Annotated in this window: 40 protein-coding genes and 7 pseudogenes (1 of these 47 running past the window's edge); 23 read left to right on the top strand and 24 right to left on the bottom strand. The window is 59.8% G+C overall.

The genetic code is table 11. The features are described from left to right. Nucleotides 1-1,434 carry the 5' portion of an McrB family protein gene (locus J2Z31_RS29465; RefSeq protein ID WP_328243644.1) on the bottom strand. The gene continues 1,323 nt to the left of window position 1, outside the view, so only the first 1,434 of its 2,757 coding nucleotides appear in the window; the start codon lies at nucleotides 1,432-1,434; its stop codon lies beyond the left edge, outside the window. Between the two features lie 971 nt (nucleotides 1,435-2,405). Between J2Z31_RS29465 and J2Z31_RS30035 the strand changes: the two are divergent. The 9 genes and pseudogenes from J2Z31_RS30035 to J2Z31_RS25385 all read left to right on the top strand — a co-directional run. After that, nucleotides 2,406-3,221 (top strand): annotated as a pseudogene (locus J2Z31_RS30035) (hypothetical protein); the annotation flags it as partial. Nucleotides 3,222-3,396: 175 nt separating this feature from the next. Further along, a complete protein-coding gene (locus tag J2Z31_RS25420) occupies nucleotides 3,397-4,158 on the top strand; it encodes a DUF2726 domain-containing protein (RefSeq protein WP_209605938.1) in 762 nt (253 codons plus the stop codon). A 123-nt stretch (nucleotides 4,159-4,281) separates the two neighbouring features. Then, on the top strand, nucleotides 4,282-5,169 hold the full coding sequence (locus J2Z31_RS25415; RefSeq protein WP_209605936.1) for a PGN_0703 family putative restriction endonuclease: 888 nt from the start codon (nucleotides 4,282-4,284) through the stop codon (nucleotides 5,167-5,169). Nucleotides 5,170-5,184: 15 nt separating this feature from the next. Then, a complete protein-coding gene (locus tag J2Z31_RS25410; protein WP_209605934.1) occupies nucleotides 5,185-6,315 on the top strand; it encodes a hypothetical protein in 1,131 nt (376 codons plus the stop codon). A gap of 432 nt (nucleotides 6,316-6,747) precedes the next feature. Next, a complete protein-coding gene (locus J2Z31_RS25405) occupies nucleotides 6,748-9,966 on the top strand; it encodes an STY4851/ECs_5259 family protein (RefSeq protein WP_209605932.1) in 3,219 nt (1,072 codons plus the stop codon). Then, nucleotides 9,963-15,998: a DEAD/DEAH box helicase gene (locus J2Z31_RS25400; protein WP_328243643.1), complete on the top strand. Its 6,036-nt coding sequence runs from the start codon at nucleotides 9,963-9,965 to the stop codon at nucleotides 15,996-15,998. Before J2Z31_RS25405 ends, J2Z31_RS25400 begins: the two co-directional genes overlap by 4 nt. A 1,033-nt stretch (nucleotides 15,999-17,031) precedes the next feature. Next, nucleotides 17,032-20,538: a helicase-related protein gene (locus tag J2Z31_RS25395; protein WP_209605928.1), complete on the top strand. Its 3,507-nt coding sequence runs from the start codon at nucleotides 17,032-17,034 to the stop codon at nucleotides 20,536-20,538. Nucleotides 20,539-20,619: 81 nt separating this feature from the next. Beyond that, entirely contained in the window at nucleotides 20,620-23,502 is a 2,883-nt protein-coding gene (locus tag J2Z31_RS25390; RefSeq protein WP_209605926.1) for a DUF1156 domain-containing protein, read from the top strand. A 10-nt stretch (nucleotides 23,503-23,512) separates the two neighbouring features. After that, nucleotides 23,513-26,842: a DUF499 domain-containing protein gene (locus J2Z31_RS25385; protein WP_209605924.1), complete on the top strand. Its 3,330-nt coding sequence runs from the start codon at nucleotides 23,513-23,515 to the stop codon at nucleotides 26,840-26,842. A gap of 46 nt (nucleotides 26,843-26,888) precedes the next feature. On the opposite strand, the gene J2Z31_RS25380 is transcribed toward J2Z31_RS25385, so the two are convergent. Further along, on the bottom strand, nucleotides 26,889-27,788 hold the full coding sequence (locus tag J2Z31_RS25380) for a WYL domain-containing protein (protein ID WP_209605921.1): 900 nt from the start codon (nucleotides 27,786-27,788) through the stop codon (nucleotides 26,889-26,891). 161 nt (nucleotides 27,789-27,949) lie between these two features. Here J2Z31_RS25380 and J2Z31_RS25375 point away from each other — a divergent pair, with 161 nt between their 5' ends. From J2Z31_RS25375 to J2Z31_RS25350, 6 genes are all read left to right on the top strand, one after another. After that, the gene (locus J2Z31_RS25375) at nucleotides 27,950-29,083 is read left to right on the top strand and encodes a ComEC/Rec2 family competence protein (protein ID WP_209605919.1); all 1,134 of its coding nucleotides are present in this window, start codon (nucleotides 27,950-27,952) and stop codon (nucleotides 29,081-29,083) included. A 2-nt stretch (nucleotides 29,084-29,085) separates the two neighbouring features. Then, entirely contained in the window at nucleotides 29,086-31,356 is a 2,271-nt protein-coding gene (locus tag J2Z31_RS25370; protein ID WP_209605917.1) for a Mov34/MPN/PAD-1 family protein, read from the top strand. Next, a complete protein-coding gene (locus J2Z31_RS25365; protein ID WP_209605914.1) occupies nucleotides 31,353-32,510 on the top strand; it encodes a patatin-like phospholipase family protein in 1,158 nt (385 codons plus the stop codon). Before J2Z31_RS25370 ends, J2Z31_RS25365 begins: the two co-directional genes overlap by 4 nt. 319 nt (nucleotides 32,511-32,829) lie before the next feature. After that, on the top strand, nucleotides 32,830-34,107 hold the full coding sequence (locus J2Z31_RS25360; protein WP_209605912.1) for a ComEC/Rec2 family competence protein: 1,278 nt from the start codon (nucleotides 32,830-32,832) through the stop codon (nucleotides 34,105-34,107). A gap of 441 nt (nucleotides 34,108-34,548) precedes the next feature. Continuing rightward, on the top strand, nucleotides 34,549-34,803 hold the full coding sequence (locus J2Z31_RS25355; RefSeq protein WP_209605911.1) for a type II toxin-antitoxin system VapB family antitoxin: 255 nt from the start codon (nucleotides 34,549-34,551) through the stop codon (nucleotides 34,801-34,803). Beyond that, entirely contained in the window at nucleotides 34,803-35,189 is a 387-nt protein-coding gene (locus tag J2Z31_RS25350; protein WP_209605909.1) for a type II toxin-antitoxin system VapC family toxin, read from the top strand. Before J2Z31_RS25355 ends, J2Z31_RS25350 begins: the two co-directional genes overlap by 1 nt. 49 nt (nucleotides 35,190-35,238) lie before the next feature. On the opposite strand, the gene J2Z31_RS25345 is transcribed toward J2Z31_RS25350, so the two are convergent. After that, nucleotides 35,239-35,517, bottom strand: coding sequence for a type II toxin-antitoxin system prevent-host-death family antitoxin (locus tag J2Z31_RS25345; RefSeq protein ID WP_209605907.1), 279 nt, complete (start codon nucleotides 35,515-35,517; stop codon nucleotides 35,239-35,241). A gap of 71 nt (nucleotides 35,518-35,588) precedes the next feature. Here J2Z31_RS25345 and J2Z31_RS25340 point away from each other — a divergent pair, with 71 nt between their 5' ends. Beyond that, nucleotides 35,589-36,764, top strand: coding sequence for a site-specific integrase (locus tag J2Z31_RS25340; protein WP_209605905.1), 1,176 nt, complete (start codon nucleotides 35,589-35,591; stop codon nucleotides 36,762-36,764). Nucleotides 36,765-36,770: 6 nt separating this feature from the next. On the opposite strand, the gene J2Z31_RS25335 is transcribed toward J2Z31_RS25340, so the two are convergent. From J2Z31_RS25335 to J2Z31_RS25275, 13 genes are all read right to left on the bottom strand, one after another. Further along, complete coding sequence (locus J2Z31_RS25335) at nucleotides 36,771-37,112, bottom strand: hypothetical protein (RefSeq protein ID WP_209605903.1); 342 nt, start codon at nucleotides 37,110-37,112, stop codon at nucleotides 36,771-36,773. Between the two features lie 194 nt (nucleotides 37,113-37,306). Continuing rightward, on the bottom strand, nucleotides 37,307-37,789 hold the full coding sequence (locus J2Z31_RS25330; protein ID WP_209605900.1) for an RES family NAD+ phosphorylase: 483 nt from the start codon (nucleotides 37,787-37,789) through the stop codon (nucleotides 37,307-37,309). Continuing rightward, nucleotides 37,786-38,217 (bottom strand): antitoxin Xre-like helix-turn-helix domain-containing protein, encoded by a 432-nt coding sequence (locus J2Z31_RS25325; protein ID WP_209605898.1) that lies wholly within the window; start codon nucleotides 38,215-38,217, stop codon nucleotides 37,786-37,788. The genes J2Z31_RS25330 and J2Z31_RS25325 overlap by 4 nt, the downstream gene beginning before the upstream one ends. Nucleotides 38,218-38,457: 240 nt before the next feature. Then, nucleotides 38,458-39,672: a plasmid replication protein RepC gene (gene repC, locus J2Z31_RS25320; RefSeq protein ID WP_209605887.1), complete on the bottom strand. Its 1,215-nt coding sequence runs from the start codon at nucleotides 39,670-39,672 to the stop codon at nucleotides 38,458-38,460. A gap of 184 nt (nucleotides 39,673-39,856) precedes the next feature. After that, complete coding sequence (gene repB, locus J2Z31_RS25315; protein WP_209605885.1) at nucleotides 39,857-40,849, bottom strand: plasmid partitioning protein RepB; 993 nt, start codon at nucleotides 40,847-40,849, stop codon at nucleotides 39,857-39,859. Continuing rightward, complete coding sequence (gene repA, locus J2Z31_RS25310; protein WP_209605883.1) at nucleotides 40,846-42,021, bottom strand: plasmid partitioning protein RepA; 1,176 nt, start codon at nucleotides 42,019-42,021, stop codon at nucleotides 40,846-40,848. The genes repB and repA overlap by 4 nt, the downstream gene beginning before the upstream one ends. A 563-nt stretch (nucleotides 42,022-42,584) precedes the next feature. Further along, nucleotides 42,585-43,466, bottom strand: coding sequence for an ArdC family protein (locus tag J2Z31_RS25305; protein WP_209605881.1), 882 nt, complete (start codon nucleotides 43,464-43,466; stop codon nucleotides 42,585-42,587). A gap of 219 nt (nucleotides 43,467-43,685) precedes the next feature. After that, a complete protein-coding gene (locus tag J2Z31_RS25300; protein WP_408022060.1) occupies nucleotides 43,686-44,747 on the bottom strand; it encodes a Fic/DOC family protein in 1,062 nt (353 codons plus the stop codon). Nucleotides 44,748-44,799: 52 nt separating this feature from the next. Beyond that, nucleotides 44,800-45,006 carry an antitoxin VbhA family protein gene (locus J2Z31_RS25295; RefSeq protein WP_014330986.1) on the bottom strand — a complete coding sequence of 69 codons (207 nt, stop codon included), beginning with the start codon at nucleotides 45,004-45,006 and terminating at the stop codon, nucleotides 44,800-44,802. Between the two features lie 119 nt (nucleotides 45,007-45,125). Then, complete coding sequence (locus J2Z31_RS25290) at nucleotides 45,126-45,458, bottom strand: DUF736 family protein (RefSeq protein WP_209605879.1); 333 nt, start codon at nucleotides 45,456-45,458, stop codon at nucleotides 45,126-45,128. A gap of 400 nt (nucleotides 45,459-45,858) precedes the next feature. Further along, nucleotides 45,859-46,356, bottom strand: coding sequence for a thermonuclease family protein (locus J2Z31_RS25285; RefSeq protein ID WP_209606246.1), 498 nt, complete (start codon nucleotides 46,354-46,356; stop codon nucleotides 45,859-45,861). An 11-nt stretch (nucleotides 46,357-46,367) separates the two neighbouring features. After that, on the bottom strand, nucleotides 46,368-47,645 hold the full coding sequence (gene repC / locus J2Z31_RS25280) for a plasmid replication protein RepC (RefSeq protein ID WP_209605877.1): 1,278 nt from the start codon (nucleotides 47,643-47,645) through the stop codon (nucleotides 46,368-46,370). Nucleotides 47,646-48,221: 576 nt separating this feature from the next. Further along, complete coding sequence (locus J2Z31_RS25275; RefSeq protein WP_209605875.1) at nucleotides 48,222-48,434, bottom strand: hypothetical protein; 213 nt, start codon at nucleotides 48,432-48,434, stop codon at nucleotides 48,222-48,224. Nucleotides 48,435-48,511: 77 nt separating this feature from the next. On the opposite strand from J2Z31_RS25275, the gene J2Z31_RS29660 reads away from it, so the two are divergent. Then, complete coding sequence (locus tag J2Z31_RS29660) at nucleotides 48,512-48,640, top strand: hypothetical protein (protein WP_268828534.1); 129 nt, start codon at nucleotides 48,512-48,514, stop codon at nucleotides 48,638-48,640. Between the two features lie 197 nt (nucleotides 48,641-48,837). Here the strand turns inward: J2Z31_RS29660 and J2Z31_RS25270 are convergent, their stop codons facing one another. Together J2Z31_RS25270 and J2Z31_RS25265 are read right to left on the bottom strand one after the other, a co-directional pair. Continuing rightward, a complete protein-coding gene (locus J2Z31_RS25270; protein WP_209605873.1) occupies nucleotides 48,838-48,993 on the bottom strand; it encodes a hypothetical protein in 156 nt (51 codons plus the stop codon). Continuing rightward, nucleotides 48,990-49,718, bottom strand: a complete 729-nt coding sequence (locus J2Z31_RS25265; RefSeq protein WP_209605871.1) for a ParB/RepB/Spo0J family partition protein — start codon at nucleotides 49,716-49,718, stop codon at nucleotides 48,990-48,992. Before J2Z31_RS25265 ends, J2Z31_RS25270 begins: the two co-directional genes overlap by 4 nt. 962 nt (nucleotides 49,719-50,680) lie before the next feature. On the opposite strand from J2Z31_RS25265, the pseudogene petA reads away from it, so the two are divergent. Continuing rightward, nucleotides 50,681-51,237 (top strand): annotated as a pseudogene (gene petA, locus J2Z31_RS25260) (ubiquinol-cytochrome c reductase iron-sulfur subunit). Nucleotides 51,238-51,264: 27 nt separating this feature from the next. Here the strand turns inward: petA and J2Z31_RS25255 are convergent. After that, nucleotides 51,265-51,510: pseudogene (locus tag J2Z31_RS25255) on the bottom strand (L,D-transpeptidase); the annotation flags it as partial. Nucleotides 51,511-51,715: 205 nt separating this feature from the next. On the opposite strand from J2Z31_RS25255, the pseudogene J2Z31_RS25250 reads away from it, so the two are divergent. Beyond that, nucleotides 51,716-52,270, top strand: a pseudogene (locus J2Z31_RS25250) (cytochrome c); the annotation flags it as partial. A 20-nt stretch (nucleotides 52,271-52,290) separates the two neighbouring features. Here the strand turns inward: J2Z31_RS25250 and J2Z31_RS25245 are convergent. After that, the gene (locus J2Z31_RS25245) at nucleotides 52,291-52,812 is read right to left on the bottom strand and encodes a hypothetical protein (RefSeq protein WP_209605869.1); all 522 of its coding nucleotides are present in this window, start codon (nucleotides 52,810-52,812) and stop codon (nucleotides 52,291-52,293) included. Continuing rightward, a complete protein-coding gene (locus J2Z31_RS25240; protein WP_209605867.1) occupies nucleotides 52,809-52,988 on the bottom strand; it encodes a hypothetical protein in 180 nt (59 codons plus the stop codon). The genes J2Z31_RS25245 and J2Z31_RS25240 overlap by 4 nt, the downstream gene beginning before the upstream one ends. A 176-nt stretch (nucleotides 52,989-53,164) precedes the next feature. On the opposite strand from J2Z31_RS25240, the pseudogene J2Z31_RS25235 reads away from it, so the two are divergent. Further along, nucleotides 53,165-53,475: pseudogene (locus tag J2Z31_RS25235) on the top strand (hypothetical protein). A 25-nt stretch (nucleotides 53,476-53,500) separates the two neighbouring features. Here J2Z31_RS25235 and J2Z31_RS25230 read toward each other — a convergent pair. Beyond that, nucleotides 53,501-53,755, bottom strand: a complete 255-nt coding sequence (locus J2Z31_RS25230; RefSeq protein WP_408022059.1) for a MerR family transcriptional regulator — start codon at nucleotides 53,753-53,755, stop codon at nucleotides 53,501-53,503. 55 nt (nucleotides 53,756-53,810) lie between these two features. On the opposite strand from J2Z31_RS25230, the gene J2Z31_RS25225 reads away from it, so the two are divergent. Beyond that, entirely contained in the window at nucleotides 53,811-54,026 is a 216-nt protein-coding gene (locus tag J2Z31_RS25225; RefSeq protein ID WP_209606268.1) for a hypothetical protein, read from the top strand. A 352-nt stretch (nucleotides 54,027-54,378) separates the two neighbouring features. Here J2Z31_RS25225 and kdpA read toward each other — a convergent pair. Continuing rightward, nucleotides 54,379-56,037 (bottom strand): annotated as a pseudogene (kdpA, locus tag J2Z31_RS25215) (potassium-transporting ATPase subunit KdpA); the annotation flags it as partial. Here kdpA and J2Z31_RS30130 point away from each other — a divergent pair. Both J2Z31_RS30130 and J2Z31_RS25205 read left to right on the top strand, forming a co-directional pair. Beyond that, a complete protein-coding gene (locus J2Z31_RS30130) occupies nucleotides 56,036-56,323 on the top strand; it encodes a hypothetical protein (RefSeq protein WP_234939654.1) in 288 nt (95 codons plus the stop codon). The pseudogene kdpA and the gene J2Z31_RS30130 overlap by 2 nt on opposite strands. 329 nt (nucleotides 56,324-56,652) lie before the next feature. Then, nucleotides 56,653-57,249: pseudogene (locus J2Z31_RS25205) on the top strand (tyrosine-type recombinase/integrase). A gap of 149 nt (nucleotides 57,250-57,398) precedes the next feature. On the opposite strand, the gene J2Z31_RS25200 reads toward J2Z31_RS25205, so the two are convergent. Then, a partial coding sequence (locus tag J2Z31_RS25200) for a winged helix-turn-helix transcriptional regulator (RefSeq protein ID WP_209605866.1) occupies nucleotides 57,399-57,671 on the bottom strand: 273 nt, incomplete at its 5' end.

Below are 57,671 nucleotides of genomic sequence, written 5' to 3'. Positions count from 1 at the left end.
GGGCTGCATCCGTAATATCTGCTCACGCTGGCGATCACTGGGACTGCCGATGTCCCAGATACCTTCGGCCAGAAAACGCTCAGCCTGGTCATCACGGCCGCCATAGGAGGCGCCCACGAACCAATACGGACTACGCTGCAGAGCTTCCCGCTCCTCATGCGTGGAGGGAAGGGTGGCGGACTCTTGCGCAGGAGCGTCGTCCCCGTCAGTCCATTTGTCGTCAAGGGCGACCCAAACGAAACCCTGCACATCAAACAGATCGACGGGGTTCCAGTCGAACTCTGTGGCGAACAGCCCGAACAGCGCCCGCGTCAGCTGCAAATATTCGTCGAGATCAGTCGGCTGGAACTGGGGATGCGCGAAAAGCTTGCGACCGAACAATCGTTGGCCCATCGCTTCGATGCGACTGATCTTGAACCAAGTCGCTGTCTCCGGGTGGACGGTGCCCACGACGCTGACAGCAATTGCAAGAACTTCGCCGCGACGGAGGCCGTCGATACCGTCGATCTTCAACTGCTCCAGCGCCTTGGCACAGGTTGCGATGGTGGCGAGCGGATCGTCGTCGCTGCGCGCGAGTGTGGCGACCACCGTGTAGAAACGATCGCGCAGGTCCGTGTCTGCCTTCTGCACCTCATCGAGCGTGCGCCAGCTGAGCGGCAGACCTTGGCCTCCGACGCTGAGCAGCCTATAGATCTGCTCGCCGGCGCTGCGATCGTCGGCTGAGGATTCCGCAATGGTCCGAACCTTCTCGATCAGCTGATTTTTGTCACGGCGCTCTATCGTCCAATACTTGCCGTCCTGCCGATGGAAATCCTCGAAGTCGGCCATCCGGGTCAGGAAGGTTTTTCGCAGGGACTCAAACGCCGGCCAGTCGATGACGACAAACCCGAGCGCATCCAGCGTCGCCTTGCACTGGGCCTCATCAGGCAGCGCACTAGCCCCGTTTCGGCTCAGCGCGTCGCGGACGATCGCATTGCTGGGATAGCGCCTCCCGCGGTGCAGAAGCCAGAACTTGGCAGGGTCCCCCAACCCCTCGCGGCTGGCGACGAATGCCTCCATCGAACCTGCAGAATTGCAGCGATCGATGGCATCAAGAACGTCCTGCGGGGTGAGGTCATATGTCGATGCGGCCCGCGGTGCCGATCGGGCATCGAGGAAACGCTGATAGAAATTGAGCGCGGCGCGGTAGTGCGCGAGGTTGTCGTAAAGATCACCGTCTATCGCAAATTTGCAGGGACTCGGCCGTCCAGCGCGCTGATCGGCCTTAGAATATGCGAGGGATGCGCGGATGCTGGCGAGCGTTTGACCATCAGGAAGGTCATTGAGATTGCCGTAAGCCCTATCCAGGCGCCGCACGTCAGCCATTTGGGTATTGATGGTAGCCGTCGAATAGCCTTCGGCTTCCAACCAAGCCTTAAATTCAGCTTCCCTCACGTAAAACCCCCGCATATTGGACTATACATCACGCTGATGCTTGGAGGCTACCGCAAGTTGATTAAATCTTCGTAGGTTGATCCCCGAGCGCACAGGCATGGCAAAGCCCTCTGGCGTCTCGAGGAGTCGCTCAGGCGAGAGCGCATCTTCCTCCCGGCGGCCACGGGAGGAGGGCACCACACGACCACAGAGTCACCGCACATGCGTGCGGATTCAGCTTTCATTAATCACATCGGCTTAGCAGGCCACGCCCGGCACCAAACCGCCAAGGATCGCGTGAACTGCATATCGCCATGAGAAATCAGTCTACTTCGTCCCTTCATTTCCAGCGCAAGATCTCCGAATTCTGCAACGTCCGCATTGCTCCGGTCGCCTCGAAGCGGGCTCTCGAGAACATCCGGCCTTATCTCATCAGCCTGATCATCCACCGAAAAATGCCGCCCATGCGGAACGGGCGCATCGATTGGCAGGCGGTCGCCGACGCCTGCGGCATCGAAGACGAGATGACGGCGGAGTTAAAAAAGAACCTACGTTCTGGCCTTGAAGCCATCGTCCGGTGGCTGGGTAAGGAGCGACCGGCGGAGGATGACCGCCCCGCAGTTGAGCGGCCCACGACAAAGACGAAGACTGCGGCCGGTTCGGCCAAAACAATGGCGGCTCGGCCGACTTCCTCGGCAGCCACGGCCGCCATCGAACGAGAGCAGACACGAGCGAAACCGGGCGCTCAACCAAGGCCGATCGAGGAATTCCCGAAGCCGCTGTTCGATTGGACCGAGGAGCCTGAAGGATTTCAGCAGGCGCTCATCTATCACATGCGCCGGCACGGCGACACCTATTGGCATCTGCATCGCGCCATTGTCCGCGAAGAAGATGCGTTCGATCACAAGACGCTGCTGAGTTGGACGAAAGGCACCAAGGTGCCGCGGTCGATCGAAAGCCTCGACGTCCTCTCTCGCATCGAGCGACGGTACCGGCTGATGCGCGTTCACCGGGATCCGTTCGAGCCGATCATGTGCGTGCTCGAGGCGGACAGCCCGCTCGCCGAATATCGCAAGATCACCGACGAGATCCTAAAGCGCATGCCGGATGAGGATCGCTATCCGCGTGCCGCCGCCGAGTCAGTCCGGTCGTTCCTGATGTTGCGCCTGGGCCTGCATCTTGGACTTCGCCAGAAGAACCTGCGGCAAATGCTTGTCTGCCCGCGTGGGCATTTCCCGACTTCGGAGCGCCGGCTCGAGGACATGAAGCGGGGCGAGATCCGCTGGAGCGATCGCGACCGCGGCTGGGAGGTGCTGGTCCCGGCGAACGCCTTCAAGAACGCCAATTCATCCTTCTTCGGCTCAAAACCCTTCCGCCTAGTCCTGCCGGACCTCTTGGACCTTTACAAATACCTCAACGCCTACATCGAGCGGCATCGCGGTGTCCTGCTGGCCGGCGCCGACGATCCCGGCACTCTTTTCGTCAAGACGGTGAAGGCCAACAGCAGGGATGCGGCCTATAACCAGACGACCTTCTATGAAGCCTGGCGCCTGACGATCCAACGCTATGGCATCTACAACCCGTATACCGGCCGCGGCGCGATCAAGGGGTTGCTGCCGCATGGGCCACATAATGTCCGTGATGTGCTCGCCACCCATATCCTTAAGCAGACGGGCTCCTACGAGCAGGCGAGCTATGCCATCCAGGACACCGCCGAAATGGTCGCCAGTCACTATGGCCGCTTCTTGCCGCAGGACAAGGCCGCGCTTGCCGCCAAGATCCTGAATCAGGTGTGGGAGGCGGCATAGTCCCGGCGAATGTCCGAATGGGCGAGAGGAGCCGTGCCTCGGTGTGTCGTCCATTCTCTGCCCGGTTGGCCGAGGTTGTGCGGCGCGCTGGAGCCGCGGCACTAACTCTTTTGTGTAGCTTTTCCTCGCCGGGCTCGCGCGGTTACCATCTACGCGCGAAATGGCGGAGAGGGGCATGTACTATCGCCCGCAAAGGAGGTCGGTGCTGTTCACGGCACCTGGACTTGTTGTCGGTGCGCTCGCGGTCGGTGCTGCGGGCGGCATCAGCGTAAGCCCGGCTGAGATCCTGGCGCTCATCGAAAAGCCTCACCTGCTCGTCACCGTTCTGTTCGTCGGCGCCTTCGCCGGCATCATGGTTGAGCAGGCATTGAGCCGGATACGAAGGCAGGCATGGCGGGCAAGAAACCGCTCACGCTGGCAGGGAGGTCCTGGGACGAACATCGCTTCAGGGCCATGGGTTCCCACGAGTATTCCGGACTCGCCGAAACGGCCCGACGCCGCCGAACAGCTGCGGATTGTCATGGGCTCGAGCTTCACGATTCAGCCGCTGCTCAACAAGAGCGAGGCGCGCGTCTTCAAGGAGCTCGATCGCCTGGTGATCGGCTGCAACCCGACTTGGCAGGTGATGGCACAAGTCTCGTTGGGCGAAATCCTCCGCAGCAAAGATGCGAACGCGTTCAGTTGCATCAACGCCAAGCGAGTCGACCTCCTGCTGGTTGACGGTAACTGCCAGCCTCGGCACGCCATCGAGTATCAGGGCGGAGCGCATCATCAGGGCGCCGCGGCCGCGCGCGATGCCGTCAAGAAAGAGGCGCTCCGGCGGGCCGGAATCGGCTATTACGAGGTCGTAGCCGGGCAGACCACTCCCTCGGACCTAAAGCGATTGGTGGAAAAGTTGGTGGACAAGCCGGAACTCCCGAAATGCGGTTCGCGCTGACGATCTGGTTCCACTCCCCCTGGCTCTCCGTTGACGTGCTCCCAAGCGCCACCAACCGTCGGCTCGCCTCCATGGGGCTGACGTCCACGGATAGCCTGACCGCATCTGAATGGCTGGTTGTCGATGACAGATGATTTGACGGCAGTTCGGGAGAACCTGTTTCCAGCCAGTCACGGCGCCATCGGCGATTGGCTCACATTTCCCTGGCATCGTGACCGCGCCAACAGAATTCAGGCGCACAAGCCTCATTCATCGCAAGCCATCGCCATCGATGTATTCGGCACCATCAAGATGAGCATTGATCGCGATCGCGTCCTCAATGCTATTGCTCAGCATGTGGGCGTGGCACCCGGCGGTCCCTGGTCGATAACGCTCGAGTGGACCGATAAGGATCGGCTCTTGCGCGAACGCCGGCCGACGCAGGTCGATGCCCTTGCAGTCGGCTCGAACGCTGCGCTGGTGATCGAATGCAAGTTTACCGAGCCGGGTGGGAAATGCAGCCAAACCACCGGGTCACGCACCAGAAAACCCCAGTGCAATGGGAGCTATGTCGAGCAGGCAAATCCGTTTAGCGGTGTGCGTTCCCGGTGCACCCTTGCAGGCAAAGGGATTCGCTATTGGGATTACATTCCCAAGGTCCTTGCGATCGATCCGTCGGCAGATCATGCGCCCTGCCCTTTCGCCGGCGACGGTTATCAATGGGTGCGGAATGCTGTGCTGGCCGCTGCGCTAGGTGAGCATCGAAAGCTTCAAGCCGCCGCTATTGCTGCCTTTGCCGACCATCCGAGTTTCTCAACCGCACGCAAGGCAAAGCTCGGTCTGATCGATCCAAGGTATTGCAGTGGCAAAGCCGCTGTCAGGCCAGTTTCCTATCAGGAGATCATCGACATAGCGCGCCAAGCGGGCCTGGATCCAGAGCTTTGGAACGACCTTTCTGCTTGGATCGCCCTAAAAATCGCGAGGGCCTCATCATGCTCGTCTCACACCGTCATCACCCCTGGATCCTCTTAAATGGGTAATTGCTAAATGAGTCACAGTTGGTTTGACCATATTGCGAGCTCTGTCACCGTGCGCGATGTGATGCAGAAACCGCTCCTCTTCACAGTTGGCTCAGAGGTTGATCGTATCGCGCACACTGAGGCTCGGGAAATAATACAAGACCCCTTCCTTCGAGAAGTCGATGCGGCGCTTGTGCTGTACAATGATCAACTAACTAGGTGGCTGCTGAAAAAAGATTTCGGGCGCATCAAGTTGGAGCGCCAAGAAGGTCAGCTAATCTGCACGACATCCTTCGGTCGTCCGATCAGCGAAATAGCCCAACCGTTCGGAGCCGACCGCTTTATTGCTGCGAACACAACTGTGTTGAATGCCCTCTACGCATTCTCTGAAAGTGATGGACTAAACCCTCTCTTCGTGCTCGATGATGCCAAGGTCGCCGGCTCTCTCACCTATGAGCGACTAAAACAAAGTTTTCCATTTCGGACATGTTTGTTGGCCCTTGTTCTAGGACTGGAAGAACAAGCATTGAGAATGATGATGCTGGACCCAGTAGAGTCGATGGAACTTCTGCCCGAGCGGCGGAAGGAGAAACTATTGTCCATCGTGGAGGGGGATCATGAGTGCGCCATATACCTTGCGGAGATCAGGCCTGATACGGATGTCGAAGAATTGGAGCGTTTGCATTTCTCGAGCCGAGAAGTTGGTTGGTATTATTGTCTGAGTCCTGCGACGATCGAAGTATTTGATGGACCCTATGGCTCCGAGGAGGAAGCGCGCGTTCAGGCCCAGATTGCTAGCAACGACGTAGGCTATATGAGCTGGGTGGAGAGATTGAAGAGCGCACGGGCTCTGACATGGAGCCAATTCGCCGATAAGAAAGAATATATTGTGAGGAGAGCGAAGCAGGGCGACCTGGGATCACGGTGGGGCTCGAAGCGTTCCATAAAGATGATGAAATCTGCACAGAGTCTCCGGAACTATTGTGCGCACCCAGGCAGCGAAAGGGAGCCAGAGGTGCTGCACGCTCCTGGAAGGCTAACAGATTTCGTACGAGACGCTACAGAGCTGACACGGTGCATTTCAAGCCTTATTGATGAGCTTGAAGGCGTGGTCCGCAAACCTGAACTGTCTGTCGTCGCTCCGCGCCCCCTCTCCTGAACGCTCATCACATCGCTTGTGCCCTCGGATTAGGTAAGCCAATTTTTGAAGTTCAGCTATAGAACGACCGGCGCGGATGGCTCGACTTGCACGATACGAGCGCGTTCCAGCCAACGATCGTGTTCGCGCCTCCGCACCAACGTTCACTCGCTGGAAATCCACTACCCTGTATGGGCGAGTTGAAAGGGGCGTCGTCTATTAGGAACGAAACCGAGTTCCACTTGCGCTTAACAGCGGCTATCTTGCGTTGAATGGTTCGACCGGATCCCCAAGACCGCATGATATGCCGTACCGAAGTGCCTTCCCGCCACAAAACCGCTCGTCAAAATAGATCAATGCTGAAGATTCGATCTGGAGGAGCATGGCAACTTAAAATAAGCTGCAACCCTGCAACTCGTATGAGAGTTCTTACGTCGGCAGGCGGGAGGGGGCATGCCTGTTATAAAGCGCATTCTTGCCGAAATTGGCCGTGACACGGCCGATGGCCGTCCGCTTTATGCGGTGCCGCTAACAGAGGAAAGGCATGCCGAGCTCGGGCAAATGCTGCATGTTCGGCTGGCGACGGGCGAGATTCTCGACAGCACAGCTGCACGTTTTGTCCTTTGGGCTGCGGAGCATATTCGAGCTCGCTTTAAAGGCGGACCACTGACTTGGGAGTTTGTCTTCCGTGGCCTGGGTCGGCCCGGAGACCATAGCCTCGGAAAGGAACTTGTTGAGCGGGGTTTACGATGGTGGAAACGTCCGGTTCGCATCTCCGAGGCGGGCATCCACCTTTACCTTCACACGCTGATGGCCGAAGGCGGACTGCCGCAGGCCTTGCTGGTGCAACAGGGCCTGTATGGCCGGCTGATTAAAGGTCTGCTCGCAGATTTCGAGGCAGAGGGAGCGGATATTCCCGATGATCTTGCCTGTCGCATCGCGGCGCAGCGGGTCGCGGGCATGCCGCAAACTTTCCAGTCACAGGATATCGTTCGCTTGCTGGCGGACCTAGGTCTTGCGCTAGTCCGGCTGCGGGCGGAGCCACCCAAGGACATCCCAACGGAGATCATTGACCGCTGGTTGGACCGAAATCGACCGGATTGGGTGCGATCGTTGCCGCTAAGGCTTTCAAAAGAGGTTGCCGAAAACCTGATACGCCCAGCGCTTCGCGCTGAACGCCGGGCGGTTTCCTTGTCTGGTCCACCCGCCTGGCGTGCTTTGGTTCGGAACGAAGGCTCGGGAGAATGGCAGTCCGTAGTACGGTTGGGCGCCGATGGCGTGCTTTCAGCGCATTTGTTGCCGTCGACTGCTCATGGTCTATGGTTGCGCTTTCTGGCGACTGGTGATGTTGCCAACAGGACGAGCGCGATTGTGTATAGCGCTTCGCCAATCGAACGCGGCTGGGAACTACGACGTCTTGGTGGGGGGGCCACAGCTCTCACACTCGATTTGGAAAAGCCGCTTGTGCTCGCGGGATACGCGGATGGCCGCTTGATCGACGAGGTGGAGGTGGTTCCCGCCTTTCCATTGCCCGATGAAACGCCCAGTTTTTGGAAGGAAGAAGGAGAAACGGACCAAGATGGTCCGCCGTCCGTCTTACTGCCGGTCGCCGAGGGCGCAAAAACCCGGTCCCCGCGAATTTGGCTTCTGACCAATGCTGAAACAAGGCCCATCGTCGGCGATGGTGTTACCGCTGGGGAGCCCCAGGTCGGGCCTCACGGTCTGCTTTGGCCGTTGCAAGGGAGTGGAAATGTCTTCATCGGCGAGCAATGCTGGAGCATAGCAACGGGCTCGGATGTGGAATGCGCTGAAGCGCGCATGATGGCACATGGAAATGTGCTTGCCTCATGGCGTCTTGCCAGCGCTGGTGGACATGTGTTCCTGGGACAGCCGGCGCTGTTTGGACAGCGCGACAGCAGCTCTTTTCGGCAACTATCGGAAAAGGAAATTCGAAGACGTCCAGCGCGCACTCTTATGGCCGAAATCGCCGAGTGGGTAGAGCAGGGCATGGCGAGCGCGCGATTGCGCTATGTCGCGCTGCCGGCAAGAGCTCGCATAGCTCTCCGCGAAATCGGTGCGGGCGCTCTGGAATTGCTGGCGGACGGTCTCCCCGAAGGATTGGTGCTTACGCTTGAAGCGGGAGAGGAATCGCAGCGAATACGGCTGAGCGGCGGTCAAGCCCGCTTGGCTGTTTCCGTCGCGGGCGCACCGCCGGGTGTCGTGAGATTGCGGCTCAAGTCCCTGGTGGATCGGCGAGAAGTTGAACTCATTGCACCTTGGCCCGCGCGCGACGGAATGCTTCTGGGCCCCGACAACAGGCGCCTTGAACAGGACACGCCTCTCTCTGTAGAGGCGCTACGCGGATGGCGCGCCGTCATGCCGAAAGACCTCCGCGGTGAACTACAATTGCGGATGAAAGACCAGTGTGTCGCTATACGAATTGAGGGGGAAACCCCGCTTGCTGCGTATACGCCCCTTATCCGTTCCATGCTCGCGCATGCGGGTCCGGACTCGGAGGTCAGGCTCAATCTAGTTACTGGTGGGAAGGAAAGCCGTCGCCTCGACATCCGACGTTATCACCATCAATCGGAGATCACGTCTGAGGGAAAACTCCGACTTGGATTGAAACGTGATGGTGTGGCCGGAGAGGGCGTGTTTCGGCAGATTTCGACCCAAGCCATCGCCGCGCTTCACGCAATCGACCTCAACAATCCCGAAAGAGTTCTGCAGCAAGCTATTGAGGCCCAAGGAGAGATCGATCTTCGAGCACTGCTACCGGATGGCGAGACTCTGTGGCTTATCCAGCCTTCTCTGAATGGGCAGATTCAGCGAGCGGCGGTATGGTCGCCGACTCCAATACCATTTTCGACACGCGAACAGCGCATCGAAAAATATGCTGACACCTGGCGGATTCTTGCGGCAAGCAGAGATCGTGCGGAATGGAGGCGGCAATGGAAGCTAATCCATGCCGCAATCGGAGGCGGCGACGCGGGCATTCTGGATCAGGTACAAGCATTGGCGCGTGTGCCGCAAGCTGCCGTCCGGCTCATCTTGCGTGTTTCAAAGGCGGATCTCGCCCAAGCGCTCGCGCTCGATTTGGCAACACCAATATTCTGGCCAGTCTTCCCGATCTCGGCCTTTGCCGAGGCCTTGTCAGTCGAGCATTCCTGTCTTGTCGAGCAATATGTTGATGTGCTGGAAGACGAAAGTGAGGCCAAACAGGAAGCCGTCGTCGCCTTAGCGCGGAGAGTGGAAGACATACTTTCGTTGCACGCGGAGCTTGCCGGCCATCTCGGTGCGGCGCTCTCTCAAGCGGAATTGTTCCCCCAAATGCCCGTCGGGCTTTTGCAGAAGGTCGCGGTTCCTCCCTCCAAAGATAGGCTCGTTGCACTCACTCACGAGGCAGCGCGGAGACACGATTGGCTGCCGAGCGGCATAAAGGGGCTGACGCCAATATCTCGTCCAAGCGGCATGCCCTCCTTCAATGCGCATGTTCAGAAACTCGTCGAGGCACCGCTTGTTGCGGCCGAGATGGCGGCGGGCCTGCGAGGGGTTTCGAACGATCCAAGGACGATGCTAACGCTTATCAACCTGCGCCTTGTTGATCCGCACTATTTTGATGCTGCGCTTCCCGTCGCGCTAGCGCTTCTTCTCCAGAAAGTCGTTCCATGAATCGTTCTACACTTTCCGAAACCCTGGAGCATATGTGCGATCGATCGGCCGCGGCCGTCGTGGCACGGGGTCGCATAGCAAATCCAGCCTTGAACGCGACTCTGATGCGCCGCCTTGCCGCTCGGCCGGGCACGGAGGGATCGCTCATCAGTGCCCCGGTGTTCGAAGCGGCGCTTGTGTGGGAGCAAACGCCAGAGACATTGGGCGAGCTCTCGGGGAGACTTCTCCATCCACGCCTTGTCGATGCGCTGGACGGCGCGACGGCCGAACGCATGCCGCGCGACAGACGTCCTTATCGACATCAGCTTGAAGCTTGGCAGGCTGCGGGGCAAGGGCATTCGTGCCTTGTGACCTCCGGTACGGGCTCAGGCAAGACTGAATGTTTCATGATCCCGATGCTCGACAGCCTTCTGCGAGATCCGGCCAAGGGCCGCCTCTCAGGCGTCCGCGCCATAGTGATCTATCCGCTGAACGCCCTGATCGAATCTCAACGGGATCGGCTCAACGCCTGGACGGAAGGGCTGAAGGACCGCATCAGCTATGCTCTATACAACGGTCTGACACCGGAAAAGCCAAGGGATGTGAAGCAAGTCTTGGGCGGGGCCGAGCTGGGAGACCGGAGGAGCATCCGGGAGAATCCGCCATCGATCCTCATCACCAATGTGACCATGCTGGAATATCTGCTGCTCCGGGCCAAGGACCAGTCGATCCTAGATCGATCGCAACGCCTGTTGCGCTGGATCGTGCTCGATGAAGCCCATGGCTATATTGGCGCCCAGGCCGCAGAAATGGCGCTGCTATTGCGCCGCGTCCGGACGGCATTTGGCGTGGGGCCGGAGCAGGTTCAGATCATCGCAACCTCCGCGACTATTAGCGAGGGGGCCAAGGAGGAGACAGAGGCCAAATTGAAACGGTTCGTCGCCGACCTCGCGGGTACAGGCGACGAAAAGGTCCGTGTTATCGAAGGGAGTGAAGCAGACCCAGCCCTGCCCCCGACCACCGCCGATCTACCCCTTTATCCTGCGGAACTGGAGACTGTCTCCCCGCTAGAACTCTGGGATCGTCTGGCATCTCATCCCCGCATCCGCCGCCTTCGGCACAAGATGGAGTCGCAGGGGCTACGCCTTCCCGAGATCAGCACGATCCTGTTCGGCACACCGAACAATGCTCACGACGCGCAAGCTGTTCTCGATGCCGCAGCACGGGCAAGAGACCCGAAAACGAGTAGGTTGCTGCTTCCCTGGCGCGCGCATCTATTCCACCGTGCGCAGGGCGGCCTCTGGGCTTGCGTTGATCCATCCTGTCCATGTCGCGATCCGGAACTCGCCGCACCAGAAGCCGGCTGGGGGTTCGGCGCCGTGTGGCTAGCGCAACGCGATCATTGCCACTGTGGCGCACCCGTTTTTGAACTCCTTGCATGTGCAGAATGCGGCACGCCCCACCTCGTTGCCGGACGAGAATCGGGGGTAAAAGCCCGCCTCGTTCCGCTGCGCGGGGCTCAAGGCGATGAGTATGCCATCGACGAAGAACCTGATCCGGACGTGGAAGCAACAGCATCAGTCAGTGACACGGTTTGGCTGCGCCCTGCTCGCAAAACTACCTCCGACCGCCATTTGTGTGTCGAATCCGGCGCGCTCTACGACAACGGGGCGCCAGCCGACGTTCGCTGCATCGCGCTCGATGTTATTGAGTTTGAGAAATCCCGCAACTGCTGCTCAGGCGCTGATCGGACAGCGCTCCGGCCTCAACGCTACGGCGCGCCATTTTTCATGGGCAACGCCCTCCCCGACGTTTTGGAACGGCTTTCGCAGCCCCTCGGCAAGCCGGGCGTTCCTATGGGCGGACGGCGAGCGATCACTTTCTCTGACAGCCGTCAGGGCGTGGCTCGTTTGGCGGCGAAACTCCAGCAGGATGCGGAGCGCACCCTGACGCGCTCCTTCCTGTATCACATTGTGCAGGAAGGACAGGGATTATCGGGCGAGGAACGAGCTAAACTCGAGAAACGACTCCGACTGTACCAATCTGAGCCAGAAGATTTTGCCGACGACATCGCCGCGATTGAAAGGCAACTTGCCGGTACCGCAAATCCGGTCAGCTGGAATATTCTCGTCAGCCGCTTTGCAGATCAATCCGAACTCCGGGAATTCTGCACTAAGGTTTGGGAGGAGCGCGCCTGGGGCGGTAACGATATGGCCAAGCACCCGGAAAAACTGGCGGAAATGCTTTTATATCGTGAGCTTTTCCGTCGGCCGCGCGTGCAAAACAATGCCGAGACGATGGGGTTGGTCCGCTTTATGTTTCCGGCAATGGACGCGCGCGCGTTCCAGAGCGTGCCTCGGGTTCTGCAAGAGGCGGGCATCGAACCGGAAGGTTGGGTTGGTTTGGCGCAAGCTGCAATTGATTTCATTTTCCGCGACAATTTTGCGGTCGATATACAGAACGACAACATAGCGCGCTGGATTAATCCTAGGCGCCCGGGTCGGCGCTCCGTCTTTAGCGCCGGCACCTCTCGCGACAACGTGACAGAGAAGAATGCGATATTCTGGCCCGGATCAACACCTTACCAGGGAAAGCCCTCGCGGTTTCAGCGGCTGATATACCGTCTCATTGAAGGAAATCCGGACGATCTCGTGGACCAAGATCGCGCGCGGGAGGTCTTGGACGCGCTTTGGACATTGATTACCACAACGGCCGCTCGTGACTCCGGCCGCGGGGCTTGGCGGTTGGATTTCTCGAAGGCGGCGGTCGTCCGAGTCGATCGAGGCTGGCTCTGCCCAATCACAAGGCGCATTTTCGGCTATACTACGGGCGGCCCTTCTCCTTTCGGCCCGGCCGACGAACGCCGTCTTGCCCCAGTCGATCTCCCGCGTCTTCCTGTCGCAAATGCGGGTGGTCTGGGGCGAGAGGAGCGGGAGGAAGTGGCACGGTGGTGCCGAGAAAATGCTGGTGTCAGCGACCTGAGGGCCTGGGGCCTCTGGACGGACCTCCATGACCGCATCGCCATTTATCCGCCCTTCCTCCGCGCACAAGAACATTCGGCACAGATCGAACGCCCAGTGCTACAGCGCTACGAGGAGCGCTTTAAGGAGGGGCAGATCAATCTGCTAAACTGCTCCACCACCATGGAGATGGGCGTTGACATTCCCAATGTTGCGCTTGTGGCGAACTCGAACGTCCCTCCCTCCATCTCCAATTACCGCCAGCGTGTCGGTCGGGCCGGCCGACGCGGCGAACCGTGGGCGTTTGGCCTGACCTTCTGCCGTGATCTGCCGTTGGATCAGGTTGTGTTTCAGGACCCGCTGAAGTTTCTGACGGCCCCTATCGCCGCGCCGGCAGTGCGGCTGGACAGCGCGCCCATCGTCACGCGACATGTCCACGCTGCCCTGCTCGGATCTTTTCTGCGATCCCAGCAGGGGCTCGACATTAGGACTTCCATCGGGGCCTTTTTCGGGGCGACCGAAGAAGTGGAGGCGCCCGTTGCTCCACAGAACAACGCAGACAGTTTCCACGTTGTTCTTGGTAACGCGGAGTTCATTGAGAAACAGACAGAGCAACTCGCGCGCCTCGTGCGGGGGACCATTCTGGAGAGCCGCGACAGCGCTTACCTGTGCGCTGAGACGCAAGAAAGCTTTGAGCACCTGCTTTTCCGGTGGCGGAATGAATATGAAACGCTCTTGGAGCGCGCCGGTCTCGCCACGGAAGAGGATGTTCGGAAGGCGTTCGCGTATCGCGCTCGGCGCATGCATGGGGAGTTTCTGCTCTCTGAACTTGCCCGTCGAGGATTTACCCCGTCATACGGCTTTCCGGTGGATGTGGTCAGCTTCGATCACATTTCCAGCCATCGCCGCGAAGACACTCAGGAGAAGATCGCTTATGGCGAATACCAGGGCGGCGCTTCCCGCACTTTGGACGTCGCGATTCGCGAGTATGCGCCGGGTGCGGAAATTGTCATCGACGGGCTGGTGCACCAAAGCGAAGGCCTGCGACCTGCCTGGTCGGCTATAGCTGATGCATCCGGCCTCGAGGATTTGCAGGTCATGTGGAACTGCCCAGCATGCGATGCGTTCGGCATGCTTCGCGCTTTGCAAGACATCCCCGACGCTTGCCCCCAGTGTGGTTCGGCACAGCTTGAGAGTTTCAATACGCTTAGGCCAACCGGCTTCATGGGGCGCTGTGCACCACATACCGGGTACGAGAGTCTGGGGCATGTTCCTTATGAAATGCAGCGGCTCGCCGCTCGATCCCCATGGCAAGCCTTGCCCGATAAGGGTGTGGGTCGCATGCGATGGGATCGCGAGGGACAAGTCGTCACGCGCAGCTCCGGCGTTCACGGCTTTGGTTATGCCCTCTGCCTATGTTGTGGTCGCGCCGAGGCCGAGATAGATGAGCTGCGCAGTCCTGACGTGCTTAGGGATCACAAACCTCTTGCGCCGATCGGCCAGGAGCAGATGGTCCGGGGTGCGTGCCCGGGGGGCCTCACACAGCGCGCACGTATCCAGCGAAACCTCGTTTTCGTCCACGACACCCGCACGGACGTCTTCGAACTGCAATTACCCTCCGGGACGAAAAGAGCACAGGGACTTGCACTGGCTGCAGGTCTCAGGGAAGCGTTGGCCGAAATAGTTGGGGCTGAGGCACGTGAGATAGGAATCGCCATCGGCCGCAGCCGCGATGAAGCGAACGCCAGGGCACTTTCCGCGTTTCTGTTCGACAAGGCGGCCGGGGGAGCCGGTCTCGTCACCCGTCTCGCCGAGTTTGACCAATTCAAAATTTGCCTTGAGCGCGCGATTGGTTGGCTTGATTGCCGCGAGTCGTGCGAGAACGGCTGCCCGGCATGTATCCTGCGACCCGATATGAATTTGGGAGAGGAGGTTCCAGATCGTCCTGGCGCGCTCGAACTGGCACAAATGATCGTGGCACGACTCAAGCTGCCCACTGAACTTCTCGTCTTCGGTGAAACGACTCGAATCGTCGGTCAGCCGCTCGTCGAGTGGCTTGAACGTCAAAGGCTCTCTGGAAAATTGCAGGAACTGACTGTCTTCCTGCATGGTACTCCGAGAGATTGGGAACTCGTGGCTTGGCCTCTCGCCGATACGTTGACTAGGCTTCATGAGAGTCAGGTGCAAGCGGCCCTTGTCATTGCAACAAGGGAGGTGATCGGCAGAGAGTTGGAATTTACCCAGAAGCTTGATCTTCACCGGCTAAGTGGGCGCGCGCGCCTTTTGACGATGGCCAGTTTGCCACAGATGGTAAACAAGCCTCTGGTCGCCTGTGTCACAGTCGGTCAAGAAACAGTAGGTATTGCGGCCGCCGATCCCGCTGACGCGATCCCCGGGCTTCAATGGGGACTAGGGCGGGCAGAACCATTGGTTCTCGGTGAGACATCCGCGCCAGCTGACTTGCAGTCGATTGCGACCGATCGATTGCTCGAGTTGTCTTCCGGCAATGCGCGCCTGATCCGGCTGCGCGATGAAGTTGATGGTCCTTCAACGGGCTTCGGAGCAAGGTTCTGGCAGGCGTTGGAAAAAACTGCACCGTTGTCGATCACAGCGCTGCGTCAGAATGGCGTTGCCCAGGTTTGCTATCAAGACCGCTATTTGCTGACGCCCCTCAACTTCAAGCTGCTCTACGAAGTCATCAACTCGATTCCAGGCCGGGGCGCTACGACTCAAACCGAGATCGTAACCGCTCAGCTCGATAGAGCGGAGAGAGCAGGGTATTACGCATTTCATCCCTATGTCGACGATGCGGAGAGGCAGGCCATTCTGAAGAAACTGCTTCCGCGCGCAAGTGTTTCCATCTTAGCAAAGCGCGACCAATCGCATGCACGTAGCCTTGAAATGACACTTCTCGATGGTCGCCGCCTGCTTGTGCTGCTCGATCAAGGCTTCGGCGCTTGGCGGGCAAACGCCTCAGCGCGTCATGACTTCCGTGCTAACCCAGATACACAAGCCGAGGTCATTAAGAGAGGAAACTATCTTGTCTCGATGGGAGAAAAGGAGGGGATGCCCATAGTCATTGAGCTCCGGTGATTTAAGCCTCCGCATCCGTCTTAGCGACATCGATGCCCGCTGACGTTCCAGGCCCAGCTTATTGGTTCGACTGTTGCAGTCTGGGAAGCTACTGTTGCAGTCTGGGAAGCTTAAGAAGGTCGATGCACTGCTTTCTTGCGGAAATGAACTCCAACAGACGAAAGGTTGGATACTTCCGAACAACGAATGAGGGCGCCACCTTTAAATCATCAACGGTAATGTCTTGTCGCTTCAACTCCGGCTTACTGATCGCTCCGGAGAAGGAGCGGTCCCCGCGCATGATCCTGAAGCGCATTTCGACCGTCAGACCGCGGTCTGACAGCGAGACAAGCTTATAGAGATCAAGCTGTTCACCCTGCTTGTTTCGGAATGTCGTGTGAATGCTTGAGGTAATTGTCTTTACAGCCCTAGTCTGAGACTCTCGGTTGTCTGTGCATGAATGCTTGGGCCAGGGCCAGCCTAAGTCGTCAAAGAACACGCGTCCGCCAAAAGGACTCTGATAGTAATATACTCTTTCGTGGCAAACGGGGCACTCCGCGTTAGGGTTGACGTAGGAAACGGTCGTTTCGAACGCCGCCGGCTTCGATGATGCCTGGTTTCCCTGCAAGCTGGAACACCATCCACCGTCCGTGTGAATTGGAACTGGACTACCTCCCAGATATCGAAATACGATCTTCCCGCCACAATTGTAGCAAGTAGCCATGCTGAAATTGCCTCCCTCGTCAGCCACCAGCAACAACTTAACAGAGCAGATCCCCGAGCATACTACTAGCCGGTATTCTTCAAATATTCTGGAGAGCAACAGATGTTAAAAGGGCGACCGAGAGGGGCTCCTTCATCACTGGTTGCAAGTGGATGTCTCAAGCGTCTCTTCAAGAACAGCGAAAAAGGCGCTACCGCAAAAGGCAACTTCCAGCTAGGTTCTCGTTGAAGTGGACAACTTTGGATGCCTTAACTGCCTGAACACGGCAGTCTGTCGAGCATTCACAATCTTCCTCGCCGCAGATTCTCTAATCCCAACCCAACGTTGTAGATGACCAAGTTCGAAGAAATAAAACCCGGATCTCGTATCAAAGGATTGGCCTCCGAGGGCGTAGCAGAAATCGTCTCGGTCTCACGGTTTGGCGCAGACGCAATGAACCTGGTCTTCCGGGTCGACGGCAAAGTCACCGAACGGCTTCTCTATAAAGGCGAAGAGGCCGAATTCGAGTTCATCACTGCAGGCCGCTCATATGCTTTCGATGCTGATGGCGCGCTTCTCCGCCTTGCCTCGGAAGCGTATCGCATTCGCCTCGCTCATCTGTTCGATCCTTATCTTGCCGTGAGCGCCTCGCAGATCGAGGCATTGCCGCATCAGATCACTGCTGTCTACGGCGAGATGTTGCCGCGCCAACCGCTGCGCTTCCTGTTGGCTGACGATCCAGGCGCCGGCAAGACTGTCATGGCAGGCCTGCTGATCAAGGAGCTGCTGATCCGTGGTGACCTCGAGCGCTGCCTCATCGTGGCGCCTGGCGGTTTGGTCGAGCAGTGGCAAGAAGAAATGTCCGAGAAGTTCGGCCTTCATTTCGATCTCCTCACGCGAGATCAGATCGAGGCATCGGTAACGGGGAACCCGTTCATAGAGAAGAACCGCCTGATCCTTCGCCTGGACATGGCAGCGCGCTCGGACGAGCTGAAGGCCAAACTTGAGGCGGCGCCCGACTGGGATCTCATCATCTGCGATGAAGCCCACCGCATGGCAGCATCATATTTCGGCGGCGAGGTGAAGGAGACACAGCGGCACAAGCTCGGCAAGCTCCTGGGTTCGCGGACGCGGAATTTCCTGCTGATGTCGGCCACTCCGCATAACGGCAAGGAAGCGGACTTCCAGCTGTTCATGGGCTTGCTCGACGCCGATAGGTTTGAAGGTCGGTTTCGGGAGGGCGTGCACAAGGCCGATGTCTCGGACATGATGCGTCGGCTGACCAAGGAAGAGCTCTATCGCTTCGACGGAACACGGCTGTTCCCGGAGCGCAGGGCCTACACTGCGAGCTACGCACTCTCGCCGGACGAGACGGATCTCTATCAAGCAGTCACCACCTACGTGCGCGAGGAAATGAATCGCGCCGACGATACTGGCGACGATAAGCGGCGATCGAGCGTCGGCTTCGCACTGCAAATCCTTCAGCGGCGCCTGGCCTCGTCTCCGGCCGCAATCCATCGCTCGCTTGAGCGTCGACGTAAACGGCTGGAAGAGAGACTGCGTGAGGAAAAGCTCATGCGTCAGGGCGGTTCTTCGCCGTTAGGCAAGGCGCCTGATCTGCCGCGCTACGATCCCGACGATTTCGAAGAAGTGCCAGGCGCAGAGGCCGAGGCCGCGGAGGAGCAGATTGTCGACCAGGCGACAGCCGCGTCGACCTTAGCCGAACTTGAGGCTGAGATCTTCATTCTCAGAGATCTTGAAGAGCGTGCTCTCCGGCTCAAATTGTCCGGCCAGGATGCCAAGTGGCGCGAGCTTCAGTCAGTCCTCGACGAACCGCTGATGCTCGACAAGTCGACAGGTCTGCGCCGCAAGGTTCTGATCTTTACTGAGCCGAAGGACACGCTTGAATATCTCCAACAAAAGATCGGCGCGCTCGTGGGCGATCCGGCAGCGGTTGCCGTCATTCACGGTGGGGTCTCACGTGAAGCGCGCCGGGCGGCGATCGCCGCCTTTAACTCCGATCCGCAGGTCCGGGTGATGATCGCCAACGATGCGGCTGGCGAAGGTGTGAACCTTCAGCGCGGCGCTCATCTGATGGTCAACTATGACCTGCCATGGAACCCCAACCGACTCGAGCAGCGTTTTGGGCGTATCCATCGTATCGGCCAGACGGAGGTCTGCCATCTCTGGAACCTTTGTGCAACCAACACGCGCGAGGGCGAGGTCTATCGTCGTCTCCTAGAGAAGCTTGAAGAGGCACGTTTGGCGTTGGGAGGCAAAGTCTATGACGTTCTTGGCGAACTCTTCGAAGGTCATGCACTTCGAGATCTGCTCGTCGACGCCATCCGCTATAGCGACCGGCCGGAGACGAGGGCGGAGCTGTTCAGAAGGGTGGAGGGTGTCGTTGATGTCGACGCGATTGAAAAGGTGGTTGCCGAGCGCAAGCTGACATCTGAGGGCATGAACCCGACCTCGGTCGCGGAGATCCGCGAGCAGATGGAGCGCGCCGCCGCTCGTCGTCTGCAGCCCCATTTCATCGGCGCCTTCTTCCGCGAAGCCTTCACGATGCTCGGCGGACGCGTCGCCGAGCGCGAGAAAGGTCGCTTCGAGATACTCCGGGTGCCGTCGATCCTGAAGGAGCGCGATCGCCTAATTGGGCGCGCCGACCCTGTCCTTGATCGTTATGCACGTATTACCTTTGAGAAAGCTCTTATCGTCGGGCAACCACAGGCCGAACTCGTGGCGCCAGGTCATCCGCTTCTCGAAGCGTTGATCGATGTCGTGCTCGAACGCTTCCAGCCACTGTTGAGCCAAGGCGCAGTGCTAATCGACGACAGTGACGAAAGCCTCGAGCCGAGGTTGCTGGTCTATCTTGAGCACGCCGTGCGAGATGGACGAGTGACACGCTCGGGCGAGCCGCGCGCCATTTCTCAGCGCCTTCAGTTCCTTTTTCTCAAAGAGGACGGCAGCGCGGTCGACGGCGGGCCAGCACCCTATCTCGATTGCCGGCCGATCACGCCCGAAGAGCGCGCGCTGATCGAGGACGAGATAACTGCGCCCTGGCTGGCAGGGAATGTCAAAAGCCAGGCAATCGGCTATGCCATAGCGTCACTCGTGCCACAACACCTCAACGAGGTCCGTGTTCGAAGGGTTGCGGAGATAGACAAGGTCGAGCGTGAGGTGCGCGCTCGCCTTAATCGCGAGATCAATTATTGGGATGCACGGGCGGCACGGCTGAGAGAAGAAGAGCGCGCGGGTAAGGAACAACGGATCAATGCTCAGAATGCGGAAGCGACTGCAGCCCGCCTCGTCGAGCGCCTGCACAAGCGCCAGGATGAGCTTAACCGCGAACGACAGATCTCTGCTTTACCCCCAGTGCTAAAGGGGGCGGCACTGGTAATTCCTGGTGGTTTATTGCGTGCCAAGGCGCCGGTCGCATCGCCCGCGGAGCTTTCGGGCCTCCCTGATGATCCCATTCTTCGAGCGGAGTCCGAGCGCGTAGCAATGGAGGCGGTGATAGCTGCCGAATGTGCCCTGGGTCATGAGCCGCGCGATGTTGCTGCATTAAAGAAAGGCTGGGACATCGAGAGCCGCGACGGCAGAACGGGGCATCTGCGCTTCATCGAGGTGAAAGGCCGTCACGCGACCGGCCGCGACATCATCCTCACCAAGAACGAGCTGCTGTCGTCACTAAACGCCGCGGAGGCTTTCATCCTGGCGATCGTTCAGATCGATGACGGCTTTGCACGTGAGCCAGTCTACGTGCGCCGGTTCTTCCACAGGGAACTTGGGTTCGGCGAGACAGCGGTGGTTTTCAACGTCGCTGATTTGCTATCGATGGGCTCATCACCTTCGTAAGAGAAGATTCCCTTACAAGAACAGGCAAGCACTCGGAATAATAGGCGTTCGAAGGCAGAGCGCCGAGATGGTAGGTATGAAATGACGGCTCCGATTCCGCGCAAAAAACTCATCGAAGTCTCGATCCCGCTGGAGGCGATCAATGCCGAGTCTTCGCGTCGGAAGCAAAAAGCACCGAAGGGTTATCCGACCGCCATTCACAAGTATTGGGCACAGCGGCCGGTTGCCGCTTGCAGGGCCATTTTGTTCGCTCAGCTTGTTGATGACCCGTCCGCCTGGCCCGATCGATTTCCGACCGTTGCTGAGCAGGAGGCGGAACGTCAACGTCTCCACAGAATCATGGAAAGGATGTGCCTCTGGGACTCTTCGAATGTGGATTCGATCATGAACCTTGCGCGATGGGAGATTGCACGGTCGGTCGCGTGGGCGCTTGGCGAAGAGCCTCCCTCGAAAGACGATCGGCGCGCGACTCTGAAGTACCTGGAGGCAAAGGCTCCGCCAGTTTACGATCCGTTCTCGGGCGGTGCATCGATTCCGTTGGAAGCGCAACGACTGGGCCTTCGCGCTTTCGGCTCTGATTTGAACCCTGTGGCCGTTGTAATTGGTAAATCTCTTATCGAAATCCCTCCGAAATTTTCCGGTTTCGCACCGGTCAATCCAAAAGCACGCGCGGAACTCGGGCGAGGAGCAAGCTGGAATAGTCGGGGTGCCCAGGGGCTGGCCGATGATGTCCGCTTCTATGCTAATTGGATGCGGGAGGAGGCAATCAAACGAATTGGGCACCTCTATCCGACTGCGCCGATGCCAGATGGGGCCCAAGGAACCGTCGTCGCGTGGTTGTGGGCCAGGACGATTAAGTCCCCAGATCCGGCCGCCCGGGGAGCGATGGTTCCGCTTGTTTCGACTTTCCTGCTTTCGAGCAAGGAAGGAAGGAAAGTTTGGGTTGTTCCGGAGACCGATGAGGCCGCTCCAGACGGATACAAGTTCGTTGTCAAGAGCGGGATACCAAATAAGACCGATGAATCGAGAATTCGGAACGGCACGAAGTCAGGTCGCGGTTCCAATTTCACGTGTCTGCTGACTGGCTCACCAATCAGCGACGAATACGTAAAATCAGAGGGTATGGCGGGCCGAATTGGCGTGCGGCTCCTTGCGATCGTCGCGGAAGTGAACCGAGTGAGATCTTACGTTTCCCCAACGGAGTCTCACGAGGTTGTAGCAGCAGAGGCGACGCCAGATTGGGAACCGGACGGCACGCTGCCAAATGATCCGCGAAGCTTCTGGACCGTTCAATATGGCCTGAATACCTACGCATCCATCTTTACAAAAAGGCAGCTTACCGCGTTGACGACTTTAGCTGACCTTGTTCGCGAGGCTTGTCAAAAAATAACCTCGGACGCAAAGACGGCCGGAATGCCTGATGACGACGCCCCACTAAACAGTGGTGGTTCTGGCGCGACAGCATACGCACAGGCAGTCGCAACTTATCTGGCACTGGTTGTGGATAGAATGGTCTTCTACGGCTCGTCTCTTTGCGGATGGCTGACGAAAGACAACGCTATGGGTAAGTCGATGCCCCAACAAGGCCTGGCAATGAGCTGGGATTTTGCTGAGGGCAATCCCTTTGGAAAGTCTAGCTCTGACATAACAACGTGCGCAAAAGCTGTTGCGGATTGCTTGGACGAAATAAATTGCCCTTCGCCCGGCGTGGTGACCCAAACAGATGCATCCAGAATTGAATACGGAAGCCAATACGTAGTTTCTACAGATCCCCCCTATTATGACAACATAGGCTATGCTGATTTGTCCGACTTCTTCTACGTCTGGCTTAGGCCGATGCTGGGAGACATATATCCTGATATTTTTAGAACGCTAGCCACTCCGAAAGAGAGCGAACTTGTCGCATCTCCCTATCGACAAGGAGGTAGTGACGCTGCCGAAGAATTCTTCATGCTAGGCATGCGGAACGCCATTTCTCGTCTTGCCAAGGGGAACTCCGCTTATCCGATCACGATCTACTATGCATTCAAGCAGCAGGAACAAAGCCAAATAGGTATTACGTCTGCGGGGTGGGCGAGCTTCCTTCAAGCGATTATTGACGCCGGTCTTGGGGTCGATGGCACGTGGCCGATAAGAACTGAGAACCCAAGCCGATCTATTGCCCAGGGAACGAACGCGTTGGCTTCCTCGATAGTGCTTGTCTGCCGCAAACGTGCAGCAGATGCGCTCACGATCACTCGCGCCGAATTTATACGCCTGCTTCGACGCGAACTACCAGAGGCGATCGATGATATCCGAAAAGCAGGTGTAGGCCCGGTCGACATGCAACAATCGGTGATCGGCCCCGGCATGGGCATCTTCTCGCGTCACGCCAAGGTGCTCGAGGACGACGACAGTGCAATGACCGTGAAGACCGCTCTCGCCATCATCAACCGCGTGTGGGAGGAGATCGACCAGGAGCTTGACGCAGTCTTCGACCCCGAGACGCAGGTAGCGCTTGCCTGGTTCGCGACCTTCGGCTTTGACGCGCGTTCCTCAGGTGAGCTCATCACGCTCGCCAATGCCAAGAATATCAGCACCAATGCACTGTTCGATTCCGAGGTTTTCGAGGATCTGAGAGGCAAGGCGGCGCTGACGCCGCGTGAGAAGCTCCCGGATGACTGGTTGCCATCGAAGGACAGAACGCTAACCATATGGGAATGCGTGCAGCATACCGCGCGCGTGCTCAACGCCAAGGACGGTGGCGCGGAGGCAGCCGGTCGGCTGGTGGCGCAGATGGGACCGGCGGGCGACCAAGCGCGAAAGCTGGCCTATCGCCTCTTCGAGATTGCGACTCAGAAAGGCTGGTCGCAGGAGGCTCTGATCTACAATGAGTTGGCGCAGGAATGGTCGCACCTAGAAGAGACCGGCACACACGTTTCGCAGCCGACCATCAGGCCGGCACAGGCAGTATTCGATCTCTGAGGGGAAGATGATGGCGGGAGAAGACATAGAAGGCACGAAGCGGGTCCGCGATACGCTTGACTTCGTCTTGAAACCAGTTTTGGAGGGCTTCGTCGAAGCCAACATGAAAAAGAAGCACGGGCTGCGCTGGCTGCACTATGCCAGCCGTGCCGCGGGCTCCGGGCCGAACGATTCACTCGACGTCTACGGCCTGCTCAAGACGATCATCGACAACTGGAATGATGTTTTTTATGCCTGCTTCGACCGAAAGGTCATGCACAAGGCGCGCAGTCACGTGTCGATCGCGCTCGATGCGCGCAACGCCACGGCGCATCTCAACTTGCCGCTTAGCGATGCCGATGCGCTCAATTACCTCTACGCAATGCTGCAGCTCGCTACGCTGCTGAAGGCGCCTCCGCAGGCGATGGATAAGCTGAACGCCGCCTATACGGCGCAGCGCAAGACAGGAATCGAAACTGGCAAGGTCGATCCCGCTGCCCCACCGAGCAACAAGGTCGTAGAGACGGCTGCCCAACCACAGCTCGGGCTGACGGCCCCTGAGGCACCCGTCGGTGCATTGAAGCCTTGGATCGAGGTGGCGTTGCCGCACCCCGATGTGATCGCCAACCGCTTCAAGGAGGCCGAGTTCGCTGCCGACCTATTCGCGGTCGACTCCGGCCATGCTGGTGAGGGGTATGCGACGCCGAGTGCTTTTTACGGCATCACTTTTCTGACGGAAGGTCTCAAGCGGGTGCTCTCCACCGCTGTCCAGCGCCTGGGTGGGTCCGGTGGCGATCCTGTAATCGGATTGCAGACCGCCTTCGGCGGCGGCAAGACGCATACCATGCTGGCTATCTTCCACCTCGTGAAGTATCTGCAGGCCGGTGGCGATCCTCAAAGCCTTCCTGGACTCGGCGAAATCCTCGACGGCGCTAATGTTGCCACATTGCCGAAGCCGAAGATCTCGGTCTTTGTCGGCTCGTCTGCCGGCGTGGATGTGGCGCTGAAGCTCAAGAACGGTCCGACTGTCCGCACACTCTGGGGTTATATCGCATGGCGGATTGCCGGGGACGAAGGTCTCAAACTGGTCGCCGAGGCGGAGGCTGCTCGCACCAGCCCTGGATCCGAGTTGATGGTGGAGCTCTTCAAGCTTGCCGGTCCGAGCGTAATCCTGCTCGATGAGCTGACCATGTTCGCTCGCCAGCTCGATGATGACCGCTTCGAAGCGCTCCTCTCTTTCGTCCAGTCGCTCACAGAGGCGGCCAAGATGGTGCCCGGCATCCTGATCGTCGGCTCATTACCCGAGAGTAATGCCGAGGCAGGTGGACCTCGTGGTCAGGCCGCGCTGCTACGGTTGGAGAAGATCTTCGGGCGTGTGCAGTCTGCTTGGCTACCGGCCTCTGGTGACGAGACCTACGAGATAATTCGCCGCCGTCTGTTCCAGCCGCTCGACGCCGAAGGTGAGAAGGCCCGGGACGAGACCGTTAAGGCGTTTCACTCTCTCTACAAATCGAACGCGGCCGAGTTCCCGCCGGCGACCAAGGAAGCACGCTATCTCGAACTGTTACGCCTCTCCTATCCCATCCACCCTGAGCTCTTCGACCGCCTCTCTAAGGACTGGGCGAGTCTTGAGAAATTCCAGCGCACGCGCGGCGTCCTGCGTTTCATGGCTAATGTGGTCGGCGTGCTTTGGCACGCCCAGTCGCGCGATCCGCTAATTACGCCTGCCCGAATTCCAGTCGCCCATGAGCGGGTCCGCGCGAGTGTTCTGTATCCTCTGGATCCGGCTTTCGGCTCTGTCGTCGACAAGGAAGTGGATGGTGACGGTTCACTGCCGAGCCTGATGGAAGCCAACCCCTCCCGCCGTATCTCACAGGCGCGCGCGGCCACACGGGCAGCACGTGCAGTTTTCATCTGCTCGGCGCCACTAGTCGGCCAGCCGAATGCCGGCGTGACGGGTCAGGGCCTCCGACTCGCGTGCGCCGAGCCTGGCGATCAGCTGGCGATCTTCGGCGAGGCACTACGTGAGCTGGGCGAGCGTGCGACCTATCTCTACGAGGAAGCTGGGCACTATTGGTTCTCAACACAGCCGACGCTGAACCGTCTTGCGGATGATCGTGCGCGTTCGCTGCCCGAGCACGAGGTCGATGCAGCGATTGCTGACGTGCTGCGGGACGACGCGAGGGCAGCCAGCGGCTTCCACCGCATTTTCGCCGCACCCGATGATCCCATTGCCGTCGATGAGGCGCAGGCATTGTCTCTTGTCATCCTAGGCCCGAGACATACTCATGCAGGCCGCGGTGTGGACAAATCCCCCGCTACCGAAGCCGTCGCTGACGCATTGACACGTTGCCGTTCTTCCCAGCGGCGTTTCAGGAATACGCTCCTCTTCATAGCGCCCGACGAGGCGAACCTCGGCACCGCCCGCGAAGTCATGCGCAAGGCAATGGCTTGGGCGTCGATCGCTTCAGACGATCGGCTTCAGCAACAAATGACTAATGCGCAAGCTGCCGATGCCAAGGACAAGGCCAAGACCAACCGGGACTCCGCGCTAAAGGCAGTCAGGGCGGCGTGGAGCCACATTCTTTATCCGGTCAGGAGCGACGTTCCGGGCAAGCCATTTGAACTTGAACACAATCAGATCTCGTCGCGCGACCGGCCACCGGTTCCGGCGATGGTTTACGACAAGGCCAAGGCGGACGGTGTCGCGCTGGAAAAACTGGGGACCGAGCGGCTGTGGCTCGCCCTGAAGCCGATTTGGCCCGACGACCGGCCGCATCTTGCGATCTCCGAGGTTACCGACTGGTTTGCGTCCTATGTCTATCTGCCCAAGTTGCGCGACAGGGTCGTGCTCGAGGGGGCGATCCGCGACGCCGTCGCCAAGCTCGATCCGCAGTTTGGCTTCGCTGAGAGCTTTGACGCCGCGAGCGGCAGATATCACAAGCTGACCTGGGCCAAGGATCCTCCAATTACAGATCTCTCGACGATGCTAATCGTGCGTGAGGCGGAAGCCAGACGACAGCTAGACGAGGAGACGGCTGCGGCACAGCGGCCGAGTCAGTCGGCTGCTCCGGTCCAGGGGCCTAGTCCGGTGACGGTGTCGGTGCCTGTCGGGCCAACGAAGCCACGGCGCTTCTATGGCTCCGTCGACATCGACATGGTGCGCCCCGTCAAGTCGTTCGACGCGATCCTGAACGCCGTGGTGATGGAGCTGCAGCGCACGCCTGGAGCCAAAGTGACGCTGACGCTCGAGATCGAGGCCACGGCAACCGAGGGCTTTGAGGAAGGTGACGTGAGCGTCGTCCGCGACAATGCCCGGCAGCTGAAGTTCAAGACGGAGTCGACCGGGTTTGATGACTAGCGCTTTTCTCACTGCTGGATGTTGCAAGCTCGGCACGCTCGAACGACTACTTGGGCACGCCCCAATCGGCAGATTCCGCCCGGTTCAGAGCGGCGTAAACGGCCTCCTTATTCAGCAAAACGATGTGCTGCGCCCGCGGAGGCTCCTTCTCGGCATCACGGAGCAAACCAAGCCGCTTCAGTACGTAGAACAGCATTGAACAACGCACCGACAGAACAGCTTTGTTGTCGGTCATGCGGTAGTCCTTTCCGACAACCTTTTTCTGGTTCTCGGTGAGCGCCGGATGCGGCGTAATCTCTACCTGGACCCGCTCATGCCATGCCCGATCGTCCTCTCCACGGGCACAACTCGGGCCGGGGGAGCGCGCTTCGAGAATGCGCGGCAGTATAAAGTCTTTGAATTTCGCGTCGATGTGGCAGTAGGCCCGCGCGTGCCAGCGAAACCCGTCATAGCCGAAGGCGTGGGGTGACATGCGCCGCCATACAGGATCGGGACGCGCGCTGTTCATGGACTGATAGAGGATTTCCAAGGATTTTTGGTCGCGCATCGCTTCGAGAACCGCCTGCAATATGTCGGTTTCGACATCCCGGTGCGGTGTAAGGGCGATATCAGTGTCGGGCTGATATCCGAGCCATGTATCAGCCGGCTCTGACAATCCTTCCGCCAGGGAGCGCAGCCGAGACAGGTACCTATCGGGGTCCGGTGTCAGGAACTTTGGCTCGAAATTCCGCGCTGGAATGTAGCGCTTCGCACTCTTGTCATATTCCACATTACCCGGTGCTCGCTCCTGATAGAGCGTCAGGTCTTTCGATGCCTGCGGAACCGAAACGCCGAACATCTTCATAATGTCCGCGCGGTTCACCCCACCCTCCCAGAATAGCCGGAACTCTATGAACTCCAGCCTTTGCTCGACACCCCAGCGCACCCCGGGCAGATCGCTCTCCATCACAACCTCAACATGCGAATAGAAACTATATTGACATCTAAAAACGATGCATATAGTTTATATCCTCATCAGCGCTGACGGTCAATCGAAAAGCGGGCTGGGTCTATCGCGGCCGATCCCCTGTCCCGAAGCGACACCACATCACCCACGAGGTAACAGACATGACCGCCACCCTGACCTTTCACCCGCTCGGCAATGCCGATTGCATCCGGATCGATTTCGCCGACGGCAAGAAGATGCTCATCGACTATGCGGACATGCGCAATCCCAACGATCCCTACGACAAGCGGATTGACCTGCCAGAAGAATTGAAATCGGATCTCCGGGCTGCAAAGCGCGACTATTACGATGTCGTGTGTTTCACGCATCTGGACGATGACCATTGCTGCGGTTCCGGCGATTTCTTCTGGCTCGACCACGCCGCCAAGTATCAGGGCGAAGGTCGAATCAAGATCAACGAACTGTGGGTCCCCGCCGCGGCCATTCTGGAAGATGGCTGCGAGGACAGTGCGCGGATCGTCCGGCAGGAGGCGCGTCACCGGCTCCGCCAAGGCCACGGCATTCGCGTGTTCTCGCGCCCGAAGAAACTGCGGGAGTGGCTGGAGAAGCAGGGCCTTACGCTTGAATCGCGCGCTCATCTGATCACCGACGCTGGCCAGACTGTGCCCGGCTTCTCGAAGTTCGGGCCCGAGCACGCGGAATTCTTCATCCACAGCCCCTTCGGCTGGCGGCAGGACGATAATGGTGTCGTTGATCGCAATCAGGACAGCGTCGTGTTCCAGGCGACCTTCCTCGAAGGTGGCCGAGAGACCTACGCGCTCTTCATGTCCGACATCAACTACGACTCGATCGACCAGATCGTCATCACCACGAAACGCCACGGCCGCGAAGACCGCCTGCTGTGGGACATCTTCAAGATTCCGCATCACTGTTCCTACCTGTCCATCGGGCCGAACAAGGGTGAGGACAAGACCGTCCCGACGGAACACGTCGCCTGGCTTTGCGAGACGCAGGGACGCGACCGCCACATCATGTTGTCCACAAGCAAGCCGATGCCTGTTAAGGGCAGCGCCGAAGATGATGACGTGCAGCCGCCGCATCGGCAGGCGGGCAACTACTATAAGGCCGTCGCCCGGGAGGCCGACGGTAGCTTTAAGGTCACGATGGAGACACCATCCATCGCCCGACCGAAGCCGACCAAAATCGAGGTGAACGAACGCGGCGCGCGGCTTCTCATGGTCTCGGCCGCGGCAGGTGCTGCCAGCATCGTCTCCACGCCGGCGCGGGCGGGCTGAGGATGTCGGGAATCCTGCACGCATGGTGGGCTGAATTCGGCGAGCTCATCGATGTGCACGCCTGTGCCGTCGACGACGCCCGCCGCGTGGCGGCTCACATAAATTCAGGCGCCGCGGCCTCTGTTGCGCTCATCGAAGCACGCCGAACTGCTGACGGACATCTCACGGGCCTCCTCCTGGAAGTCGAAGTCGAGCGGCCGCAGGACTTGGCCGAACCAATCCGCGGCATCGAGCCGATCGCCGTCATTTTTGACGCGGAGGGAAATCAACCAGCCGTCGTCGCCTTGCGGCCGGACTTCCCGCACACGATGCATCAGAACTGGATGCCGGAAGGCATGCCGCGCGCGCTCTGCATTGATGATCGTCCCTGGGACGAAGCACGGCTGTCGTTCACACCCGCGGATTTCTTGCGCCGCATCCAGCTCTGGCTCGCCAGGGCTGCCCGCGGGGAGCTGCACGATCGGGCGCAACCCCTCGAACCGCTGTTCTTTAAGAACGCGGTAACGATCATCGTGCCGGCCGCGGCCCTCACGTCGGCGGAGCAGCCTCCCGAGCTGGTCGGCTTCCTTCGTGCCGAGAACGAAAAGGTCGTCATCACGCAGCCGGCGGGAACAGGCCCCCAACATGCGCCAGGTTTTGTGGTGCTCACTCTGCGCGCATCGCCGCAGGGTATGGGGCGGCTGCGCCAAGCCCCCAAGACGCTCGATACGCTGGCGGCGCAGTTGCAGGAATATGGGATAGACTTGGCTCGTGTACTTAATGAGCAATTTGCCGGGTGGGCCGGCTTGGGCAATGACGCTGTCCGACGCCTTGCTGCGCGTCTCGCCCTGGTTATCGCCTTCCCGGTGACGGGCGATGATGGGCAGTCGGCAGACGATCTTCGCGCCTTCATCACGTATGACACAGCCGGTGATGTCGGCGTGGCACTCGGCGTGCTCGCGGCAAACAACAGCGAGGTTGGGTCGAGCAAAGGGTATGTGAAATTGCTCGCGCCAGCCATGGCAGCCGCTCTGCCGGAATTGCCGATCGAACCGGCCGACGTGCATCTTGCCTTCGAACGCAGGACCGGGGTCGCGGTCAGCGGTCAGCTTGAGCCTGACTTGCGGAAGAGCGTGCTGATCGGTGCGGGTTCGCTGGGATCGCAGCTTGCCGTCAACCTTGCGCGGGAGGGGCGCTTCCGATGGACGGTTGTCGATAATGACACACTGCTCCCGCACAATCTGGCTCGTCACGCTCTTTACCCTGTCGACGTCGGACTGCCCAAGTCTTTGGCACTGGCGCGACGCCTTGAAACACTGCTTTGCGATCAGGCCGTCTCGATCAAGGCGGATTTTCTCGCGCCGGCGCCTGACAAGCGCCCGCAGATCGACGAGCAGCTTGCCGCCGGAGACCTGATTATCGATGCCTCCGCATCCGTCGCGGTGTCGCGCCATCTCTCCGATCTGGAGGGCGCAAACGGCCGGCGCCTGTCACTTTTCTTCAATCCATCGGGCACGGCAATCGTCCTGCTCGCGGAAGGCCAGCAGCGCGATACTACGCTCCGCGACTTGGAGGCCCAGTATCACAGGCTGATCCAGACGGAGACCGGACTTGCCCACCACCTGCGCCCGCTCACCTCGGCGCTTCGCTACAGCGGCTCATGCAGGGCGGTTACGAACCGCATCCCGGCTTCCCGGGCAGCGCTGATGAGCGCGATCGCTTCACAGGCTGTAGTGGATGCCCTGTCGACTGAGGGGGCCCAGGTTCGGGTTTGGACTCTCAGTGATGAAAACGCCGTTTCTCTGGTGGGCGAAGCCGGACAGCCGGTAACGCGCATTGCGCTCGGCGAATGGACCGTTTGCTACAATCAGTCTCTCGTCCAAGAAATCGCGGCCTTGCGCGCGGCGCGCTTGCCGAATGAGACGGGAGGCGTTCTGCTGGGCATCGTCGACACCAGCCGCCGGTCTATCCATCTCGTCCGCGCGTTGCCCGAACCGGAGGATAGCAGCGGCACGGTTACCGGTTTCGAACGCGGCGTTGCCGGCCTTGCCGACGCTGTCAATGACGCCGCCGAACGCTCGCTTCACCAAATCCGCTACGTCGGTGAATGGCATTCTCATCCGGCCGGCTCGTCGACGCGTCCCAGCGCGACAGATATCCGCCAAATTCTCTGGCTCACGGCCGAGCTGGAGAGTGAAGGTTTGCCCGCCCTTATGCTGGTTGCCGGTGACAACGGCGCATTGCGCGTGGTGTTCGCCGGAAAACACCTGGCCGCCTCGCAGGCAGCGTCATGAGCGAAGTGCTTCCCGCCGACGACATCCAGAGCCTGTTCGCCATCAATGGCGCAACGGGGGACTTCTTGCAGGCGCGCAAGCTTGAACACGCGGTCGGCCTCTGCCTCTCGGGCGGCGGTTACCGCGCCATGATCTATCACGTCGGTGCTCTGATCCGCCTCAACGCTGCCGGCTATCTCCCCCGGCTCGATGAGATCGCCAGCGTGTCCGGCGGCTCGATCACGGCGGGCTACCTGGCGCTGTGCTGGCCCCGCCTTCTTTTCGATGAGAACGGACGGGCGGAGAACTTCCTGGAAGTGTTCGCCGCGCCGCTACTGCGCTTTGCTGAGCAACGGATCGATATAAGGGCTATCCTTTATAGCTTCCTTCCCGGCTGCAGCGCAGCCGATAGTATCGTTCGCGCTTACGATCGTCACCTCTTCCAGGGCGTCGGACTTCAGGACATCCCCGAACGACCGCGATTCACCTTTATGGCCACCAATCTCCAGACCGGAAGCGGATGGCGCTTCTCCCGACACTATGCCGCGGACTATCGCGTCGGCATCATCGAGGAACCGTCGCTGCCTCTGGCGCGCGTTGTGGCAGCCTCTTCGGCGTTCCCCCCGCTGCTGTCTCCTGTGAGGATCGACCTGAGGGCGCAAAAGCTGAGGCCGGCCCAGGGAGCTGATCTCCACCGCAAACCTTTCATCGACGAGGCCGTCCTCACGGATGGCGGCGTCTACGACAATCTGGGACTTGAGCGCATCTGGAAGCGCTGTCGGACAATCCTTGTCAGCAACGCCGGCAAGTCTATCCCGGAAGTTGGACGTCCCACCGGCCGTTGGATGGGTCAGATGTTCCGGACGCTGGGGATCATCCAGCAGCAGGCTGAGAATTCCCGCCGTCGTCTATTGTTCGGAGCGGCCAATCTCGGGCAGCGCCACGTCGCCTATTGGGATATCGCGACAGCGCCGGCGCAATACGGCATTCAAAATCCTCTGCCGCTGACAAGGGAAGAAGCTCTCGCCGCTGCGTCGCTGCGCACGCGTCTCAATCCATTCTCGCCTGAAGAATCCCGATTGCTAATGAGAGCCGGGTATGCTGGAGCCGATGCTGCCATGCGAGCACGTGAGCTTATTGCTGAATCCGTCACTTCGTTTGACGACCTTCCTTGACAGCGCGGTGTAGGTCGGCGCCAGCGAATCCCGCCCCCCCAAGGCACGCCGGCCGACACGCTACCGCACCGGTCGCGAGTCTGTCTTGGAGCGGGCGAGCACCGTGCCATCTATCGCTGGCCAGGTCGTTGGGACGCAAGAATTCCATCCCCTTCCCGACCATCCATCGGGTGCAACGCCAAGACTGCACGTGACCCCGACGAGAGCGCGGCCCAACCGAAGATACCGCGCATGATGTCGTCTGAGGTTCTTGATGGAAGCCTACGGCAAGATAACACTAATCTTCACAACGAATAGGTGAGGGAGCGATTCGCTACGTATGGCCAAGCGCAAGAAGGGCAAGCGGGAGACCGACCCACCGCGCTACTATGCCGTGGTTGAGGACAAGATCGAAGCGCTGGAGGGGCGCAATCACAGCCGTTCAGTGCTGTTGCTTGACGGAGTCGACGCCGATCGTTTTGAGTCTGACGATGCCGCGATTGACGATCCTTCAGCACTGAGCTTGGTCCGCGCGATGACGACCGAGCACGTCTGGGAGGACCGCCACCAGCTAGGTAACCTGGCCAAGGGGGACTGGGTCGAAATATTGCTTGATGATGGAGGCCACGCTCCTATGGCTTGGGAGATGCGGGCGGACGAGGAGTACCGCCGGAGGCCCAAACGTTCGGTGCGCCGGATCCGTCGGCTCGGCCGCGCTGTCGAAGGAGGTTCCGGACCGGTTGACCATTTCGATCTCGTCGCCGGCCTCCACGCACAGAGTAACCGAGCGCGGGGCCGCCACAGAACTATCGCCTTCCAGAGCCTTTCCGACCGGCTCAACGCGAATCCTGGTGGCAAACAAGGTCCGAATCTTGCGGACGAAATTTGCATTCGCATCATCGATGTAGGGCAGGCGAGCGCAGCGCTGATCCTGCGCGGCGACACCCCGCTTGCCCTCTTTGATGCGGGTGCGCCGATCTGGTTCAACAAGGGATCTGTTGCGCTCGGTTTCAAACCACCATATCTCGGAGATGGTTTCATCTTTCTCTCGCACTGGGATTTTGATCACTTCGATATGGGGCGGCGTCACACCGCTTGGCATACCCGCGAGTGGTATGCGCCAGACCAGACGGTCTCTCCCAACACAGCATTCTTCCAGAAAAAACTGGGACCGTATCTGACCTTCGTCGATGGGCCGCTCTCGGTTGGTGGCTTTCGATTTGAGCGTGGCACCTCACCGGATCCACTTGATCGTAACGGCACGGGCTACCAACTACGTTACGAGTACGATGGCGACGCGGTCCTTCTGACGGGCGATACCGACTACGCTCACATCGAGGGCTCCATGAAGACCGGTCTCACCCATTTGTGTATTCCTCATCACGGCGGACGAGGCACTGCGCCGCCAGCCCCCGTCGGCGGCAAAGGGCGGTCTGTCGTCTCATATGGCCTTCCCAATGCCTATCGTCATCCTCATGTCCCGCAGATCAAAGCGCACGAGGATGTAGGATGGTCCGTTTTGCCGACAGTGCCAGGAATACGCCCGCGCGGCGACCGCCAACTTTATCCCACGCCAACGGTTCGCATTCGTCGCCGATCACGCGCCGTTACCGGATGAGCGCAGATTCGGTTGTCCTCTCGCCCCTACCGGAACCGAACCAACCTCACTTCGCCTAATCTCAACCATCACGTAGCGCACAACCGTCGTTCAGTCGGGCGCGGCAATATCTGACACACCATTTCACGAAGTATTAACCATATGAACTAATGTCGGAATTTTCACAAACAGAAGCTAAAAGCCGATATCTTTCCGTCAGCCGGACGCCGATTGCCGCGGTCCACTCACTATCGATAGGTTTCAAGTATCGATAGTTTCGGTTTTCGAGCCGCAAATCACCTACGCTCACGGCAACACAGCCGCTCGAGGCAAAAATAGTGGCGGACCGGCTCAGGCTTTGCGCTCGCGACGTTGGACGGTTCCGCCAAGATCCGACGTCCAGGCGTTGCACTGGGGCCAGAGCGAGGTAGAATATAGACAACTAGGAACCAAGGAACCAGAATGGCGCTCAGCATTAAAGATCCAGAGACGGAACGCCTGGCAAAGGCACTGGCCGAGAAGACCGGTGAAACCATCACCATGGCGACCCGCCGGGCACTTGAAGAACGGCTGCGGCGCCTCGCAAATGCCGGAAATCGCGATGCCCTTCTCGAGGAGCTTGCCGCCAGCCGGAAGCGCTGGGCGAGGCTGGCAGTGCTCGATAACCGCTCCGCAGACGAGATCCTGGGCTATGACGAAAATGGGCTCCCCGGCTGATGGTCATCGACACGTCCGCCATCGTCGCGATCGCCTTCAATGAGCCAGAAGCCGAAACCTACGAACAAAAAGTCGTCGACGCGCCACGGCGCTTCATCTCCGCCGCGACAGTCCTTGAACTCGCCATCGTCATCGAGGCGCGCCTCGGCGAGGCTGGTGCGGCCGAGCTCGATCTATGGCTCTACAAGGCGGGCGTGGAAATCGTCGCCGTCGACGCGGAACAGATCGCGGTGGCAAGGCGAGCCTGGCGTAGCTACGGCAAGGGCCGACATCCGGCCGGTCTGAACTATGGCGACTGTTTCTCCTATGCGCTCGCCAGGACACGCAATGAACCGCTGCTCTACAAAGGCGATGATTTCTCGCGCACCGACATCGAGACGGCATGAGACCGCATCCGCTGCACCCGGCAGCCGGCAGCCGGCGCAAGCAGCACTTTCAGTCGGCAGCATGCTTGCCCGTCAGCAGTTCGGCATTGAGATGATCGAGACCCGGCTCCATTTCGGATTTTTCGACCACGGCGATGTCACCGTCGCTCAACTCCGCCGTCGCCTCGACGCGGCGGTCGCGCCGCGCCAGCCGCAGATAGTCCTCATAGGCAATGAGCACGGTGCGCGGCCGGCCGTTCTCGGTGATGATCACCGGCTCGCGCTCGGCGGCATTCTGATAGGTCGCGAAATTCCTGAAAACCGCCGCAGCGGTGACGGTCAACGCCATTTCAATACTCTCCGTTTCCCGAAATACACGGATTCTCGGGAGTGCCCACAAGAGCGTTGGAGACTGAATCCATGATCGACAATCATAGAGCGGCCCAATCGGACAGCCAAGCGCTCCACCGCCGCGCCGAAGAACTCGACGCGCTCGACGCCATCCTGCCGTTCGACCGGCGCGACCAGCTCGCCGCGCTGCTGACCGACGACGATGTCGAAACCCTGAAGCACCTCGCCAGCGAAGGCATGGGCGAGAACACGCTCAGGGCTCTCGCCTCCGATCTCGGCTATCTCGAGGCCTGGTGCCGGCTCGCGACCGGCTCCCCCCTCCCCTGGCCGGCGCCGGAAAGTCTGCTGCTCAAATTCGTCGCCCATCACCTCTGGGACCCGGTTAAGCGCGCTGAGGATCCGAGCCACGGCATGCCGGCCGACGTTGAGGCCGGTTTGCGGGCCAAACGGCTGCTCAGGGCCGCCGGCCCGCATGCCCCCGGCACGGTGCGGCGGCGGTTGACGTCGTGGTCGATCCTGACGCGCTGGCGTGGTCTAACCGGCGCCTTCGGTGCGCCAAGGCTGAAGAGCGCGCTGAGGCTGGCAGTCAGGGCGAGCAGTCGGCCACGGCAAAGGAAGAGCAAAAAGGCCGTAACCATCGACGTGCTGGTAAAGCTGTTGCAGGCCTGTGCTGGCGATAGGCTGGTCGACCTCCGCGACCGAGCGATGCTCCTCACAGCCTTCGCTTCCGGCGGCCGCCGCCGCTCGGAGGTCGCGGGACTGCTCGTTGAAGACCTCACCGACGAGGAGCCGGTCCGCGCCGACCCGAACGACAAGAACTCCCCTCCCCTGCCTTGTCTCAGCATTCATCTCGGCCGCACCAAAACCACCACGAGCGACGACAACGAACATGTGCTGTTAATCGGCCGGCCGGTGACCGCCTTGAAGCGCTGGCTGGCCGAAGCCGCGATCAAGGAGGGACCGGTCTTTCGGCGCATCGATCAATGGGGCAACATCAACCGGCGGGCGCTGACGCCGCAGTCGGTCAACGTCATTCTGAAAAGCCGTGCCAAGCAGGTCGGCCTCGACCCGGCGCTGTTTTCGGCGCACGGCTTGAGATCTGGCTATCTGACCGAGGCGGCAAACCGCGGTATCCCGCTGCCCGAAGCGATGCAGCAATCGCTGCACAAATCGGTGACCCAGGCGGCGAGCTACTATAACAACGCGGAACGAAAGAATGGACGAGCGGCCCGGCTGATTGTCTAAGCGTGACTACGCCCCAAAGAGTGCATCGGCTCGTCTTTCAAACGACTGCCATTCTTCCGGGTCTGCTTCCGCCTTCGACCTATCGTGCCGGTCAGCGACCGATGCTGCCCTGGCCCAGGCTTCCGCACGCTGCATCAGCGACGCCATCTCTCCCCTCAGGCGATGCGAGCGTTCGAGACCGGCGGCATGCTCGGCGTTCTGGCGGGGATCGTAGAATGCGTCGATCGCCTCGCCGGCGGTCTGTCGTGCCGCCTCCAATTGTGCTCTCAAGCCTTCCAGCTCGGCTTTGGCCACAAAATACTGTCTCATTACCACGATAAGTTCGCGGTCACTGGCGCTGTCTTCCACGATCCTCCTCCATGGAATTCCTATTCGCGGGAACTGACCGATAAGAATGGCTAAATCGGGTTAGAGTTCCTGCGGAAACGACAAAAGCAAAATCGGCCACGCAGACGGCGAGCTGTTAAAATAGGGCTGCACGTAAACAGGGCCGAGCGGCGAAGCTGATTGTCTGAACCGAGCAGGCGAGACGCACTGCCTTGTTACTGTCCGAAGAGGCGACGATCCCAGTAAACCGGCTGATGAAGGCTGACCTGAATTTCACGGAACTCCGGGTGAGCTGGATTTATCAGTATGTTGCGGTCGAGCCGGGCTACAACGCTGGGGACGAGCAAGATTGCGCTCCTCCTTTCCAGACACCATTGCTCGCCAAATCCCTTGCTCGCTGTTGGCGGCATCGTGTCCCAGCCCGGGAGAGCCGGCGGCGAAAAGACCTCATAGGCCAATCCGCGTGGTACCGTTAATTGCACGTAGTGCTGGTTTGGCGGCAATCGACCGCTGCCATGCACCAGCTTCTCGAGTACCGCGGTTGAATAGTGCTCGCTACTGTAGATCATTGGACTTGCCGGCGTATTCCATCGCCCTGGCGCGATGGTTGAGCCAGTTGCGTCGAATATGGGATAGGTCCCGTTCGGGTCACCTATTCGATATGCCGACAGCGTGCGATCAAGAATCTGGGCGCTCACGCAGCGCTGCCGTATTTCAGGCTTGCGAGGATTTCCAGCACGAGTTCGGCGCCAATCTCGCTCTGGATGACCACATCAATCGGACGTTTGTCCTCGAGCATGAGGTGGGACCGAAACAGGAAATCACGGGCTTCTTCCTCACTCTGCCAAACATCCAGTGCCAGGTTCCACACCCTGGCGACACGCGCGACGCGCATCCCCTCGTCCGGTGAGAGCCGAAGCGTTGCCTTTCGGCGTTCATAGGTCGCCTTCGGCACCAATCGATACTTGAAATGGCTGTCATTTGGAGCCAGAAGGTGCACCACGCGCTCCAGTGCCGCGACAGGCAGACCGCCCTCTATGCGCGTAATCAGCCCGAGCGGAGAACGCGCTGCTGCTTCCTTCGCCGGCAAACCCAAGACATCGGCAACGTTTTCAAAAGCTAGCATGTCATCTCCGTTCATTTGAGGCCAAATATAGTCGCATCTGAGGCATCGCGCAAGGCTGTAGACATTCGCTTGCTGCCGCAAAGGAGCGAGTGGCACTTAATTTGACAGCGCGGAGTTAATTGCGTCTGCAACGGGTGTGCCACGACGACTTCCGTCGCACGGTCGGTTATGCCTCGCATCTCGACCGACGTTCTCAATGCCGCGCCGATCCTTCGCTCGAGTGTCTCTCAGCACATCGCATCATCCGACCTTCCGGCCCGCGCCCTGGTTCGCCCGCATCAACGCCATTAGCATCGGCCCGAGCGAAAACTCGCCGCGTGCCGCCTTTCGCGTGAGATCACGCAGGTAGCCGCCGGCACTGTTGATATGCCCTGCCCTTCCGAGGATGCAGGCGACAGCAACCGCGGCATTCTGCTCCCCCATGACCTCGCAGGCGTCCTGATAGGCTGACGGGCTGACCCCCAGCATCGATCGAACGACGACCGCCGCCGACATCAGGTCGCGCCAGCTTCCAACCGCGCCGCCCGGCCCATAATCGTTGATCTCTGGGCAAGCCTTCAGCACCATACCCAACGGGAATGCCTTTATCGGCTCGCTGGTCGGCCGGCTGGTCTCGTTCGACTTCGCGCCCTGCTCGTTTCTAGAGCTAGGTTCAAGTTCATTGCTGGATTCGGTATTTGAATTCTGTATGTGGCGTTCGTTTTGAACAGCATTGCTGGTCATATTTTCGGAATCTTGGTGAGTTTCCAGCCGGTTGATGATTTCCTCGCGCAGCATTTGCATCTCGTCGAGGACCGGCTCCATATCCGCGGTCTTCGGCGAACGGGGGATGCGTCTGGTCAGCTCAAGGAAATACTCTTCGATGCGTCCCCAGTCGCCGGCAGCCCCCTCCTCCATCGCAGCACTGATCAGCTTGCGGACATCGCGCCGGCAGATTGACAACGCTTCCTTCGTGATGCGGAAGCGCTTGCGCTCTGCGGCAACCTGTTGTGCGGCCTGCGCTAATTCCTCGGCGCGTGCCAATAGCGGCGCCAGGCTGAAGCCGAACGCCTCCTCGATCGCACCGGCGTCGTCCTTGCGGGCGTAGCGCTTGCCATTGGCGCTGTCCTTACGCTGGATCAGGCCTGCCTCGACGAGCGCGGCGAGATGCCGGCGCAGTGTCGTGCCGGCAATGCCGTGCGCGCGAACCGAGAGCTGATCGTTCGACGGAAAGACGACGAGACCTCGCTCCTCGCGAAGCTCGTTGTCCGGGTAGAACGTCAGCAAAGCATCGAGCACCGCAAGGGCGCGGTCCTGAATGCCCAGCACCGCCCTCGCCTCACAGGCATCTCGGAACACCTTCCATTTGTCGGCTGTCTTGCCGGGTCTGATTTCGGCCGTCCGCATCTGCCCCTTGATTTGGGCAAGCGAAATCGGCCGCCGCCCGAAGGGCGTCGTCACATTTCCAACCTGCATTTCCTTCACCTCTCAAAAGGCAAAAGAAATCCGCCCACCAAAATCGGTGCCAAAAGGACTCTTGACTGGGATTCGGGGAAATGCGATTCTCGGTCTGCTAGAACACAGAGAAGGGCTTCCACGACGGCAACGTTTGGGGGCCTTTTTCTTTTGCGGTTATCCTCCTAGTTTCCAAGTCTGCGAACTACTGCTTATTTCGCTGCACAAACTGATCGTGCAGCGTCTCAATCTGCGCCGCAACGAAGTCGACGAACCCAGCTGGTACCGATTTGTTGAAAGCGAGTTTGGAGCCGGATTTGGCGTGGCTCACCTGCCCCAAAACAAGACCGTGAGCTACGAGCTGCGTGGCGTCTACGGTCGCTGAGGGGGAGTCTCGCTCCGCGCCGAGCACGTCAAAAACGGCGTTAAATCGGGCGTCGCTTCCGCCGCTCAGAGTTTCGAGTCGGCCAAGCGCTTCCCGGGCTGCCTGAAGCGGAGCCGCATGTGCCGCCCACCTTGCCTCCAAGTCTAGCCAGCGCCGGCGGCCGATCTCTGGGGCCGCGCCAATCTCCAGGACAATCTCTCGCGGCAGCGCCTTGGCGAGCCGGATCATTTCGGAAATATGCGATTTGCCGGTGCTCAGTGACTTGCAGATCACGTCGCGACTGAAACCGGCCGCCTCTTGCGAATGCGCAAAAAGGCAACGCTCTATGAAGGAGAGATCGTTGCGGTTGCTATTCTCCTCGCCCTGAAGAACGACCGCATCCTCATCACTGAGATCCCGCGCAATCGCCTTAAACTTGATGCCCAAGAGTTTGGCGGCTGCGAGGCGACGGCGACCGAAAACGATCTGAAACGGCTTCGCGACGCCCTGCACTGAGCGCACAAGGCCCGGTGTACTCTGCCCATGCTCTCCCATCGACTGCATGAGTTCGGCGAGATTCGCCGCATCGTACGCCGACGCGAAGCGATCCGGAATCGCGGAATCCAGAACATCGTCTGGGTCGATCTCGATAATCTGACCGCCATCCTTCAGCAGCCGCTCAGCGAATTCGCTTCGCTCCTGGATCTGCCTGACCCCAGCCGCTACTTTCAGAAGATGTGGGGACGTCGTTCTCTGCCCCCCTCCCCTCTCGGGAGAGCTCTCAAGCTGACCCAAGACGTTAGCAAAAAGGCCTTTCGAGTCCTTGCGGCTCATTCTCTCCCCCATGCCTTCCAGAACAGGCTTTCCAGTTCGGCGTTGGCCGCATTGATGGACTCGATGGCGCGGTCATAGGTCTTGGGAGCGGAGAAGCGCGCCCGCTGCACTTCGTACAAACTTTGCTTCCAGGTTAGGGCATCTGCGACCGCAGTTGATTTAATGACAGAGTTCAGCAGCAGGTCTTCACCAAACACCTGCCGCATGAGGGCTGACATATTTGCCTGAGGATGGTCGTTGGGTTCGAATTTCGTGATGAGGAATTTCGCGAAATCCCATTGAGCCGATGTGCCGACCTCATCAAGGATCTGCATATATGATGCAGCAAGCTCAAGGAATTTGGCGGTCGAGTCTACGTCAAGCATATGCGCTGGAACAGGGATCACGACGCCTGTCGCGGCAGTGAGGGATGACAGCGTCAAGAAGTTCAAAGATGGCGCCGAATCCATGAGAATGAAATCGTAGTCGTCCGCAACCTGTTCGAGGGCTTGGGAAACGCGAAGCAGGAAGCCTGTCCCTCCTGCCCGTCGCATCTCAAGCGCGACGGCCGTTTCAAACTCGGTGAGTTCGAGGCCGGCGCAGATCACATCGAAACCGGCGATATGCGTTTGGTGAACGATTGACTTTGTTGGAACCGGGTCCTCGAAACGAATCGCCGAATAGAGAGTATCCCCGCCTCGGTAGTCGAATTTCGGAAGATTGCCATGCAAAGCTGTCAGAGACGCCTGCGGATCAAGATCAACGGCGAGAACGCGGTAGCCGCGTAAAGCCAGGTAGTGCCCAAGATGGATGGTGGTCGACGTCTTGCTGGAGCCGCCCTTAAAATTGGTGACTGCGATAATCTGGCATTGTTCGTTGCCTGCACGGCGCGGGTTCATCCACTTCTTGCGACCGTTGGCGGCGAGCGCCATCCGCAATTCGAGGACCTGCTCTAGGGTATAGAGCCGGCGGCCGTTGGAGATTTCGGGGGAAGGCCCCTGCTCTTTTGCGGCAACCTGCCGGATGTAGGCTTCGGTGACATCTAGGAGCTGAGCGACTTCGGTAGATGTGAACTTGCGCATAGTGCGCCGCGCATCCGGCGGGAACTGCGCCATGCTCAGGTTGTTCAACGCCAGCTCGAGCTTGCTGGAGAAATTCTCCATGAAGGAAAGGCTGCTGAGGTGTCGCGTCATCAAATAGGATCCTTGGTGGTCACTCTCGCCATTTAACCGCTGTTGTGGTTAACGATCTGCTAACAACCCCATAACTACTCAAAAACCCGCAATTTCGAGTTTTCTCCGCAACTAACCGGTACTCCGATTCGGCCCGGCGCATCAATTGTGGCCTGTGAATTCAGATCAGATGTGAATGGCTGGGCTCTGCACAGTTCCCCGCGGGGAACTTCCCATACCAAAGGACATGGGGCAGGCTGCGCCCCAGGCCCTGGATATTCCCGCGTCCGTGCCGCGAACCGCAGCAGCCACGGCGAAGCTGCGGCCAAGTTCCCCGCGGAGAACTTGAACATCAGACGGGATCAAACTGGCGCTACGCCGGCTGCCGTTCGAACTCCACTAGCATAGCTAAAAAAACTAGCTCTCATAGTTCCCCGCGGGGAACTCGCTCCTGGCAACGGCGCCCCCTGCCCCCAGATTCTGAATCCCACGCAAATAGGGCAGGCCCGCCTGGCCCGACTAACAAGCAGCCGGACGCGACGAAGTTCGCGACGCGGTTCCCCGCGGGGAACTTTTGCACTGGATCAGATTGGCGGAATGCCAGTCGTTTGAAGTCCGTGAAGGTAGTCGGCTGCTGCCTGGGCTTTGGCGGCCGCGGTGATGATCGCCCGCTTGTCGTTCTTCAACGCCTTGAGCCAGCTTTCCAGGTAGGTGGCGGTGTTGTCGCGAGGATCGTGGGCCATTCCGAGATCGGCGCAGAGGAATGAAGCGGAGAGCTCCGCGACCAGCTCCTCGATGGCGTAGCTTTCACTGCCGAATCGGCCGCTCAAGTCACGCTCGAGGCGATGCTTTGCGCCTGACCAGTGCGACACTTCGTGAAGCAAGGTCGAGTAGAGGTGAACCTCGTCGACGAAGCGCGCCCGATCGGGCATGAGGATGTCGTCGGGGGCGGGACGATAGCAGGCGGTCGTTCCGCCGTAGGTGACCACCGCGCCGGTGTTGCGGACGAAGGTTTCGACGGTCTCGAGATGCGGAACTGGCATCGCCGGCAGCTCGCCGGCCGGTCGATAGAACCGGTCTGGAAGGTACTCGATCTGCTCGGCATTGAAGACCGTGTAGCCCTTGAGGTAGGGAATGGCGCGTTCGTCATCGTCTTCGCGCTCCTTCGGGGTAAGGGTGCCGTACTTGACGACGAGGGAACCCTTCTGGCCCTTTCGGACCTGGCCTCCGAGATCTTGAGCTTGGCGGTAGGTCATCCAGATGTTTTCCTCGTAGCCGGCGAGTTCGCTTGCGAGCCACAGCATCAGGACGTTGATCCCGCGATAGGCTTCGCCTGTGGCGCGGCGCGGAACGAGGGAGCCGCGGCTGTTTCCGCGCCAGGGCCGAATCCACGGCTTTGTTCCGGCTTCAAGCTGCTCGATGATGGCATCGGTGATACGCTGGTAGGTGTCCTTCATGCTCTGCATTGCCGTCTCCTTCCGTTGGTTGACGGCAAAAAACGGAGATAGCCGAAGCGAGCCCATGCACACGAAGGGCCGCAACAGAGTGGAGGACCGCGCCAGCGGTTGCGTGGGGGAGGGGCTATCGTAGCTTGTCCGTCAAATCACCAACGGAAGGAGAGGGCGCAGAACATCGGCGCCTCCTGCTCACGGATAGCTCTTGCAGCTTAAGAGCCGGTGGGCAGGTTACCGTTCGCGATCGTCGTCATCACGCTCCCGACTGCGCTGTGCCGCCATTTGCGCCTCGATCGCCTTCAGCTCCGGATTATGGTCCTGCTGTGATTGCCGCGCTGGCGCCGGCTGCGATTGCGCCTCCTGGGCCGACTGCTCGCGCCTTACTCGGGAAAAGTCCGATCTGGCGGTGAAGGTGATTTCCTCGTCGTCCGGCAGCCTCTCGGGAAGGTCCGCGCGATCGGCGACGACAATTCCCTGATCAGTCACAAGGCTGGCGACGCGATTGTCGTGGCCGAGAACCGTTCCTGTGATCTCCTCGCCTTGGCATGCGGTGCGAACATTGTGTTGCAGTGGCTCCTCACCGGCCTCCCGCAAGTCTTCGAATGCGGATCGGATGGCCTCCCTGCGGGCCGGGTTCATCGCGTCCTCAATCACATGCTTCATTGCCGGACTGGACGGGTCGTTCGTGGTCTCGATCGACGTCTCGATCATGCGCGGCTTGGTGATTACGGAAAAGTCGATCTCGTGCCCGTAATGACGGCCTACAGCCGAGACCAGCGCCTCTTGGGCACGTCCGTTTCCCTCCCGAAAAGGGTGCACATAGTTCAGCTCCGAGAGGACTTTTCCGGCGCGCTCAGCAAATTCCTCCGGCGTCGCATTGCGAAGGGCCTGCGGATCTCGGATCGGCTTCAGCGCCTCGTCCAAGCCCGTTTCTATGCGCGAGCCGGGCAGGAACGAAGTGCCGCCCTTTGAGAGGCCGCCGATTGGCTCCACGCGCTGTCCATCAACGACGGGACTCTCGTTGCGCGTATGACCGGCCCATTCATAGACATCCTGAAAGATATAACCGTGGATCGCCTTCAGATGCGCCTTGTCGAAATTACCGCTCGGCCCACGTCCCCCGGTTATCTCGATCAGCCGGATGTTGGTCAACGCGTATTCGGCCAGCCGCAATTCCGAATGCGTCGTCAGGCTGAGTTTGTTGCGCAAGACGCCCGTGCGATCTGGATCGCCGGGAACGTCGGGGTAGGTGTAAGAGCCCTTTGGCTGCTCGTTTACCAATCGATTCCTCATGAAAAAAGCCGCCCGGGAATGCAGGCGGCTTGTTCAAATCACTGATCGAAGATCAGGCGCGCTTGAAGCGCGCCAGCATCTCTTCGCGAAATTCTTCCGTGGTAATGTCGCCGGCGACATAGCGGGCGTTGGCCGCCTCGAGCACCGGATCGTGAACATAGCCCTGCCGGATGTTGGCAGCGCGCGCCTGCTCGACGGCCTTACGCCGCTTCTCGATGGCTTCCGGGGAACGATCCGGACGGCGGGAATGAACGTTCATCGGCAAATCTCCAGTTACGGGCCACCCTAGCAGGAAAAGTGCTGGAAATCCAGCACTTTGCCGGATTTTCCGGCCTTCAATGGTGGGCGCCCGGCTGCTCGCCGGGCGCTCTGAGCGGATTAATCGCGGGGTTCCCATTCGATGATCGCCTGCAGGGAGGCATCGTCCTGGCTGGGGAACCGGCCGAGATTGGCGTTGTAGCGAAGCTTGCGGATCGAGAGGGTGTAGTACGGCTTACCGTCCTGGTTCTCTTTCTTCCAGATGCCGCCGACCTCGATGTCATGGCCGCGCGGCGACTTGGCGTAGACGCGGTGCGTCGGGGCCTTTTCATTGTCGGACTCGAACGGCACGACCTTGATGTCCATGTCGCGGTCGATAGTGGAGATGAGGCCGGCGCCCTTTGCGGTGTCGAGGTTGTCGCCGTCGAACTGGATGTAGTTGGTGATGTTCATGTCTTTCACTCCTCTTTCGTGGTTGCGATGATCGTTCCAAAGGCACGGCGGAAAGCAGTGCGCACCGTAGGCCGGAGCGTGAGCGGAGGAGGCGAGAGGACGCAAAAATTTGCTTCGCGAGGAAGCCGAAGGCGGGGAAATTTTTGTGGCGTCCGCTTTGCGTAGACCGCGTCGACGTGCGAACGAGCGTCAAAAGCAACCGCCCTGAAGGAGTGTGGTTTGAACCGTTTTGGCAACGTTTCCCCGTTTCTCAGCGACGTACCAACCGCACAATTTGCACCAATATGATGCAATTGTGCGACCTGATCAACAGTGTTTTGCGGCGGTTCCGACGGTGACACTGAAGCAATATGCTTCGCACGCCGTCGGCGCCACTGCTCCGTATTGGCTATCTCGCGGGTCACTGGTTCCCGGAAGGTTTGGAACGACGATAGACGTGCGGGCTCTCGATCTCGGCCGACCACATGCCAAAGCCATTATCGCGGGCGCGGTTCTCGGTCTGGCCGTACTCGACCTCGTTGATCGAGTGGGTCGCCGGCAGATACCGTAGCATTGCCTCCGCCAGTCCTGCTTTCACCATCGCAAGGCCGATATCGACGTCTCCAACGAAGCACTGGCCCACCAGGCGGCGATACTGATCCTGATCGATGATGTCGCAGCGAACGTGCCGGCCGTCGATCATTTTCCCAAGATAGCTGCGAGCTGCGACGCCACAGCGCCATAACTTCCCGTCTTTCAATCCGGCCTGGTCGCGCTCGCAAGCATCGATCGCCGCTATCCTGATTCGCTGATTCCGGATGCTGATGGTGTCGCCATCGATCACGCGGGCACGGCCGGAATAATCCGCGGCCTCCGCCGAACCGTGAATGATGACAAGGGCGGCGAAAAGCGCCGGCAAAGCGTTACGTCTCAATGTCTGACCTCCATGGAATTTCGGGCGGCGAGCCCGAAGACAGAGCGGGCGAGGTGCAATTCGCCCGCGGCCGCGCGGTCCGTCATAGCCCGCAAATATCCTCCCGGCGAGCTGACTTCCTGCCGGTCGTACTTCTCAAGTGTCACGGCGACGGCGACGGCGGCTTGCTGCTCGCCCATCTGCTCGACCGCGCGGGCGCGGGCATCCTCGGAGATCCCGGCAAACCGGCACATCAGCGGCACGGCCCGCGCTAGGTCGGCCCAACTGCTGGGGGCAAACCCGTAGGTCTTCAACGCTGGCACCGCCCTAAGCACGTCTTGCAATTCCACCACTGCCTGCGGTAAGCGCCGTGGCTGGTTGATTTCGCTCCGGCCTCGCCTCAGGCTTTCTTCAAAAGCCCAATCGCTGGCGGAGCCAGCCTTAGGCGAACTGAGTTGTTCGGCGTTAGCCGAACGCCGTTCGTGATTACTCTCGTCAAAGGGATGAGGAGTTGTAATCTGTTTGTGCATGCCGTTTTCGACATACGGGCATGTCATATTTTGCGCTTCTTGCGCTTCTGCCGATCGGCGCGGGAGCTGCATCATCCGCTCCGCAAGCCACTCCAAAATGGCGGTTGCGCGACGCAGCATCCCGCTCGAGGCCTTGCCAGCAGCTCCAACAAAATCGCTTACACGCTCGATGCGGGATCCGATGCGATCCAATACCTGCGCGGAAAGCTGTGCTGCTGTCGAAAGGGCATGGCGGGCATTGCGAAGCGCCCCGCGGTAGCGCCGTAGCGCCGCGTCGGCGGCTTTCTTCTCAGCCCGAACCTGTCTCACGAGCTCGTCAAGCTCGGCATATCGGACGATTAGGATGCGAAGGTCGATTCCGCAACCGTCCGTGATCTCGCCGTCGCCATTGCGGATGGGATAGCGCTTGTAGTTGCCGCTGTCCTGCATCGTGATCAGGCCAGCGTCGAAGAGGCTGGATAGCATGCGGCTGACGCGACCGACCGACCGGCCAATTTCGAAGGCCAGTTGCTGGTTCGACTTGAATACGATCGGACGGCCGGCCCTGTCGAATGATTCAGCGGGAACCGTATTGATCAGCGCCACCAACAGGTGGCTTTCGGTCCCGTTGATTAGCCCTGTGCATGTCAGGCTTTGAGCAAGCACGGCCAATTGGGCACGCGTCACGGTTCCGATATCCGCCGACTCTGCCAGACGCCGGAATTGCGCACGCTGCGGCGTTATCCTGCGGCCGATTGGCCGCTGATGAATTTGGGTATTCCCCATTCCTCGTCTCCACTTAGGGACCAGGCAAAGCTTCGCCGTTCACCGAAAAGGTGCTTTTACAATTGACAGGGAAGGGAGGGTCTGCGAGAAAGAATTCGGCTAATTTATTGACTCATAGACCCCGCTTCCGGACTTCTTCGGGAGCGGTTTTTCTTTTCTGGTCGGGCCTGTCATCTCCGTGAAATTTGATCAGATGCGTGAGCGCCGGAATCACGACTGATTCCGCCATTCGAAAAATAGCCTCATAGATCAAAAAGGTGCAACAACGTGCTACACGCAACGGCCTGTAAGGCGCGTGCTAGACCGAGAATGCCCTTATTTTTTAGTGGCTTGCCGCGTTTTTGCTGATCTTAAGACGCCGCCTTGAGTCAAAAATGCTGAAGCAATATGCTTCATAACAGTTCCTGAAACGCAAGAACACCCGGGCGGGAAGGGGAGTTTGAGGGGAGGGGAGTCGGGCCTCCCCTCAACATGATTGTGGGCCAGATCTGTAAACTTCTTCTCCACCGCATTGACCGAGTGCGCCGCGCCGAATGCGAGAAGCATCAGCACCATGTCTCGCGGCTGCTCCAACAGTCAATCGAACAGATCGGCAGGATTTCCCGGCAGGTGATGGCCATAGTTGCCCGCAAGATCGTTGAAGGCGGAAAACCCTTTGCAGCTTTCGGCGTCCTTCATCGACGGCTCCAACCGTTCGTGCGTGAGCAACAACTGTAGGGCGCTCTGCTCCGAATTGTACGGATAGGCCACGCGCAGCAGCATCGCATGAACGACGGCAACAAGCGCCACGTCCGGATACCAGTTCGACACGCAAGGCAGCGGTCTTGTGAGCCGTCAGGTCCTCGATCAGCGCGGCGGAATGGCTGATGCTCGGTGACTTGGGCATTGCCGCGCCGCTGGCGCTCGGCAAGCCTTCGCCGTCCTCGTCCTCATCTCCCGCCGACTCGACTTCTCCCGGCTTCACAAAGCCGCGCTCGATGGCAAGCCGACCGTGATAGTCGAGGAACACGAAGGTTCCCGCCTGTTCGAATGCCTCCGGGCTATAGGCTTCCGATCGGGCATTCAGAGTGTCGATCCGCTTTTCGACGTCGGACAGTTCGCCTCTGCCTCGTCGTCGGCTATGCCGCTTTCAATCAACTCGGCAAGCTCGTCATATTCCGCCTGTGTGGCATCAAGCGCCGCCTGATCTTCTTTAGAGGAAGGCCTCGGGATAGTGGCGCTTCATCGCATGATAACCGGCAGGGGCCGTGGCGGAGCACTCGACCCATTTCCAGCCTTCGGCACGAACGGTCGCGGCGGCCGTCTCGAGCTTTTCAGCCACCAACTTTTCGACCAAAGCGACGTTCATCGCGTAACCGCGTTGCGGTCGTCAAAGAGATCGCGCTTTACCGATCCACCGGCTTCCTCATATGCAGCCAGCCCGCCGATGAACTGCACGCGCTTGTCCGTCGCCGGAATCATTTCCTCGGTCAGCACTCGCCGGATTGAATGAGGGTCGCGGTTCCAAGAGGTGAGCGAGTTCCAGACGGTCACCTGCATTTCGTGATCATCGCTGACCGTGAACGCCGATAGCTGCGCAAAGCTCATGTCCTCGTCGCGGAACTGCTGCAAAAGGATCGGCGAAACGCGGGCAAGAGCCAGCCGCTTGCGGACGATGGTTTCGGTCGTGCCGAACCGGGCGGCAATGTCGGCAATGCCTTTTCCTTGTTTAGCCGGTGCGTCAAATGCCTCGTACTGGTCAACCGGGTGCATTTCCTCGCGCATGACGTTCTCCGCGAGGCTGATTTCCGTGGCGATCTCCCCTTCGCGTTCCTTGCACTCGACGGGGTAATCCTTGGTGATCTCGCCCGCCTCCGCCAACAGCTTGAGCGCAGCCAATCGGCGTCCACCGGCGACGACGATATAGCGGCCCTTCTTATCGCCCTTACGGACAACGAGGTTTTGCAGAAGCCGGTAGCCATCGGCTCGAATGTTTGCTGCCAGCGCCTCGATGCCCTCGGCACTGTAGGTCTTGCGCACGTTCCTCGGATCGGCGTCGAGCTTGCTCAATGCAACAGTGATGATGTCAGTCATGATGGTTCCCTTTTTCCCTATTCCCGCGAAGCGGCCTCATGCCCGAAGAGGCAGGAGCCCGCTCCTGCTCCCGAGCTCGTGCGGAACAGCGGGGGAGAGGGGGGCCAAGGGGACAAATCGGAGGGGGATCACCCGCCCGAGGCGTAGCCGAAGGGCGACGCAGATCCGCCTCGAGCGGATCCGCGTCGATCCTACACGGAGCGAGCTAAAGGCGAGCGGAGGAAGGACGGGGAGACCGATTTTCCCCTTGCAGGGGAGAGGGGGCAGAGCGCCCTTTCCCCACTGAAGCAAGCAATGAGCATACCAGGCGCAGGCGCAGCCGGAGCCAGTTCGCGCACCGCTTGACCGGTAAAAAGGGCAGCCGCAGGAGGTTTAGCATAGCGACCGCCCGAAGGGCGGAAACCGGGACCGACTGCGCCCGGCAAGCGGTTCAATGTAAAATTGTACCGCTGATGCAGGCGTTTCCCACAAGCCTCCGGCAAACCCTACGGCGCTACCTGGCGGGCGCGGGTTGCCTTCGGCTGTCCGCTCGCTGATGCTCGCTGCGGCCGCATGCCGGCCTGTGCCGGCGCGGCTGGAAAACGCCTCACGCGACAACGCTGAACTTCTCAATAGGGTGGTAAGCAAAAGTCCAATGCGAAAAACCTGGACGCGGCTTTGCCGGACAACTGCCATCCCAGTAGCTACTCTACAGCGAGTCAGATTGGTCAGCGTTCATGATGGGAAAATCATTGCGAGCTTCAAGATATCCCCTTCTAATCCGAAGCGCAGCAAACAGACAGAATAAACGACTGGGTGCGGAGGACCGACAAGTTTGTCGTTCGTTCCATCCCATTCCGCCAATCGCGAGCGAGTGTTCCTCCTTTCCTTGCCTTCCCGTACGGAATAAAATCTTTTTGCGCGGGCGATGACAGCCTGCATCGTGACGAGTGCCTTCTTCAAGCAGGGCAGCGTTACTGGCGATGAACGAAACAGTCGAACCTACCAAACGTGACTTTCTCTATCTGGTGACCGCCATGGCCGGGGCCGTGGGTGTCGGGGCCGCCTCCTGGCCATTCATCGACCAGATGCGCCCTGATGCGTCGACGCTTGCAATGGCCTCTATCGAAGTGGACATATCGTCCTTGGTGGAAGGCATGTCACTAACCGTAAAATGGCGGGGCCGGCCAGTCTTCATTCGCAACCGCACCCAGCAGGAAGTCGAGGTAGCACGAGCGACTGTGCTTGATGATCTCAAGGATCCTTTGGCGCGGAACGCCAACCTTGCCGATGACCAGCCAGCGACCGATCTCGCCCGCTCTGCAGGGGAGGGAAGGAGAACTGGATTGTGATGATTGGAGTGTGTACGCACCTCGGCTGCGTGCCACTCGGACAGGCTGGGGATTTCGGAGACTGGTTCTGCCCTTGCCACGGATCGCACAATGACACTGCCGGGCGCGTCCGGAAGGGGCCCGCACCGGAGAACCTTGCGATTCCCCCGTTCGGATTCACCTCGGAAACCGTCGTTCGCATCGGATAAGCCGCGCACCATAAGCCGGGCAACTTTCTAGGATCGGTCCGGCTTGTCGTTCGACAGGTCCGTGACAAGGATCGGGGTTCCGTCCGCAACGCGGTTATAGAGATCGATGACGTCCTGGTTGATCATCCGGACGCGGCCTGACGAAACATGCTTGCCAATGCTCCACCATTCGGGCGATCCGTAGAAGCGGTAGAGCGTGTCCTCGCCGTCCTTGAAGATATAGAGAGCGCGGGCTCCGAGCGGATTGTCGGGCCCCGGCTCCATTCCGCCGCGCTCTTCATCCATGGTCAACAGCTCCATGACGGGACCCGCTCTCGGAGCAAAGATAGAGCCGGAAGCCTCAGGGCCAATGCCACGCCCCAAAATGGCCAATATCCCTGACGATCTCGCTGCAGGCCCTTGTGATCACATTGCGGCGAGGGTCGAAACGGTTACCTTGATCCTGGTCAACAGTCGACGTGTTAGGAAGGTTTGGTGAATGGGTTCAAAGGCCGTGAAGATGTTCGGTCTCATTCTGGTGGCGAGCGCAGCCGCAGCGTTCTCCGCGACGGCGGCAGAGAACCTGCAATCGAGAAGCGTCGCGCAAAGACAGCAGGACATGGAGGCAATGGCGGTGGCCGCGAAGACCATCAATGCGATGTTCAAGGGATCGTCGGCCTATGATGCGAAGGCGTTCAAGGCCGCCGCTGCAACGATCGGATCCCGTTCGGGGCACCGCCTGTCGTCTCTCTTCGACGGTTCCGTCACCGCGCCGGGTTCGAAGGCCAGCGCCGGCATCGAAGCCGAACGCGACCAGTTCGACAAGCTCGCCGCCGACCTTGGCGTCTATGCGTCCGCGCTCTCAGCCGCGGCGGATCGCAACCCGGATGTTTTCAGCCCTCAAATGCGCATGCAGGGCGGCGATGCGATGATGGGCTGACCGCTCGCGGAAAAACCGCAGGCGGCACGGGACGTGGCGTCGATGCCCGCCGAGCACGCGTTTCACATGCTGCTGCAGACTTGCACCTCCTGCCATGCCAAGTTTCGCACGAAGGAAATGCTTGAAGCTAACTGCTACGGCCGCTCGCGGAGTTGGCTCTGCTGCTTTCGCCAACCGTATCGCGTCAGACCGTGCGGCTTGTAGATCGAAAGCACCGTCGTCATGAGCAAAACGACGATCCCGCCGGCGGCGTGGACTACGAGCGAGCGCCTCATGCCGAGAAGATCGACTTTCGCCAAGCCTTTCGTGGCTGCCCCCGCAACGTAGCTTATCAAATCCATCTGTAGCAGCAGCACGACCGCGGTCAGCAGGGTCAGCAGCAATTTCGCAAGCACCCAGTAGTGTCGGAACAGGCCCCACGTAGTGCCGAGCGCCTGCACGAGGCCCGTAAGGAGCGACGCGAAAACCAGCGGGACTATGACGAGGCGTGCGATGGCGTCCATCGCGGCATACGGGCTTGGCGCCGTCTCAGCTCCCGTGCTGACCAGCCCGACCAGGCCGAGCGCCAGGAAGCACGCCACCGCACCAAGTGAACTCACCGAGGAAATGACATGAAGAACGAGGGTGAACTTGCGGAGGGCACCAGTCATTGTCATGGGCGGTCATTCGTGGGCGGCGTTTCGCGTACGGGAGACATGTGGCGGCCCGGCCCGTGGGGGCCGCCGATGTCAAACGCGATGACAATCGCCGCCATCACTATCAGCACGGCGACGACGATTCCGGAGATTTTCACCCAGCGCGGCATGCCAGGATAAGGGGACTGATCTGGCATCTTTGCTTGCCTCGTGGCCGTTGCTTATCTGGATAGCGCAATTCTACATTAGTGATCACGCAAATTATCTCCCAACTGTCGGAGTCTGCCGCAAAATCGGTTGGGCCAGGCAGCGCGTGAGGGGGTCGAATGACAACCGCAAGGACATCGAAGTGTCGGTGATCAGCTTAGCCGTCATGTCGATTGGCCTCGTAGTAGCGAGCGACGCCCATCAAGCCAGCAGTGGGTGGACCTATCCTCCGGCCTGCTGCAAGGGCAACGACGTCGGAGGGGACTGTCATGCGATCCCCGGCTCGGGCGTCAGCAAGGGCCGCCGAGGTTCCTCGGTTGTCCTCAACCCCGAAGACCATCACCTCGCAACCAAACCGCACAGTTTCTTCATTCCCTACGGACCGAAATACCGTCCGGAGAAAGCAATTATCATATCTGCCTTCATCCAACGGAAGACGATGTAAATTGCTTTTTCGCATCGCCAGATAACGTCTGACGCGTTGGTCGATTCGACGAGCCGCTCATTTCAGCGAAGTGATACCGAAGGGCGCTGACGGCCTTCGTTCGTTTCCGCCCCCGTTGGCGATTTCCTCAATGATTGGGCAATCCGGCCGATCATCACCATGGCAGTGGCTCGCGAGATGCGTCAGCGTTTTCGTCATTTCCTGGATGGCGGCGATGTTGCGCTCCAACTCGGCGACGTGGCTACAGGGGGCACGGCTCGCTTCTTCTGCTTCCTGTTGTCGCCGGCGGCGGAACTCAGTCTCGATCCTCATTTGGCTTGACCTTGCCACCGTTGTAAGCCGTAGCATTATCGGGTGGAGACTACCTATGACGAACCCTCGCCACAAATTGGAGGAGGACATCCTCGCGCTGTTCGAACGGGCGTGTCGCCTGCGTGAGCTTGCTGTGGCCGAACACCTGTTGCGGGCATTGGAAGCGGCTACCGAAGCGAACGACCCTGACAGACTGGCTGATGGCAGCGGCGCGCTAGCGGATGCCTACCGTGCCGTCGCAAGGTTGCGGCCATATCGCCGGCGCTCCTGACCTAGTGCACTTTCCGAGTCAGATTGTCGACGAATACCGCGGCGTCGGGAAATCTCCCTGTATAGCGCTTCCGGCGACACGGCGATTCTTCCGCCAGCCTCCGCCATTCACCCTTCGGAGGCAGATCGCCATCGTTCCATGTCAGCCAAGCGTCGACTCGGGCTCCGACCGTTCGAAGCGAAATGATTTCGGCGCGCTTCCGTGCGCTTTGCAGTTCCCGCGAAAGGTGCTTCGTCCACTCCAGGGCAAAGACATGATCCTGGTTCAGCAACCGCCCGACTTCGGCGACCGCGACCGCCATCACTTCCGTCGCTACGATGGCGATCGCATCGCAGTGAAAATGGCCGGAGAACAAAGAGGCCTCGGCGAGTAACTGCAGCCCGCCGAGAATGAGGATGATGCCGATCAGGAGTCCGAAGAGCGGCGTGTCGGTCGGGAAGGTGCCCTTGGATGCGGGGACGCGCGTCTTAGCGGCGATCGAGCCGGCGATCGCGAGTACGGGGACGGCATAGGCGAAACGGCCGAGGAGCATCGCAAAGCCGAGCGTCGTGTTGTACCAGAGCGTATTGCCCGTGAGCCCGCCGAAGGCCGAGCCGTTATTGCCGGCGGCAGAGGTATAGGCATAGAGGATTTCCGAAAGCCCATGCGGACCGGCGGTGCCGATACTGGCGACCGCCGAAGGCAGGACGGCGGAAATCGCCGTGAAGCCGAGGATCGCGACCGGCAGGATGAGCACCGCGAACATCGCATATTTCATTTCGCGCGATTCGATCTTCTTGCCGAGGAGCTCGGGCGTGCGGCCGACCATTAGGCCGGCGACGAAAACGGCGAGGACCCCGAAGACGATCATGCCGTAAAGACCGGAGCCGACCCCGCCGGGCAGGACCTCCCCGAGCTGGATCAGGAACATTGGAACGAGGCCGCCGAGGCCGGTGAACGAACCATGCATGCCGTTGACACCGCCATCGGAGAGACCCGTCGTCACGGTCGCATAGAGCGCCGTCATCGCCTGGCCGAAGCGAACCTCCTTGCCCTCCATGTTGCCGAGCGCAGGATCGAGGCCGAGTGCGGAAAGAATCGGGTTGCCTGCCGCTTCCGCCCAATAGACGACTGCGACGCCCGCAATCAGGAAGGCCGCCGTCACGGCGATGAAGGCCCAGCCCTGGCGGCGGTTGCCGACGAGTTGACCGAAGGCGTAGAGCAACGCCGTCGAAAGCGACAGCATGGCGAAGATGTTGAGATAGTTGGAAAGCGCCGTCGGGTTTTCGAAGGGATGCGCGGCGTTGGCGTTGAAGAAGCCGCCGCCATTGGTGCCGAGCTGCTTGATGGCTTCCTGGCTCGCGACAGGGCCGAGCGCGATCGTCTGCTTCGCGCCCTCGAGCGTCGTGGCCTCGACGGAGGCATTGAACGTCTGAGGCAGCCCCATCGCTACGAAGGCGACCGCGACGAGGGCCGCGATCGGCAACAGCACGTAGAGGGTCGCCCGTGTGAGGTCGACCCAGAAGTTGCCGATAGTGGGGACGGCCGAGCACGCGAAGGCTCTCGTGACCGCGAGCGCTATCGCAATGCCGCTCGCCGCCGAGACGAAGTTCTGCAACGTGAGGCCGACCATCTGGCTGAAATGACTTAGCGTCGTCTCGCCCGCATAGTTCTGCCAATTGGTGTTGGTGATGAAGCTGACGGCGGTGTTGAAGGCGAGATCCGGGGGGACGTTGCCGAAGCCCTGCGGATTCAAGGGCAGGAAGGCCTGCAGCCTCAGGATCGCATAGAGAGACAGAAAGCCCGCCAGGCTGAAGGCAAGCATGGACAAGGTGTAGGCGAGCCAGCCCTGCTCCCTCGCCGGATCGACGCCGGCGGCCGCATAGAGGCCGCGCTCGACCGGCGCGAAGATGGGCGAGAAGACGTTGCCCTCGCCGGAAAAGACGCGCGCCAGGTAAAGCCCCAACGGCTTGACGACGATCACGACGGCGAGAAAGAGCAGGCTGATCTGCAGCCACCCGATGATAGTCATGGGAAATACTCCGATTCCAAAGCTCAGAGCGGGACGCTGGCTGAACGCCGAGCGCTTTCCTCACCGCTCCGATAACGAAGGCGGCTCAGAAGAGCTCGGGCCGGACCAGCGTCACGACAAGATAGGCTGCGAGCGCGATGGCGACGGCGAGGCCGATGAGAGCTTCGAGCATCGAACCCTCCTAAAGCCGGCCGAGCGCACGGGCGTAGAGCGCAAATACGGCGAAGCTGCCGGCGCCGGCAGCAAGAAACAAAATGTCGGACATGTGCCTTCTCCTGACGTCTGAGTGGTCCGAGAATGCACCCAGGGCGGGTCAATTATCGATTGGAATGCTGGGGCGCCCACATAAGGAAAAGATAAAAATCCGGATTGGGCGTGAGGATTTGCACAAGCTGCCCGATGCAGTGAGAGTCGCACTGCATGCGGGCTTGTGAAGGCTTGGGAGCCTGTAGCGTCCGACCCGCTGATCTCGGGGGTCCGCTTTGTGCCACAAAGCCGCTGTTCAGCGGACCGCAACGAACTCCCGCTCACCACCCAAAAATCGCTTCTCGAAGTACGATCACTCCGCTTGGAGATTGAGCGCTGCGGTGTGGAGGGTGGCTTGGGAGGAAGGCTATGTCTAGCTGGAACTCGGGCCGCATCATCGGCCAGAAGCCCCCATTGAAGCCGAAGGAGGTCTGGGCCATCCGAACCCGCCTTCAGATGTTGGGTGCGGTGCGCGACCTGGCGCTGTTCAATCTCGCAATCGACAGCAAATTGCGAGCTTGTGATCTGGTCGCGATCTCAGTTGCTGATGTTGCGATTTCCGGAAGGGTTCGCGATCGGGCGATCATCATTCAGAGGAAAACCAGCCGACCCGTGCAATTCTAACTGACTGATCAAACGCGAGAGGCCGTCGCTGCATGGATAGGAAATCGCAACCTCGGTGAACGGGACTACCTGTTTCCAAGCCGCGTGCATGCATTGCCGCATCTGTCGACGCGGCAATACAGCAGGGTCGTCGAAAGGTGGGTGTCGAGCATCGGGCTTGATCCCAAACGCTACGGCACACACTCGATGAGACGGACGAAGGCGGCACACATCTACAAGAAGACGGGCAACTTGCGCGCCGTCCAGCTCTTGCTCGGCCACAAGAAGCTGGAGAGCACCGTGCAGTACCTCGGGATCGAGGTGGACGACGCCTTGGCCATCTCTGAGCAGGTTGAGCTGTAGTACTTAATGGCGGCGCTTCGAACAGAAGCGCCACTATATCGCTACGCGGAAGGCCAAATTCGACCCGCTGCGGTCCTTTACGTCCAACGCAACGAATGGCGCGATTGAGTGCGTCGTGCAGACGTTCACCTTCGAGTGGCCGGCTCGATTTAACTTGCGTCGTATCGTTGGCGCGCCTCCTCGATCACATCCCGATTTGAATCTGCCCAGGTTACCAAGGCCATAACCGGCGCGAGGAGCGTTCTTCCGACGGCGGTCAGTTCGTAATCCACGCGCGGCGGGATTGTCGGAAAGAGGGTTCGGCTGATTAAACCGTCCCGCTCCAATTGACGAAGCGTGATCGTGAGCATCCGCTGCGAGATGCCGTCGATCTGCCGTCGCAATTCATTGAAGCGGACCGGCCCATCCCTGAGCGCCACGAA

The organism is Sinorhizobium kostiense, from assembly GCF_017874595.1.
Taxonomy (GTDB): domain Bacteria; phylum Pseudomonadota; class Alphaproteobacteria; order Rhizobiales; family Rhizobiaceae; genus Sinorhizobium; species Sinorhizobium kostiense.
The sequence above is the reverse complement of the archived record's forward strand: the minus strand, read 5'-3'. Positions and strand labels throughout refer to the sequence as shown.

What these genes read in the sequence shown, in the direction of transcription:
- J2Z31_RS25300 (WP_408022060.1), bottom strand. Translation starts at nt 44,747, where the DNA reads ATGAGGAATCGATTGGTAAACGAGCAGCCAAAGGGCTCTTACACCTAC.
- J2Z31_RS25410 (WP_209605934.1), top strand. Translation starts at nt 5,185, where the DNA reads ATGAGTCACAGTTGGTTTGACCATATTGCGAGCTCTGTCACCGTGCGC.
- J2Z31_RS25420 (WP_209605938.1), top strand. Translation starts at nt 3,397, where the DNA reads ATGTACTATCGCCCGCAAAGGAGGTCGGTGCTGTTCACGGCACCTGGA.
- J2Z31_RS25245 (WP_209605869.1), bottom strand. Translation starts at nt 52,812, where the DNA reads ATGACAATGACTGGTGCCCTCCGCAAGTTCACCCTCGTTCTTCATGTC.
- repA (WP_209605883.1), bottom strand. Translation starts at nt 42,021, where the DNA reads ATGACGCGACACCTCAGCAGCCTTTCCTTCATGGAGAATTTCTCCAGC.
- J2Z31_RS25370 (WP_209605917.1), top strand. Translation starts at nt 29,086, where the DNA reads ATGTCGGGAATCCTGCACGCATGGTGGGCTGAATTCGGCGAGCTCATC.
- J2Z31_RS25265 (WP_209605871.1), bottom strand. Translation starts at nt 49,718, where the DNA reads ATGACTGACATCATCACTGTTGCATTGAGCAAGCTCGACGCCGATCCG.
- J2Z31_RS25360 (WP_209605912.1), top strand. Translation starts at nt 32,830, where the DNA reads ATGGCCAAGCGCAAGAAGGGCAAGCGGGAGACCGACCCACCGCGCTAC.
- J2Z31_RS25395 (WP_209605928.1), top strand. Translation starts at nt 17,032, where the DNA reads ATGACCAAGTTCGAAGAAATAAAACCCGGATCTCGTATCAAAGGATTG.
- J2Z31_RS25405 (WP_209605932.1), top strand. Translation starts at nt 6,748, where the DNA reads ATGCCTGTTATAAAGCGCATTCTTGCCGAAATTGGCCGTGACACGGCC.
- J2Z31_RS25345 (WP_209605907.1), bottom strand. Translation starts at nt 35,517, where the DNA reads ATGGCGTTGACCGTCACCGCTGCGGCGGTTTTCAGGAATTTCGCGACC.
- J2Z31_RS25350 (WP_209605909.1), top strand. Translation starts at nt 34,803, where the DNA reads ATGGTCATCGACACGTCCGCCATCGTCGCGATCGCCTTCAATGAGCCA.
- J2Z31_RS25230 (WP_408022059.1), bottom strand. Translation starts at nt 53,755, where the DNA reads ATGAGGATCGAGACTGAGTTCCGCCGCCGGCGACAACAGGAAGCAGAA.
- J2Z31_RS25365 (WP_209605914.1), top strand. Translation starts at nt 31,353, where the DNA reads ATGAGCGAAGTGCTTCCCGCCGACGACATCCAGAGCCTGTTCGCCATC.
- J2Z31_RS25290 (WP_209605879.1), bottom strand. Translation starts at nt 45,458, where the DNA reads ATGAACATCACCAACTACATCCAGTTCGACGGCGACAACCTCGACACC.
- J2Z31_RS25385 (WP_209605924.1), top strand. Translation starts at nt 23,513, where the DNA reads ATGGCGGGAGAAGACATAGAAGGCACGAAGCGGGTCCGCGATACGCTT.
- J2Z31_RS25305 (WP_209605881.1), bottom strand. Translation starts at nt 43,466, where the DNA reads ATGCAGAGCATGAAGGACACCTACCAGCGTATCACCGATGCCATCATC.
- J2Z31_RS25325 (WP_209605898.1), bottom strand. Translation starts at nt 38,217, where the DNA reads ATGCTAGCTTTTGAAAACGTTGCCGATGTCTTGGGTTTGCCGGCGAAG.
- J2Z31_RS25355 (WP_209605911.1), top strand. Translation starts at nt 34,549, where the DNA reads ATGGCGCTCAGCATTAAAGATCCAGAGACGGAACGCCTGGCAAAGGCA.
- repC (WP_209605887.1), bottom strand. Translation starts at nt 39,672, where the DNA reads ATGCAGGTTGGAAATGTGACGACGCCCTTCGGGCGGCGGCCGATTTCG.
- J2Z31_RS30130 (WP_234939654.1), top strand. Translation starts at nt 56,036, where the DNA reads ATGGGAAATACTCCGATTCCAAAGCTCAGAGCGGGACGCTGGCTGAAC.
- J2Z31_RS25295 (WP_014330986.1), bottom strand. Translation starts at nt 45,006, where the DNA reads ATGAACGTTCATTCCCGCCGTCCGGATCGTTCCCCGGAAGCCATCGAG.
- J2Z31_RS25240 (WP_209605867.1), bottom strand. Translation starts at nt 52,988, where the DNA reads ATGCCAGATCAGTCCCCTTATCCTGGCATGCCGCGCTGGGTGAAAATC.
- J2Z31_RS25415 (WP_209605936.1), top strand. Translation starts at nt 4,282, where the DNA reads ATGACAGATGATTTGACGGCAGTTCGGGAGAACCTGTTTCCAGCCAGT.
- J2Z31_RS29660 (WP_268828534.1), top strand. Translation starts at nt 48,512, where the DNA reads ATGCTCGGTGACTTGGGCATTGCCGCGCCGCTGGCGCTCGGCAAGCCT.
- J2Z31_RS25340 (WP_209605905.1), top strand. Translation starts at nt 35,589, where the DNA reads ATGATCGACAATCATAGAGCGGCCCAATCGGACAGCCAAGCGCTCCAC.
- J2Z31_RS25225 (WP_209606268.1), top strand. Translation starts at nt 53,811, where the DNA reads ATGACGAACCCTCGCCACAAATTGGAGGAGGACATCCTCGCGCTGTTC.
- J2Z31_RS25270 (WP_209605873.1), bottom strand. Translation starts at nt 48,993, where the DNA reads ATGAACGTCGCTTTGGTCGAAAAGTTGGTGGCTGAAAAGCTCGAGACG.
- J2Z31_RS25375 (WP_209605919.1), top strand. Translation starts at nt 27,950, where the DNA reads ATGACCGCCACCCTGACCTTTCACCCGCTCGGCAATGCCGATTGCATC.
- J2Z31_RS25380 (WP_209605921.1), bottom strand. Translation starts at nt 27,788, where the DNA reads ATGGAGAGCGATCTGCCCGGGGTGCGCTGGGGTGTCGAGCAAAGGCTG.
- repB (WP_209605885.1), bottom strand. Translation starts at nt 40,849, where the DNA reads ATGAGCCGCAAGGACTCGAAAGGCCTTTTTGCTAACGTCTTGGGTCAG.
- repC (WP_209605877.1), bottom strand. Translation starts at nt 47,645, where the DNA reads ATGGGGAATACCCAAATTCATCAGCGGCCAATCGGCCGCAGGATAACG.
- J2Z31_RS25400 (WP_328243643.1), top strand. Translation starts at nt 9,963, where the DNA reads ATGAATCGTTCTACACTTTCCGAAACCCTGGAGCATATGTGCGATCGA.
- J2Z31_RS25390 (WP_209605926.1), top strand. Translation starts at nt 20,620, where the DNA reads ATGACGGCTCCGATTCCGCGCAAAAAACTCATCGAAGTCTCGATCCCG.